Source organism: Shewanella sp. SM95, from assembly GCF_025653595.1.
Taxonomy (GTDB): Bacteria; Pseudomonadota; Gammaproteobacteria; order Enterobacterales; family Shewanellaceae; genus Shewanella; species Shewanella oncorhynchi.
Genome location: NZ_JAKKSE010000007.1, coordinates 115344 through 173014 on the forward strand (window position 1 = coordinate 115344; position 57671 = coordinate 173014).

General features: G+C 46.9%; 40 protein-coding genes and 1 pseudogene (1 of these 41 only partly in view). 25 read left to right on the forward strand and 16 right to left on the reverse strand.

Features of this window, described 5'->3' with window-relative positions; all coding sequences use genetic code 11:
- From metB to metF, 3 genes are all read left to right on the forward strand, one after another.
- Positions 1-787: the 3' portion of a cystathionine gamma-synthase gene (gene metB / locus L5M29_RS10345; RefSeq protein ID WP_212600086.1), read on the forward strand. Its footprint begins 377 nt before the window's first position; the window shows 787 of its 1164 coding nt (coding positions 378-1164); its start codon lies beyond the left edge, outside the window; it ends in the stop codon at positions 785-787.
- 11 nt (positions 788-798) lie between these two features.
- Positions 799-3192, forward strand: a complete 2394-nt coding sequence (locus L5M29_RS10350) for a bifunctional aspartate kinase/homoserine dehydrogenase II (protein ID WP_263167723.1) — start codon at positions 799-801, stop codon at positions 3190-3192.
- Positions 3193-3409: 217 nt separating this feature from the next.
- Positions 3410-4297: a methylenetetrahydrofolate reductase gene (gene metF, locus L5M29_RS10355; protein WP_012088154.1), complete on the forward strand. Its 888-nt coding sequence runs from the start codon at positions 3410-3412 to the stop codon at positions 4295-4297.
- 56 nt (positions 4298-4353) lie between these two features.
- On the opposite strand, the gene L5M29_RS10360 is transcribed toward metF, so the two are convergent.
- On the reverse strand, positions 4354-6255 hold the full coding sequence (locus L5M29_RS10360) for a methyl-accepting chemotaxis protein (RefSeq protein ID WP_263167772.1): 1902 nt from the start codon (positions 6253-6255) through the stop codon (positions 4354-4356).
- Between the two features lie 223 nt (positions 6256-6478).
- Between L5M29_RS10360 and slyA the strand changes: the two genes are divergently transcribed.
- The 7 genes from slyA (at position 6479) to L5M29_RS10395 (ending at position 13653) form a co-directional block, all read left to right on the forward strand.
- Positions 6479-6952 (forward strand): transcriptional regulator SlyA, encoded by a 474-nt coding sequence (slyA, locus tag L5M29_RS10365; RefSeq protein WP_105251323.1) that lies wholly within the window; start codon positions 6479-6481, stop codon positions 6950-6952.
- 8 nt (positions 6953-6960) lie between these two features.
- Entirely contained in the window at positions 6961-8019 is a 1059-nt protein-coding gene (locus tag L5M29_RS10370; RefSeq protein WP_263167724.1) for an HlyD family secretion protein, read from the forward strand.
- A gap of 213 nt (positions 8020-8232) precedes the next feature.
- Entirely contained in the window at positions 8233-9261 is a 1029-nt protein-coding gene (locus L5M29_RS10375) for a DUF2955 domain-containing protein (RefSeq protein ID WP_263167725.1), read from the forward strand.
- Positions 9262-9486: 225 nt separating this feature from the next.
- Entirely contained in the window at positions 9487-10110 is a 624-nt protein-coding gene (locus L5M29_RS10380) for a c-type cytochrome (protein ID WP_263167726.1), read from the forward strand.
- A gap of 10 nt (positions 10111-10120) precedes the next feature.
- Entirely contained in the window at positions 10121-11188 is a 1068-nt protein-coding gene (locus L5M29_RS10385; RefSeq protein WP_263167727.1) for a c-type cytochrome, read from the forward strand.
- Between the two features lie 875 nt (positions 11189-12063).
- A complete protein-coding gene (locus L5M29_RS10390) occupies positions 12064-12885 on the forward strand; it encodes a type I restriction enzyme HsdR N-terminal domain-containing protein (protein WP_263167728.1) in 822 nt (273 codons plus the stop codon).
- Positions 12886-13323: 438 nt separating this feature from the next.
- The gene (locus tag L5M29_RS10395; RefSeq protein ID WP_263167729.1) at positions 13324-13653 is read left to right on the forward strand and encodes a cysteine-rich CWC family protein; all 330 of its coding nucleotides are present in this window, start codon (positions 13324-13326) and stop codon (positions 13651-13653) included.
- A gap of 24 nt (positions 13654-13677) precedes the next feature.
- On the opposite strand, the gene L5M29_RS10400 is transcribed toward L5M29_RS10395, so the two are convergent.
- Both L5M29_RS10400 and L5M29_RS10405 read right to left on the reverse strand, forming a co-directional pair.
- Positions 13678-14793, reverse strand: a complete 1116-nt coding sequence (locus tag L5M29_RS10400; RefSeq protein ID WP_263167730.1) for an energy transducer TonB — start codon at positions 14791-14793, stop codon at positions 13678-13680.
- A 159-nt stretch (positions 14794-14952) separates the two neighbouring features.
- Positions 14953-15774, reverse strand: a complete 822-nt coding sequence (locus tag L5M29_RS10405) for a hydratase (RefSeq protein ID WP_263167731.1) — start codon at positions 15772-15774, stop codon at positions 14953-14955.
- A 317-nt stretch (positions 15775-16091) separates the two neighbouring features.
- Here L5M29_RS10405 and L5M29_RS10410 point away from each other — a divergent pair, with 317 nt between their 5' ends.
- Both L5M29_RS10410 and L5M29_RS10415 read left to right on the forward strand, forming a co-directional pair.
- Positions 16092-17066, forward strand: coding sequence for a DMT family transporter (locus tag L5M29_RS10410; protein ID WP_263167732.1), 975 nt, complete (start codon positions 16092-16094; stop codon positions 17064-17066).
- Positions 17067-17095: 29 nt separating this feature from the next.
- The gene (locus L5M29_RS10415; protein ID WP_263167733.1) at positions 17096-17710 is read left to right on the forward strand and encodes an HAD family hydrolase; all 615 of its coding nucleotides are present in this window, start codon (positions 17096-17098) and stop codon (positions 17708-17710) included.
- Here the strand turns inward: L5M29_RS10415 and L5M29_RS10420 are convergent.
- The 4 genes from L5M29_RS10420 to uvrA form a co-directional block, all read right to left on the reverse strand.
- A complete protein-coding gene (locus L5M29_RS10420; protein WP_263142103.1) occupies positions 17707-18078 on the reverse strand; it encodes a DUF6677 family protein in 372 nt (123 codons plus the stop codon). The genes L5M29_RS10415 and L5M29_RS10420 overlap by 4 nt on opposite strands.
- Positions 18079-18216: 138 nt before the next feature.
- The gene (locus L5M29_RS10425; RefSeq protein WP_011847889.1) at positions 18217-20139 is read right to left on the reverse strand and encodes a DEAD/DEAH box helicase; all 1923 of its coding nucleotides are present in this window, start codon (positions 20137-20139) and stop codon (positions 18217-18219) included.
- 194 nt (positions 20140-20333) lie between these two features.
- On the reverse strand, positions 20334-21503 hold the full coding sequence (locus L5M29_RS10430; protein ID WP_263167734.1) for a M28 family peptidase: 1170 nt from the start codon (positions 21501-21503) through the stop codon (positions 20334-20336).
- 188 nt (positions 21504-21691) lie between these two features.
- Complete coding sequence (gene uvrA, locus L5M29_RS10435) at positions 21692-24574, reverse strand: excinuclease ABC subunit UvrA (protein ID WP_219253675.1); 2883 nt, start codon at positions 24572-24574, stop codon at positions 21692-21694.
- A gap of 403 nt (positions 24575-24977) precedes the next feature.
- Between uvrA and L5M29_RS10440 the strand changes: the two genes are divergently transcribed.
- Both L5M29_RS10440 and ssb read left to right on the forward strand, forming a co-directional pair.
- Complete coding sequence (locus L5M29_RS10440) at positions 24978-26345, forward strand: MFS transporter (protein ID WP_263167735.1); 1368 nt, start codon at positions 24978-24980, stop codon at positions 26343-26345.
- A 108-nt stretch (positions 26346-26453) separates the two neighbouring features.
- The gene (ssb, locus tag L5M29_RS10445) at positions 26454-27164 is read left to right on the forward strand and encodes a single-stranded DNA-binding protein (RefSeq protein WP_011790777.1); all 711 of its coding nucleotides are present in this window, start codon (positions 26454-26456) and stop codon (positions 27162-27164) included.
- Positions 27165-27341: 177 nt separating this feature from the next.
- On the opposite strand, the gene L5M29_RS10450 is transcribed toward ssb, so the two are convergent.
- From L5M29_RS10450 to aspA, 6 genes are all read right to left on the reverse strand, one after another.
- On the reverse strand, positions 27342-28409 hold the full coding sequence (locus L5M29_RS10450; RefSeq protein ID WP_263167736.1) for a porin: 1068 nt from the start codon (positions 28407-28409) through the stop codon (positions 27342-27344).
- A gap of 228 nt (positions 28410-28637) precedes the next feature.
- Positions 28638-29363: a fumarate reductase iron-sulfur subunit gene (locus L5M29_RS10455; RefSeq protein ID WP_263148694.1), complete on the reverse strand. Its 726-nt coding sequence runs from the start codon at positions 29361-29363 to the stop codon at positions 28638-28640.
- Positions 29360-31369, reverse strand: coding sequence for a fumarate reductase flavoprotein subunit (locus L5M29_RS10460; protein ID WP_263167737.1), 2010 nt, complete (start codon positions 31367-31369; stop codon positions 29360-29362). Before L5M29_RS10460 ends, L5M29_RS10455 begins: the two co-directional genes overlap by 4 nt.
- A 151-nt stretch (positions 31370-31520) precedes the next feature.
- The gene (locus L5M29_RS10465; RefSeq protein ID WP_168825590.1) at positions 31521-32246 is read right to left on the reverse strand and encodes a fumarate reductase cytochrome b subunit; all 726 of its coding nucleotides are present in this window, start codon (positions 32244-32246) and stop codon (positions 31521-31523) included.
- Between the two features lie 139 nt (positions 32247-32385).
- The gene (locus L5M29_RS10470; RefSeq protein ID WP_263167738.1) at positions 32386-33687 is read right to left on the reverse strand and encodes an anaerobic C4-dicarboxylate transporter; all 1302 of its coding nucleotides are present in this window, start codon (positions 33685-33687) and stop codon (positions 32386-32388) included.
- 114 nt (positions 33688-33801) lie between these two features.
- Positions 33802-35244, reverse strand: coding sequence for an aspartate ammonia-lyase (gene aspA, locus L5M29_RS10475; protein WP_131524382.1), 1443 nt, complete (start codon positions 35242-35244; stop codon positions 33802-33804).
- Between the two features lie 556 nt (positions 35245-35800).
- Between aspA and ansB the strand changes: the two genes are divergently transcribed.
- From ansB to L5M29_RS10505, 6 genes are all read left to right on the forward strand, one after another.
- A complete protein-coding gene (gene ansB / locus L5M29_RS10480; RefSeq protein WP_105251343.1) occupies positions 35801-36859 on the forward strand; it encodes an L-asparaginase 2 in 1059 nt (352 codons plus the stop codon).
- 484 nt (positions 36860-37343) lie between these two features.
- Positions 37344-40178, forward strand: a complete 2835-nt coding sequence (locus L5M29_RS10485) for a M16 family metallopeptidase (protein WP_263167739.1) — start codon at positions 37344-37346, stop codon at positions 40176-40178.
- A gap of 254 nt (positions 40179-40432) precedes the next feature.
- A complete protein-coding gene (locus L5M29_RS10490) occupies positions 40433-41623 on the forward strand; it encodes an MFS transporter (RefSeq protein ID WP_263167741.1) in 1191 nt (396 codons plus the stop codon).
- Positions 41598-42557, forward strand: a complete 960-nt coding sequence (gene yidZ / locus L5M29_RS10495; protein WP_263167743.1) for an HTH-type transcriptional regulator YidZ — start codon at positions 41598-41600, stop codon at positions 42555-42557. Before L5M29_RS10490 ends, yidZ begins: the two co-directional genes overlap by 26 nt.
- A gap of 245 nt (positions 42558-42802) precedes the next feature.
- Positions 42803-43246 (forward strand): hypothetical protein, encoded by a 444-nt coding sequence (locus tag L5M29_RS10500; protein WP_263167744.1) that lies wholly within the window; start codon positions 42803-42805, stop codon positions 43244-43246.
- A 57-nt stretch (positions 43247-43303) separates the two neighbouring features.
- The gene (locus L5M29_RS10505; protein WP_240129925.1) at positions 43304-43645 is read left to right on the forward strand and encodes a hypothetical protein; all 342 of its coding nucleotides are present in this window, start codon (positions 43304-43306) and stop codon (positions 43643-43645) included.
- Positions 43646-43691: 46 nt separating this feature from the next.
- Here L5M29_RS10505 and L5M29_RS10510 read toward each other — a convergent pair whose 3' ends face one another.
- Complete coding sequence (locus L5M29_RS10510) at positions 43692-46421, reverse strand: DEAD/DEAH box helicase (RefSeq protein WP_263167745.1); 2730 nt, start codon at positions 46419-46421, stop codon at positions 43692-43694.
- A 372-nt stretch (positions 46422-46793) separates the two neighbouring features.
- On the opposite strand from L5M29_RS10510, the gene L5M29_RS10515 reads away from it, so the two are divergent.
- Together L5M29_RS10515 and L5M29_RS10520 are read left to right on the forward strand one after the other, a co-directional pair.
- Positions 46794-48164, forward strand: a complete 1371-nt coding sequence (locus L5M29_RS10515) for a DUF4397 domain-containing protein (RefSeq protein ID WP_168825581.1) — start codon at positions 46794-46796, stop codon at positions 48162-48164.
- Between the two features lie 248 nt (positions 48165-48412).
- Positions 48413-49534 carry a sterol desaturase family protein gene (locus tag L5M29_RS10520; RefSeq protein WP_263167747.1) on the forward strand — a complete coding sequence of 374 codons (1122 nt, stop codon included), beginning with the start codon at positions 48413-48415 and terminating at the stop codon, positions 49532-49534.
- Positions 49535-49710: 176 nt separating this feature from the next.
- Here L5M29_RS10520 and L5M29_RS10525 read toward each other — a convergent pair.
- Both L5M29_RS10525 and L5M29_RS10530 read right to left on the reverse strand, forming a co-directional pair.
- Positions 49711-49902 (reverse strand): annotated as a pseudogene (locus tag L5M29_RS10525) (LysM peptidoglycan-binding domain-containing protein); the annotation flags it as partial.
- 109 nt (positions 49903-50011) lie between these two features.
- Complete coding sequence (locus L5M29_RS10530; RefSeq protein ID WP_263167749.1) at positions 50012-51445, reverse strand: LysM peptidoglycan-binding domain-containing protein; 1434 nt, start codon at positions 51443-51445, stop codon at positions 50012-50014.
- A 210-nt stretch (positions 51446-51655) separates the two neighbouring features.
- On the opposite strand from L5M29_RS10530, the gene L5M29_RS10535 reads away from it, so the two are divergent.
- The 3 genes from L5M29_RS10535 to L5M29_RS10545 all read left to right on the forward strand — a co-directional run bounded on the left by L5M29_RS10535 (position 51656) and on the right by L5M29_RS10545 (position 57593).
- Positions 51656-53011: a leucine-rich repeat-containing protein kinase family protein gene (locus L5M29_RS10535; protein ID WP_263167751.1), complete on the forward strand. Its 1356-nt coding sequence runs from the start codon at positions 51656-51658 to the stop codon at positions 53009-53011.
- Positions 53012-53307: 296 nt separating this feature from the next.
- Positions 53308-54522: an efflux RND transporter periplasmic adaptor subunit gene (locus L5M29_RS10540; RefSeq protein WP_263167752.1), complete on the forward strand. Its 1215-nt coding sequence runs from the start codon at positions 53308-53310 to the stop codon at positions 54520-54522.
- Complete coding sequence (locus tag L5M29_RS10545; protein WP_263167754.1) at positions 54522-57593, forward strand: efflux RND transporter permease subunit; 3072 nt, start codon at positions 54522-54524, stop codon at positions 57591-57593. Before L5M29_RS10540 ends, L5M29_RS10545 begins: the two co-directional genes overlap by 1 nt.
- Positions 57594-57671 lie beyond the last annotated feature (78 nt).

Here is a 57671-nt window from a genome sequence, read left to right on the forward strand (position 1 = left end):
CAGCCAAGCGTTAGCCGCCGCCATTGCCCAGAATCCTAAGATGGTGTGGCTCGAAACCCCATCGAACCCGTTATTGCGTGTGGTAGATATCGAAGCCATTGCTAAGGTGAGCCATGAGGTCGGCGCGCTGGTGGTGGTCGATAACACCTTTTTATCGCCGATATTGCAACAACCCCTATTGTTAGGCGCGGATATCGTTATCCACTCCACCACTAAATATATCAATGGTCACAGCGATGTAGTCGGCGGCGCAGTGGTCGCCAAAGACGCGCAAATCGGCGAAAGCTTACATTGGTGGTCGAACACTCTAGGCTTAACGGGGTCAGCCTTTGACAGTTATCTGACCCTGCGAGGCCTGCGTACCTTAGCTGTGCGTATTCGCGAGCATCAAACCAATGCCCAGCGTATTATTGAGGTATTAACGCAAAGCCCTGTGGTGAGTAAAGTCTATTACCCAGGGCTTGCGGATCACCCAGGTCACGCCATTGCGGCCAAGCAACAACAGGGCTTTGGCGCTATGCTGAGCTTTGAGCTCAAAGGCGGCGAGGCCGAAGTGGTGGCCTTTTTAGGTGCACTCAGCTTATTTAGCGTGGCGGAAAGTTTAGGTGGCGTCGAAAGTTTAGTGGCAGTGCCCGCCACTATGACCCACAGAGCCATGGAGCCGCAGGCGCGCTTCGAGGCTGGTATTAAGGACACCCTATTGCGTCTATCGGTGGGTATTGAAGATGCCGCCGATTTAGTTGCAGATATTCAAGCAGGATTAGCCGCCGTTGCGGCTTGTCAGTAGAGGAATAATAGATGGCACGTTGTCACTTACATAAATTTGGTGGCTCCAGTTTAGCGGATGCCGATTGTTATCGCCGAGTCGCCCATATCCTGTTAACCCACGGTCATAGTGATGATCTTGTGGTGGTCTCTGCGGCGGGTAAAAGCACGAATTTCCTGTATAAATTATTAGCGCTGCGTGATGCGGGTCAGCTATGGCAAGAAGAGTTACAAGTGCTGATCAGCTACCAACAGGGGTTGATTGAGCAGTTGTTGTCGAATGAACAAGCCCGCGATCTGCGTGAGCGTTTGGCCACGGATAAAGCGCAGCTCATCAGCTTATTGTCCTTAGATACCCGCAACGATTACCAAATTAACCATGTGGTAAGCTTTGGCGAACGTTGGTCGGCACGCCTGATGGCGGCGCTGCTGCGTGAATCGGGCGTGGCGGCAAGCCATGTGGATGCCTGTTCAATTTTAGTGGCCGATGAAGCCGCTGTGCCGCAAATTCGGGTACAAGAATCCCGCGCTAAAGTACAAGCCCTATTAGCCGCCCACCCAAATGAACGGCTGGTGATCACCGGCTTTATCTGCGCTAACGAGCGTGGCGATACCTTGTTACTTGGTCGTAATGGTTCAGATTTTAGCGCCAGCCTGATTGCGAGTCTCGCTGATATCGAGCGCGTGACCATTTGGACCGATGTGGAAGGGGTGTTCAACGCCGATCCTAATAAAATCAACGATGCCAAGTTACTGAAAAGCATGTCACTTGCCGAAGCCGATCGCCTAGCGCGTTTAGGCTCGCCAGTATTGCATTCGCGCACTTTGCAGCCGTTATTCAATACCGAAGTGAGCTTAGCGGTGCGTTCAAGTTATGCGTCCCACACCGACTTTACCTTAATCGCGCCCCACAGTTCGTCGGCGAGCGCGCCTGTGGTGACTAATCTCAATGCTGTTGTCCTGTTCGGCTTTAAACTCACGGGTGAGTTAACCCGTTTATTAGATTTATTGATCGCCGCGGGTTTAACGCCATTGGCCCATTGGACCTCTGCCCATCAAAGGGTTGAACTTGCCTATACCGCTGAGAATCAAAAACAAGTTCAAAGATTACTCGATGCCGAGGCAGGAGCATTAGGGATCAGCGAGCAGCAGATCAATACAGATTTTGGTTTAGTCGCATTAGTGAGTGCCGACGCCGAACATTATCGTCGCAGCTTTGCCCGTTTACTGAGCCGTGATGCTAAACCTTTGTTCAGTGGCGATTTAAGTTTAGTGACGTTAGTGCCCCAGTCACAGGTGAATCTGTTAACCCAAAAAGTCCATCGTCGCTGCGCTGGCCCGCGTAAACGCATTGGTGTCCTGCTGCTCGGTGTGGGTAATATCGGTGAGGCTTGGATCGATCTGTTTAAGTCGGTTTCACCATCATTGGACCATGAACTCGAAGCCAGTGTTGAGTTAGTCGGTTTAGTCAGTTCGAGTAAAGCCTTGATTAAATCCACTGGGATTAATCTTGCCGCGTGGCAAACAGAGTTTAATACTGAAGCAACGCCTTGGCAGTATGAACATTTATTCGAGCAATTAGAGCAAGTTAACTGCGATGAGCTGGTGGCCTTAGATATCAGTGCCAGCGCCAGTTTGACGCTGCAATATCCAGAATTGTTCGAGCGTGGCATCCATGTGGTGAGCGCGAATAAACTTGCGGGCTCGGGTCCACTGCCTTTCTATCGAGAGTTAAAGCAGCAACTGGGTAACCGTCGCTTATTTTGGCGCTATAACGCCAGTTGTGGCGCAGGTTTACCCATCCAACATGCGCTAAATGATCTGCGTAACAGCGGTGATAGCGTTGAAGCGGTAGGTGGGATTTTCTCTGGCACCTTGTGTTGGTTGTTTGAGAAATACGATACCAGCAAGCCTTTCTCTGAATTAGTGATTGAAGCCAGAGGTTTAGGCATCACTGAACCCGATCCCCGCGATGATCTCTCCGGCCGTGATATGCAGCGTAAACTGCTTATTTTGGCCCGTGAAATAGGCCTTGAAATCGAGCTTGAAGATATTGAGCTGCGCTCACTCGTACCAGCCGCTTTGGCGGATATTCCCTTAGATCAATTTCTCACCCGCATTGCCGAGTTAGATGCCGATCTGCTGCAACAGTATGGTGCGGCGGCGGAGCAAAATAAGGTGCTCAGATATGTGGCATCCTTAGACAACAGCGGCCCAGAGCTCAAAGCCGAAGTCGGTTTGCAATGGATTGATGCCCATCATCCCTACGCTAATTTGACCCCAGGCGATAACGTGTTTGTGATCCGCAGCGTCTTCTATCAAGGTAACCCGTTGATCATCCGTGGACCGGGCGCAGGACGCGAAGTGACCGCGGCGGCGGTGCAGTCGGATCTAACGCAGATCTGTCGCGATCTCTTGCAAGAGTAGACTGAAATTCAGCAGCTTAAAGGACTCATTCGAGTCCTTTTTTATTGGCTAGAATAAATCTATCGAATTAACCGAGATTAAATGCGGTTTATGGACATTTTTTGGCTTGACTTACATCTCAGTTTCTCTAGTATATGGACATATAGACGTCCGAACGTCCATTTGAACTAATTCATAATAGCAAAGAGTAGCGCCAAGGGCGGTTGAGGAAATACACATGGCTTTTCATCACGCACAACATTCACAATCGCTGAACCAGAGCTTGTCTGAGCTTAATGGCGATATTAATGTTTCTTTTGAGTTTTTCCCGCCATCGACCCCCGAAATGGAACAGATCCTGTGGAACTCTATCCGTCGTTTAGAGCCGCTGAATCCTAAGTTTGTGTCTGTGACTTACGGTGCTAACTCAGGTGTTCGCGATCGCACCCACGGCGTGATTGAACGTATCCAACAGGAAACCGACCTCGTTGCCGCGCCGCACTTAACCTTAGTGGATGCCAGCGATGAAGAGCTGTTAGAACTGGCTAAGCATTACTGGAAATCGGGCATTCGTGACATAGTGGCACTGCGGGGTGATTTACCTGCGGGCAGCCCCAAGCCCACTCGTTTTGCGGTCGATTTAGTGCGTTTACTGCGCTCAGTGGCTGACTTTGATATTTCAGTTGCGGCCTATCCAGAAGTGCATCCCGATGCGAGTAATGCACAGGCTGATTTGATCAACCTTAAGCGCAAGATTGATGCGGGCGCCAGCCGTGCCATTACCCAATTTTTCTTCGATGTGGAATCTTACCTGCGTTTTCGTGATCGCTGCGTTGCCGCCGGTATCGACGTTGAAATTGTGCCGGGTATTTTACCTGTGACTAACTTTACCCAGCTAAAACGTTTCGCGGGCATGACCAATGTGTCGTTACCGAATTGGTTACATAAGCAATTCGACGGTCTAGAAAACGATGCGGGTACACGCCAATTGGTGGGGGCAAACGTGGCCATCGACATGGTGAAAGTGCTGTCCCGCGAAGGCGTGAAGGATTTCCATTTTTACACCTTAAATCGCGCCGAATTGACCTACGCGATTTGCCACACTTTAGGCGTGCGTCCTAAATAAAACCTTATAAAATAAGCGAATAAAAACGCCGCAGAGAATGCGGCGTTTTGTTTTGTTTAAATTCTAAATTGAGCTAATAAAGTTGTTAAACGGGCTGCGAGTTGGGCAAGTTCATCGCCAGCGCGTGCGGTTTGTACCGCACTATCTGTCGCATTGGTCGCAATATCATTGATGTTATTAACATTTTTATTAATCTCAGCCGAAACCGCACATTGCTCATTTGCAGCGCTGGCGATCTGGATATTCATCTGGCTAATGGTGGAAACCGCATGGGTAATGGCTTCGAGTGCTTCACCCGCTTGGTGAACTTGGGATACACAGCTTTGGGTGGTACGGGTGCTGGTTTCCATCGCATTGACTGTGGACTTAGCTTTATGCTGAAGTGCTTCGATCATCTGCTGAATTTCCGTTGTAGATGCTTGAGTACGGCTCGCCAGAGTGCGTACTTCATCGGCAACGACCGCAAATCCTCGACCTTGTTCACCCGCCCTTGCGGCTTCAATTGCCGCATTGAGTGCGAGTAAATTAGTTTGGTCGGCAATATTACGGATAACCACAAGTACAGAATCAATTTCAGCGGTATTACGCTCTAATTCATTGATTTCACTCGCTGCTGTGGCTATTTCCTCGGCTAATATGGCGATAGTGGTTACCACTTTTTGTACAACCAATTTGCCTTGTTCGGTTGAGTCATTGGCATGATTGGCGGCATCGGCCGCATCGGTCGCGTTATGGGCAACTTCGTGAACCGTTGCGGCCATTTCATTCATTGCGGTGGCAACTTGCTCGGTTTCGAGGTGCTGACGACTCGCCATCTTCTGGGTTTCCCGCGTAATGCTCGACATTTCTTCAGCAGAGGTGGCGAGCAGGCTTGTTGAGTCGGCGACGTGGGAAACTGTGTTGTGGATTTTTTCTACAAAGCGGTTGAATCCCATCGATAATTCAGCAATTTCATCCTTACCTTTTACCGCGATTCTGCGGGTTAAATCGCCTTCACCTTCAGCGATATCATTCATGGCTTGGGTGGTTTCAGCGATAGGGCGAGTAATGCCTTTGGCAATAAACCAAGCAATGGCAGTTCCAATGACCAGAGCCACTAAACCGATAAGGATCAACTTAAGGCGAATATCCGCTATCGCTTGTTCTGAATGGGTTCTATCCATCGCAATATCGAGTACGCCAAACACGTTTCCTGAGTAATCTTTTATGGCGTGGCGATACAGGGCGTAGGTTTTGTTATTTAAGGAAATAGTGCGTATGACTTCATGGCCTTGCATGACGTTATTGAGTTCATCTGTCGCTTGGGTATCAGGCGTGAATGTAGCGCCAAATAACTTATATCCAGAATCATCTGGCAAGATGAGAGCAATTTCTGCTTGATAGGCTTGTTTAAAATTATCAAAAAAGGGTTGACCAAAGGACATGCCAAACTCAACTGATCCTGTGTGTTGCCCGTTGTAACTCATTGGAACTAAACCACGAATACCTAATCCTTCCACTCCATATTCCAAGCCGTAAAGAGGGCGCTTTTGGCTATTTGTTTCAACTATGGTCTTGCGTATGCTGGTGAGATCATCGCCAAATTTTTCAGGACGATGCAAGCGTAAAAAAGAAGTGGCTGGTGGCCTATGAAATTGGAATTGCTGAACCGCAAAATCGCGCTTAAGTTGGGTAAATATAGGTAAGGTACGCGCGGTGAGTTCATCACGTTCACCTGTTGCAAAGGTGCTTTGAACTTCTGGCGTGAGTGAGATGATGGTTGCCATTGCTTCGGCTAATTTGCCCGATGAGGCTATCTCGGCAACAGCGGTTTCATAGATCTTATGGAGTTCTCTTTGCTCGGATTCTGCAACTTGGCGACTGAATTCAGAGAGAACGAGCGGCATGATAAAGCTCATTACTGTTAACAGTAATAGACAGATCCCAATAACGATCCTCGTACTAATTTTTAGATTTATCAAAACAGCCTCCAATTCATGTGCAAATCAACTCAATTTATCCGTTTGATATTATAGAGATACAACTTGATAAGATTTGAGAGGGCGCGAACCTTTTTAAGTTATTTATTCCCTCTTACGCTCGTTTCGTGCCCTTGGACACAGATCTATTTTGGGCCTAAATATTTACTTAGCCTGCTAACTAAGTATAATGCTTAGCACGCTAACTAAGTGGGTGAGCAAGATGCAAAAAGAATTAGAGCGACTAAAAGAGTTATCACTGGCGGAGCATTTAGGCCGTCTGCATCGACTGTGGCGTACCGTGGCCGATGTTGAGCTGGCACCTTTAGGATTAACTCATCCCCGTTGGACTGCCCTTTGGAAACTGCTGCGTTTAGGCGACAGTGTTAGCCAAAAAGTGTTGGCCGATGCCTTAGAAATTGAATTGGCTTCGCTAATGCGCACCTTAGGGCAATTAGAAGAGCAAGGTTTAGTCGAGCGTCATTGTTGTGACAAAGATAAGCGGGCAAGGATTGTGAGCCTGACGCCAGCGGGATTAGATGTTTTAAAGCAAATGGAAGCGCGGATTATTCAAGTGCGCCGTGAGTTATTAGGCGGGATCAGTGCTGAAGAGTTGAGCGAATTTGAACGCATTATTAGCCTGATCAGCGACAACGCCAGCGCCAAATTAACCAAGGTTACAGACACCCTTTTGTGAGAAAGAAGATGACACCGGATCAACAGTTTGCCCGTTTAGTAAAATTTGCCATGTTTGGCTTTGTGATGGTTTTTGGCTATTTCATGCTGGCCGACACTATGATGCCATTGACGCCTCAAGCCATGGCGACCCGTGTAGTGACGAAAGTGACACCGCAGATCAGCGGTAAAATCCAGACTATAGCCGTGACCAATAACCAAGCGGTTGCCAAGGGTGATTTGTTGTTTCAAGTCGATCCCGCACCCTATGAGTTAGCGGTATCGCAAGCTAAATTGGCCTTAGAGCAAGCCCGTCAAGATAATGCTGAGTTAGATGCTTCGCTACTGGCTGCTAAGGCCGAGGTCAATGCCAATAAAACTACCTCACAACAAAAACGCAGTGAGGCTAAACGTCTCGATGCCCTGTATGCCACCCATGGCGTATCGCAGCAGCAAAAGGAGCTAGCCGATAGCGATGCCGCAGCTGCTGAAGCTAATGTGCTTGCCGCCAATGCGCGTTTAGAAAAACTCAAAGTGAGTCGTGGCAGTTATGGCGAAGAGAATCTTAAAGTGCGTCAGGCGCAAAACCATTTAGCCCAAGCCGAGCTTAATCTGTCTTACACCCAAATACGTGCCGATCAAGATGGGATAGTGACTAACTTGCAATTAGAAGTCGGTAGTTTTGCGACCGTGGGGCAACCTCTGTTGGCCGTGGTATCGGATAAAGTGGATATTATTGCCGATTTTCGCGAGAAGAGCCTGCGTGGCGTGAATGCTTCTTCGACCGCTTTGATTGCGTTCGATGGCGAACCTGGGCGTTTATATCGTGCGACGGTGAGCAGTGTCGATGCGGGCGTGAGTGCTGGGCAATTCGATGCCAATGGCCGTTTAGCCGCGCCGCAGGAATCGGACCGTTGGGTACGTGATGCCCAAAGATTGAGATTACATCTAGTGTTAGATGGTATGGCAATCAACAGCTTACCTGCGGGTGCGCGCGCGACCGTGCAACTGCTGCCCGAGAATAGCCTGTTTAGCTTGCTCGCTAAGGTGCAGATTAAAGCAATCAGCTTGCTGCACTATATTTACTAGCCTATTTACTAGAATGTTTACTAGCGTATTTACCAGCATATTTATCGGCATATCCATTAGTACTTATCTGTGTTGACGAGCACAAGTGACTCGCGGTGGTTTGTATTTGCCACGAGTCGCTTGAGTGAAAGCTTCAAAGCAACATAAGTGTGAACGCAGCATAAGCCAGCTAAACATCCTCATTTAATGTATCGATAGAACAAGGCGACGAGCATGTTACTACGCCATAGCCCATTGACGGCCAACGATTTACGCCAGTGTTTACGGATTGCGACTGGCGCGACCTTAGGTTTTACCCTGTGTAAAATTTTTGGTTGGAGCAATGGAGTCTTCTTCACTGTGACACCTATGCTACTACTCGGATTAGTGCCAGTGATGAATGGTCATGCTATGCGCCAATTATTGGCTTCATCTGCCATGGCTGGGTTAGAGGTTGGGTTACTCGGCGGTTTCTTTGGCAGCCATCCCAGCATGATGACTCCCATCGTTTTCCTATTATTTTTATACCGCTTTGCGGCCATGTCCCGCGGCAGTTTGTTTCTCTTTGGTGCCAACGGTGTGCTGAGTCTCAGTATCATGCTGCACTTTGCAAGCTATCCCGGCGTTGACTTAAACGACTTAGTTTTCAGTAACTTTTGGGCGACCGCACTTTCAGTAGTTATCGCCTACGCTATGACTGCACTCTGGCCCGATGTTGAACCAAGAGCGGCTTACAAACCTGGGCCTAAGGCGCCGCATCGAATGCGCCACGAAGCCTTGCTCGGTGCGACCATAGCGACGGCATCGTTTCTGGTGTTCCAAATATTTGATCTGCGGGATTCGATGTCGGCTCAAGCGACCACTCTTTTGCTATTGTTTCCTATGCATTGGAATGGTGCACTCGACTACGCCCGTAAGCGCGCCATAGGCACCCTGTTGGGGGTGTCGTTTGGGATACTCGTGCAGTTGCTGCTCTATGATTGGTCAGGGCTATTGATGTTAGTTGTCCCCTTGCTGTGGATTGGACTGATGATTTTTAGCCAAGCCCATGTGCGCGAGGCGAATGGCTCAGGTGTCGGTTTTGGTGCTATGACCACGTTAGGGATTTTGTTTGGGCAGTATTTGACCCCAGGTAACGACTTAATCTTCAGTGCCTTATATCGAGTGAGCAGTATTTTAATCGCTATCGTTGGCACGTTACTTTTATGCTATTTGATACATAAGTTATTGAATCGTTTCGAATCGACGCGGTTTGGTTATTGAGCAGGCCATTAAGTCTTGAAGGCTTGCAGCTTAACCTTGTACAGAGTAAGGTAAATTTATCCCGTTTGAATTGAACAATAAGTGACTCTTAATGAATGTTAAGGCTCATTTATTGGCTGTTTTAAAAATGAGCGGCTGATTTTAAAATGGGTTTAGTGTGTGAGCACAAACATAAATAACAATAACCCCTATGCTTTAGAGCTTAATTCTCTTCAAGGATAGAACATGAAGATTAAAACATTAGTCATAGGCTTAACGCTATGTAGCGGCTATGCCGCTGCCGCCGAGCCTTCTGACAAACAATCGATGAACGTTATGCCACAAGCTGCACAGTTATGTGTGTCTTGCCATGGGGCTGCGGGTGAGGGTATTGAACCACTTGGCCCTCGATTAGCGGGATTATCTAAAGAATATATCTCGATACAATTGCAGCATTTCCAAGCGGGCGTTCGCCAAAACGCGACCATGATGCCGATGGCAATGACGCTCCAAGGTGACGGTATTGAGCAAGTGTCGAGCTATTTTTCTGCAAAGCCTGCCAATGACGTCAAGCCTGTTATCCGCGGTGAACAAGTTGTTTTTAATGACGATACCGCCCGTTTAGCCTATCAAGGTGATTGGTCCCGTGGTTTACCAGCCTGCGTGACCTGCCATGGTCCTTCTGCATTAGGTGGTGGCTTATTTCCCCGCTTAGCAGGTCAACAGGCGAGTTATATCAAAACGCAATTATTGGCGTGGCAGTCGGGAACACGTAAAGGTGACGTCGATGGCATGATGGGGAGCGTCGCGAATAAGCTCACCGTCGCCGAGATTGATGCGTTAGCCAACTACTTTGCGAATTTAAAATAAGGAGCCGGCCATGAAATATTCCGCAATGTTATTACTGGCCGCGATGGGGTCATTAACCGTTCAGGCGCAAGCTGAAACTGAGCCAGTACAAGAACGCCCAGATAAGCAAGCTCCGCTGCCTTCTTTCCCTAAGGTAGCAGATCAAACCTATCTTACCCCTAGACCTTTGAGTGCGATTCCCGAAGGCGCCTTTGGTGACAAAGTGCGTTTAGGTTATCAACTGTTTGTGAATACCCAACAGCTGCGTGATAAGTATGTGGGTAATGAGCTTAACTGTACCAATTGCCATATGGATGCAGGCCGTAAAGCCAATGCATCACCCCTTTGGGGTGCGTATTTTGCTTATCCGGCGTATCGTAAAAAAGACAATAAAGTCAGTAGCTTTGAAGAACGCATCCAAGGCTGTTTTAACTATTCGATGAATGGTAAAGCCCCTGCATCAGGTAGCCCTGAATTAGTGGCGCTTTCTGCCTACGCCTATTGGTTAGGCATGGGCGGCTTGATGGATGAGGCTAATATCAGTGGCCCTGTTCCTGAGATCAGTGATGCTGAGTTAGTCAAAGGTGCCAAGCGGGATGACTTCCCACTACCAGAGGCATTAGCTAAGGCGATGACAGTTGAGCAACGTGCTAACTTGCCGGGTCGAGCTTATCCTGAGATCCCAAAACCCGAACAAGCCTATTCACCTGAACGGGGTAAAGCCGTGTATGTCGCCCATTGCCAAACTTGCCATGGTGTTGATGGGCAAGGTCAAGCCATAGCGGGTGTGTATGCATTGCCCCCGCTGTGGGGAGCTCAAAGTTATAACTGGGGAGCGGGAATGCACAGGGTCAATACTGCCGCATTTTTCATTTATGAAAACATGCCCTTTGGTAAGAGTATGCAGTTGACGAACCAACAGGCTTGGGATGTTGCCGCTTACATCAACTCCCACGAGCGTCCGCAGGACCCACGTAGCAAAGGTGATGTAAAGCAAGCGCAGGATAAATACCATAATGACAGCGATTACTATGGTCTCGCTGTTGATGGCAAAGTGTTAGGCACTGAGTCCTATCCGATTTTTCCTAAGAAGTCATAGCCCAAAGCGTTAGGCCAGTTTTGAGATGAGTTTGAGTTAAGACCTATTTTCATGAACCAAAAAGCCAGTAGAGGTTATCTTTACTGGCTTTTTAATGGGTCAAACATGCGTTGATAAATTGTACTGAGTCATCTGTGATTTTAGTTGTTGGGATCTTCGCGTTTGCAGGTATCAACGTATAGTTGAGTCATTGCATTCGCTCACCGACACGCAGCCAGTCCATCCTTGGATGCTCGACCGCCCGTCTGATGTGAAAGGATTCACAAATGCCGTGATGGCATGGATGCCAAAAAGCGGCCATGGGGCAGGCGGTTGTCTTGTATAAGATCAATACGGCCTTACGGTCGAGATAAATCAAAGTCTTGGAGCTTTGTCCCATACCTGATTATGTATATGTTTAGTCATTGCGGCCTTACGGCCGAGGTGAATCAAGGTCGTGGGGCTTCACCCCACACCCGACCAAGGAGGACTGCTCGTCCTATCCTCCTTGGATTCTCCAAGACGCCCCTAACGGAGTTGAAAGCCCCTTGGGCATTTAGCGTCCTTATGCTATCGCGTCAGACGCTCGTCCCTGATTCGACTGACGCTATCTCGGCATCCATGCCTCGATCACGCAACGAACACAAATGCCCTGCGGCAACTCCGAGGGGATGATGAACTTCTGTAGTCTAGGTGTTGGCTGTTAATCTGGAAAGAGTTGTGCGTGTCCCATTTTTCTGTTTGAATAAAAATGTTGATAGCACACCGAGTTCGATGCTAACTTATTGGCATAATTGAATTATTCATATCATTCCAATCTCCAACTCTATACAGTTTTCATTTTATTAGAAGTGCGAGTATTACCCTGTTAGATGTAACCTTTATTGAGACTGCGTATGCCCTTAAGACAATCAGATGAAAGTATCGCTAGTGCAATTAAATTCGATGTAGAGAAATCATCTACAGGATCAAAGCGTCTAAAATTACGTACCTTACTGACTAAGTTTGGCTACGAAAAAAGATCAGACACTAATACTGCAAAAATTACAGAATTGTTAACTTATGAAGGCCTATCAATCAACCCTCCAATTGTTAGGTTTGGAGAACGCTGGGAAATATCACTGCAGGACTGGATATATTTATCCTGTAATGTACTTCCAGAGCAACAAGTACCATCAGTATTATCAACATGGAATGCTGATGGCTGGTTCGATAAAATTTCAGAACTAGATCTCCGAACAGAAAAAGAAGTTGAAACAAAGTTCATCATTCCATTGCTAATTCGCCTTGGTTATTCGGAGAATGATAGATTCGATGGCATGCCCGTTCCCGCTGCCCATGGTTCACGAAATACAACCCTTGTCATAGATTTTGCTCTATTTAACAACAGTGAGGAGTCATTGAAAAATCAACCATTGCTAACGGTTGAGGCAAAAAAAGAAGGGCGTCTACTTAAACAACAAGAACTCCTAAATGCACACAACCAAGCCAAAAGCTATTGCCTCTGGACTCAATGCGATTTTTTCTTGATAACTGATAGTAAAACAGTTCAACTTTTTCATATTTCACGAGGAAGAATTGGCCAACTCTCACCAATATTTTCATGCGAAAGAGAGTCCCTATCTTCATGTTTTGGCGAGCTTTATGCTCGAGCGTCCAAAGAGGTGCTGACAAAATACTATCTAGCCAAATTCTCCACTACCGAAGAAACTAGCTAAGGCAATCTTCGTAAAGTGGCTTTGTTCAACAAAAGGTTCAAACCTTTCGCTCCGATCACTGGGACGTGCTAAAGCCCGCTCCTTAGCCAACAGTTATATCTATTGACGCTTCATTCCACTCATTTTATTAAGGCCATATAAGGCTTATTCAGTCAGCATTAGTATCAACACAAATCGCACCCATCATGTATGGATCTGCGAACGCACTTGCTATAACGCAGGAATGCGGCTCTCTGAGCTAAATGAATACACCCAAATATAATTTAAGTTAGATAACTTGATGAATATAACCAATTGAAGGATAAGAAACACTGAGGTGTTAATTTGCACGCTGAATTGACATGAGCACCTTGCTTCATTGAATAATCTATCCCGCGCTTATTGAAAAACCATTATGATCTCCGCGCTATAACAACTTATCTTGCAATAAGGATTACCGTGTCTCAGCCATCGGAACAACCTAAGTTAGAAGCTGCGCAAATTTGCCCCCTGTGCAAAGGCGCGAATCAATGTGCGGTGATTGTTGGTAAGGGTATTGAGGATTGTTGGTGTGCGCAGCAGGTGTTTCCGCCTTTGGCGGTGTTGCAAGCGCAAGCATCAGATTCGCAGCAAGGGGCAATCAGCCCCATTTTACCGTCTGCCGATGCGTGTATTTGCCAAACCTGTCTTAGCCAACTCAAGCAGAGTTTAAGTCAGGGGCAGATTGCAGCGCAGGATGAAAAAAGCCCATCGAGTGTGAGCGATGGGCTAGGTTATGAGGTGAAATAATCTTTTATAGATTACTGAAAAATATTAAGATTTATCAACATAGTAATCTATACGCACCGTGGTTTGAGCTTGCACTGGTTTGCCATTGTCAAACTTAGGGGCATAACGCCATTCTTCGATCATTTTTAGTGTGGATTTCTCAAATAGCACACCGCCTTTGGATTCGAGCACTTCAGGGTTTTTCACAAATCCCATCTCATCAACAGTGAAGTTAAGGGTCACATAGCCGCTTTTACGTTGTAGGAGGTAGGACTTGGGGTATTTTGGTACCGTACGAAACAGCGGTTGTTGCTCCTGAGTGTCGGCCCAGGGGCTCATCTTGCCGATAGCAATACAGTGAGCGGTGGATTCGTCACGCTTTCCTTGACGCTCATACAGTTCGACTAAATAAGCGTGGGCACTTAATGCATAGGGATGGCTAAAGTTAAGGGCTTCAAACTGCTTAACTACTTCTAAAAGCAATGGAATCGCCTTGTCATCATGCTTTTCTGCATACTCAACGGCACCCACTACATAGGTAGCTTTGACTCTGTCTAGGGCATTTTCGGGTAGGATCTCTTTGTAAGTTTCATAGGCCTCGAAGGCATACTCCCTTACCTGAGTCGTATACAATCCTGTGTTGGTGAAGCGATCAAAGGTTGCCATCTTTACATCAGCCAACAGCTTTTTATTTGTTGTTTTTTCTGCAATTTTCAGCGTGCTATCTAAAAGTTCCTTAGCCAAAACCAGCTTAGGAGCCGTTTCTGCTGCGCCGAGTAGCGGGTCGATAAGCTCGGCAGCATGCTCGCCGTAATGCTTTTTATAATTGCTTAATGCGAGTTGATATAACTCATAGGCCTTAGCCGTTTTCGCCGCATTATCACCGTCAAAGAGATTAGGCATGGCCATAGTTTTGAGCGCACCAGCCCAGTTCATTGCCAGATTGGCCAGATCGACACTGTCCTTCGCATATTGAGCTTCGCCCAATTCAAAGGCCCTTTTGGCACTGGCTTCTACTTGGGTGTTATTCCCTTGTTTGAGTGCGGCTTGGTAGTCACTGTAGGCTTGGGAAAAGGTGTTTTCCGAGGCGTTTAAGGCAAGTGAGGTGCTTAAGGTTAAGGCCAGTAGACTCGCTAAGGGTAATATTTTTCCATATAACATCTTGTATATCCTTATATTTGATCCTCTTGGATAATACAAATGTTTCACCCTTGATACAAGCTTGTTTTCAGGCTGTTGGTCACTTTGGGGATTTTAGAAGGCAAGTTTTTGCCTACCTTCTCACCTTGCAGATGGGCTTGGCACTGTGTATTTCACGACTCATTTAGCGACAAACTGCAAACCAAACTGGCCTAGCTCGCCGTAGTGGAATTGGCAGTGCTGATTGAGCGGTAGATCTAAAACTCCCGCGTAGGAACCTGTGATCACATATTGCCCTTGAGTTAAGCCAATGCCTTGGGCGGATAAAAAGTTAACTAACCAGTAGAGTCCCGCCTTAGGGAAACCGTTAGGATGAATGGCGGTTTTTTGCAGTGTGTCGCTTTGCTGGTGCTCGTCATTGGCAATATCAACGCTGAGTTCAAAACAGCTCATTTCTAAACCTTCTTGCGGATTAAGCACTGGCCCTAACCACAGTCCTTGATTGACTAAGCCATCGGCGAGGGCATCAAAATGCGTCGCTTCACTGGGTGTGTGGTAGCGGCTTTTGATCAATTCTAGCGCTAAACGAATGTTACCTAAGGCCTCGTCGATTTCAGCCTCTGTATAAGGCGTGCTTCTTGGCGGTAAATCGCGAGCAATCTCGAAGGCGAGTTCGGGTTCGACTCGGGCCAGGCCTTTAGTCGATGGATAGAGTGGGCAAGTGGTCGATTGTTGATACACATCATCTTGATAAATAGGCGCTACGACGGTTTTTTCCGCCGTGGGTAATAGGCATTTCCACGCCGCGATAGGATTGTTATCGCTTGCCTTAAATATTTCTGCTACGGCTTGTTGAATAGCGAAGGCCTGTTCGAAGCTGGTTGGCCTTAGTTCTGGGATCAGTAAATCGCCGCTCGTGCCTGCTGCGCGGCGCTCGGCTAATTCTTTGGCTGCGGTATTAATATGTGTTTTAACTTGTTCGATCGTGGCGGTAGATAACATTAACTTTCCTATTTAAAGCGTTAGCTTAAAAAGAAGTGGCCTAGAGAGAGTGTGGCAGAAGCCATTTTTATGGGCCAAATATACTCGGTTATTGGCAATGCGGGAAATGCCAATGTTGGCTTTCGGGGTAAATCTGCTGCCGTTGAATCAAGAGTGCGGCCAATATTCAGTTATCGTAAGATGCTGAAACTTGCCTCATATAAGTGTCAGCTAAAGTATCCAATCTAACGCGAATGTTTCCATGATGATCCGCTAGATATTGTGCTGGCTCAGTGCCAGAATGGCTGTCCATTTTGCGGTTTCTACTGGACTCCTCCGTGAACCTTAGCCATAACGCCCCTCAGGCAAATAATCATGCTCAGCTTGGGCTCCTGTTCATCTCAGTTGCGGTTTTATTTTGGGGCATGTTACCGATAGCATTAAAGCTCTCTGCGGCCTTTATTGATCCCGTAACTCTTACTTGGTTTCGTTTTCTGGTCGCGCTTTTAGTCAGCATAGTGATCCAATGGAGTGCAGGTAGTCTTAAGCAATTTGCAGCACTCGATGCCAAAGTTTGGTTAAGGTTAGTGCTTGCTGGCATCTTCTTGATGCTCAATTATGTGTCTTTTGTTTACTCACTCGATTACCTCGCACCCGGCGCCGCCCAACTTAATTTCCAGACTTCACCCTTTTTCCTCGCGTTTGGTGGTGTGTTGTTTTTTAAGGAACGGCTTAATGCAGTGCAACTCAGCTGTTTTGCAACCTTAGCTTTAGGTATGTTGATGTTTTTCCATCCTAATTTAAATTTTTCTGGGGCTAATCATCATCAGGTTTGGATTGGGGTGATGATCATCCAGTTCTCAGCACTGTCGTGGACTAGCTATGCCTTATTGCAAAAATCCTTACTGAATCGTTTGTCGCCCGCGAACGTGCTCTTAGTGATCTATGGCTTAGGTATTTTCGTAATGGCTCCCTTTAGCGACTTTAGTCAGTTTGTCCGTATGGACAGCTTCGATTGGCAGATAGCACTGTTTTGCGCCGCCAATACCTTGATCGCCTATGGCTGTTTTGGCCAGTCGATGAAGTACTGGCCGACGGCGCAGGTCAGTGCCATGTTGGCCCTAACGCCAGTATTTAGCTTTAGTGCCACGGCGTTAGTGGTGAGCCTTGGCTGGTGGCCAGAAGTATTCCGCGCTGATGAATTAGATGGTTTATCTCTGCTGGGGATTGGCGTGATTATTGTGTCTGTGATGGTGGTGCAATTGCTGCCTATGTACCGTAATCGTCAGGCGAAGCGTTTGCAGGCTGTCTAACGCATACATTTTATCCATGGGAAAGGCCAGTGATCACTAGACTCAGCGAGTTAAAACTTCAGGATATCCGTGGTGTCATCTTCGATCTCGACGGCACCTTAGCGCATTCTAATCCTGATTTTGCAGGGCTGCGGCGGGAGTTGGGGATTCATTCTGGTACAGATATCTTGGCCCATGTAGAGAGTCTTAGTACTGATGAAGAACGGGCTCAGGCGCTGGAAATCGTCCATGAGTACGAAAGACAAAGTTCACTCAAGGCCAGTTGGATTGATGGCGCGAGGGAGCTTATCGAATGCCTACGGGCCAAGTCACTGCCCTTGGCTATTTTGACTCGCAATATGCCAGAAGCGGCGCAAATCACTATCGATAAACTCGGCATAGATATCGCACTGGTATTAACGCGCTATGATGCTGAGCCTAAACCGCATCCCGAAGGTATTCATCTTATTTGCCAGCAGTGGCAACTCGCGCCCGCAGATATCTTGTATGTGGGCGATTATCTGTTTGATCTGCAAACTGCGCGCAATGCTGGTAGTCACTGTGCCCTCTATTGTCCTGAAACTATTCCCGATTATGCCCACAACGCTGATATGCTCGTTACTTGCTACCATAGCTTTATTGAAGCATGGACAGTTGGCGACTAGGCATTTTTTGGGGCCGTGACTGCATCTTGCTTATCTTGTTTCAGTCCCAAGCGCACGCTATCTAATAAGGCAATTAGCCAGCAGAGGATAAATCCATACATCAGCTTGTCCGCACCATCACGAATGGTTGCCGTGGTTTGCTTGGTCACTTCGGCTGTAATCACGCCTATATCTAGCGGTAAAACACCAGTTTGAATATCAAGTGAGATAAGCTGTGCTACTTGCATGACTTGTTGCAGCATCAGGCCAAGACTCAGTATTGCCAGCACAAAAAACACTAGGGCGCTGCGTTTATGTTGCAGATAGAAATGGCCGCTGCCGGGGGCGACGAAGGCGGATAATAGTCCAGCGGTAAGGGCTTTTTTCATGGGAGTCGATTACTTATACCATTAAACTCTTTGGAGATTAGACACTAAGCTTTATCTTTGCTAAAGGCAAACTAAGACAAAATCAAGACAACAAAAAAGGAGCCTAGGCTCCTTTTTTAGTCTCTAGCTTAAGCTAGATTAGTCTTCACGTGGTTTACGTGGCTTACGCTCACCGGCAGGTTTGTCTGCACGAGGTTTGCGGTCAGCAAATGGCTTATCACCAGTAGACGCAGCGCGAGGCTTACGATCACCCGCTGGGCGGTCACCTGTTGGACGATCGCCACGTGGTTTACGGTCACCAGCAGGACGGTCTGAACGAGCACTGCGGCCTGAATCAACAAATACTTGATCGCCAGCTTCGCGGATGTTCAATGGCTTGCCACAAACACGTACTTTACGTAGATGCTGTAACACGTCTTTTGGCATGCCGTCTGGCAGGTCAACAGTGGTCACTGCATCGTAAAGTTGGATTGCGCCAATGTAACGGCTGTCGATGTTAGCTTCGTTTGCGATAGCGCCAACGATGTTACCCACACCTACACCATTCTCACGACCTACGTCGATCACGTAACGGCACATTTTCAAATCTGGGTTGTCTTTCAACGCTTCAGCTGAGCCTAAGCTTGCTGGCATTGGACGCGGTTCGCGACTTCTGCGTTCACCACGCTCACCACCACGGTCATTACGATCACTTCCGCGGTCGCTACGTTCAGTGCGCTCACTGCGTTCATCACGAACACGTTCTTGAATGGCTGGCAATTGCAAAGGACGTTCTTGCTGAACTTGCTGTAATAATGCAGCGGCTAGCAGATCGGTATCGACTTCTAACTGTTGGCATAATTGAGCAACAGCTTCTTTCATGAAATCTAAATCGCCGTTGATTGTTTCAGCCAATTGCTCACCTAAGCGAGACAGACGACGTTCTGCAACTGTCTCTGGGCTTGGGATTTTCATTGGTGAAATGCGGCTGTTAGTTGAACGTTCGATAGTGCGCAGCATGCGCATTTCACGGCTCGTTACAAACAGGATCGCCATACCAGTACGGCCAGCACGGCCTGTACGGCCAATACGGTGTACATAAGCTTCGGCATCATACGGAATATCGTAGTTCACAACGTGACCGATACGCTCAACGTCAAGACCACGGGCCGCAACGTCAGTCGCGATCAGAATGTCTAACTTGCCACGTTTCAGTTGGTCAACGGCACGCTCACGGGCTTGCTGGTTCATGTCACCGTGTAGTGGTGATGAAGCATAACCGCGGGCTTCTAACTTTTCAGCTAACTCAACACATGAGTTACGAGTACGTACGAATATGATTACACCTTCAGTGTTTTCAACTTCTAATACACGTACTAAGGCTTCAAGTTTGTTGTGTTGTGATACTTGTACGAAACGCTGTTCGATTGACTCAACCGTAGTTTGGCTTGATTCGATCCGAACATGTACAGGATTACGTAAGTGCTGGTTAGCAACACGCTTAATTTGCTCTGGCATAGTGGCAGAGAATAACGCCAGTTGGCGTTCGCTTGGCGTGTGCTCAAGGATCCATTCGATATCATCGATGAAGCCCATTTTTAACATTTCATCGGCTTCATCGAGCACTAAGGCTTGTAATGAATCGAGTTTCAAGGTGCCGCGACGCATATGGTCCATAACACGACCTGGCGTACCAACGATAACTTGTGGGCCACGTTTCAGGGCATTCAACTGTTGTTGCATGCTTTGGCCGCCATAAATTGGAAGAACGTGGAAATTCTTCATAAATTTGGCATAGCTACTGAACGCTTCAGCAACCTGCACGGCTAATTCACGTGTTGGTGCTAAGACTAAAATTTGCGGTGTCGTTTGGCTAGTAACTTTGTTTAATAGTGGTAACGCGAAGGCGCCAGTTTTACCTGTACCTGTTTGCGCTTGACCTAAAATATCTTTGCCAGCCATAAGTGGATCGATACTGGCTGATTGGATTGGCGTTGGTTTTTCATAACCTAGCTCGTCAAGAGCACGCAACAAATTCTCGGATAGGCCGAGTTCACGGAAAGTTCTTTCATCGGATGACATTGGGTTGTAGCCTTGTGGATGCGCGCGCGAAATGGCGCTAAAGTTTCACAGACAGAAAATCAACCCCGTGTCGATTTCCCGCGAACGACGGATTATAGCAGCATGGCGGCCACTTTACCAATCAGAGTCGCGCTATTTAACCTGTTTTCTGCATTTTTTTCGCTAAAACTGAGCAAGAAACGCGCCACTTCCCATTAATTCTTTAAATATTCAACATTTAATTGAAGTAACTCGAATGCTGACTCTGTCACTGCCGCAAGAAAAGTGATGTCGATTGTCGCGACGGTATCCTCTGGTGTGTGATATTGGGGATGGGTCGGCACACCAAAATACAGCCAAGGGATATTCGCTTTGTGGAAGGGGTAATGATCCGACGCCCGCAGCCAATCGGTACTTTGTATGCTTCGACCAACGGGTTTAGGGTGCGTGAGTTTAATGCAAAGTCGGTTCTGCTGATTCAGTAGGGGTTTAAATTGATTGAACTGAGTGAAGTTTCGACTGCCTTCGAGGTAAATCGCATAGGGCCTGCCGGGGTGACTCACCATATCTAAATTCAACATCAGCTCAAAAGTCGCTTCTGGCAGGCGGGTTTTGAGTTGCTCTACCAAGGCGATACTGCCATAGAGCCCAGGTTCTTCGGCATCGGTTGCCACAAACATCAGGTTTACCTTAGGCAAGATATTGGGTTGTAGGGCAAATTGCTGTTGCCAATGTTTGGCAATGGCGAGCATAGCGGCGACGCCCGAGGCATTATCATCGGCGCCGTGGTAAATCTTGCTGCCGCTCAATCCTAAGTGATCATAGTGGGCGACGATAATGCGCCATCGATTCGTCGGTTCTGCCGCCATCGCGGTGGCGACCACGTTGGCGCCGTTTTCTTGGGTGAAGAAGGTTTGATATTCAAAGGGCACGATAAAGTCCGCACCCCAAGGCTGTAAACCTAGCCCCTGAAATTGCTGCTTTATATAGTCACGACTTTTTGCCGCACCTTGAGTTTGGGTTTTGCGGCCTTCAAATTCATCCGAGCTTAATACTGTGACTGTCGCTTGTAACTCTGTGGGCTCGGCCCAAGTGAGTTTTAGCTCAGTGCGTGCACAAGTTTCGGCTGAGTTAGCGCAACCAGTGAGGGTCGTTGCAACAACGCAAGTCAATGCTAATAAGCCAAGTCTTTGGGATTGATGTCTTATAAGGTGCGTGATCTTGAACTTGGCGAGCAACTGACCGATGCGATTGTGGTTGAATAGAGTCGATGCACTTAGGTTTACGTCACTGAGGTTTATGTCGCTTAGGTTTTTACTTAAAAGTGATTGATACTGCTTCGGTAATATAAGGTGAGTCACTGGGGACTGAGTGCTATCACGCATGGACATTCCTTATCGCTGAAGCCTTCGCCAGAAGATGAATATCATCTTTGCCTAAATCCGATTCTAATTCAATGAGATCTATATGTATGCGATAGCTTAAGCATATTGGATTGCTGAGCGAAAAAAAGCGCAGTGCTTAGGGCGACTGCGCTTCTATTATTCAGACCAACGGCTGCGTGAGCCGAATGTTAAGCCTTAGCTTTATTGGCCTTTGCTAGCTCTATATCCCGTTTTAGCAGTGGCTTTAAGAAGCGTGCCGTGTGGGAGGTTGGATGCTCGGCGACTTCTTCCGGCGTGCCTGTGGCTAAAATCATACCACCACCACCGCCACCTTCTGGGCCTAAGTCGATAATCCAGTCTGCGGTTTTGATCACATCCAGATTATGCTCAATCACCACAATCGTGTTGCCGTGGGATTTGAGACGATGCAACACGTCGAGCAGCAATTGAATATCGGCAAAATGTAAGCCCGTGGTCGGTTCATCCAAGATATACAAGGTTTGGCCCGTGTCACGCTTAGACAGCTCTTTGGCAAGTTTCACCCTTTGGGCTTCACCGCCCGAAAGTGTGGTCGCACTTTGGCCGAGACGCACATAGGACAAACCCACATCCATCAAGGTTTGTAGCTTACGGGCAATGGCAGGTACGGCATCGAAGAACTGACGCGCATCTTCCACTGTCATCTGCAGTACTTCGTGAATATTCTTGCCTTTATAGCGTACTTCTAAGGTTTCGCGGTTGTAGCGCTTACCTTTACAGGAATCGCAGGGCACATACACATCGGGTAGGAAGTGCATTTCTACCTTGATCAAGCCATCGCCTTGGCAGGCCTCGCAGCGTCCACCTTTTACGTTAAAGGAGAAACGGCCGACTTGATAACCGCGAGTACGTGACTCTTGGGTTCCGGCAAAAATCTCGCGGATCGGGGTGAAGATGCCCGTATAAGTGGCCGGATTCGAGCGCGGTGTGCGGCCAATCGGGCTTTGGTCGATATCGACCACTTTGTCGCACAGTTCCATCCCTTCGATACGATCATAGGGTGATGGCTCATCCACCGTCGCCCCGTTGAGCATTCTATGGGCGATTTTGAAGAAAGTATCGTTGATTAAGGTCGATTTACCCGAACCCGATACGCCCGTCACACAAGTGAAGAGGCCAATGGGAATGGTTAAATCCACATTACGCAAGTTGTTACCGCGAGCGCCAAATAGCTCAATCACTTGAGTTTTGTCGAATGGAATGCGCGGCGTATCGATATGAATGCTGCGCTTACCGGAAATATATTGGCCGGTGACCGATTCTTCACAGGCGATGATCTTCTCAATTGGACCGTCACAAATTACTTCGCCGCCGTGTACGCCAGCGCCAGGGCCGATATCGATCACGTGATCCGCCATACGGATCGCATCTTCGTCATGTTCGACCACAATCACAGTGTTGCCCAAATCCCGTAGGTGGATCAGGGTTTGCAGCAGACGTTCGTTATCCCTTTGATGCAGACCAATTGAGGGTTCGTCGAGCACATACATCACGCCGACGAGTCCGGCGCCAATTTGGCTGGCGAGTCGAATACGTTGGGCTTCACCGCCAGAGAGGGTTTCTGCCGAGCGCGATAGGCTCAAATAATTGAGACCCACGTTGACGAGGAAGCCTAAGCGATCGCGGATTTCCTTTAAAATCTTCTCGGCAATCTGCGCCTTTTGGCCGCTAAATTCGACTTTCTCGAAGTAGTCCAAGGCTTCGCCAATCGACCAAGTGGTGAGTTGTGGCAGGTTGATATCACCTAAAAACACGTTACGTGCTTCTTCGCGTAAGCGCGAGCCACCACAGCTTTGACAAGCTTGGGTATTGATAAACTTGGCTAATTCGTCACGTACCGAGTTACTTTCGGTTTCGCGATAGCGCCTGTCCATGTTGTTTAGAATGCCTTCGAAGGGGTGATTACGCACCACCACATCACCGCGGTCATTAATGTATTTAAAGGCAATACTTTCTTTACCTGAGCCGTAAAGTACGATTTTGCGAACTTTTTCGCTAAGCTGCTCGTAGGGCACTTCGACATCGAACTTATAGTGTTCGGCGAGTGAGCTAAGCATTTGGAAATAGTAGAAGTTGCGTCTATCCCAGCCGCGAATCGCACCGCCCGCCAGTGAAAGCTCGGTATTGGTGATCACGCGCTCAGGATCGAAAAATTGTTGTACCCCTAAACCATCACAGGTTTGGCACGCGCCGGCTGGATTGTTAAAGGAGAAGATCCTTGGCTCTAATTCCGCCATCGAATAACCGCAGTGCGGGCAGGCAAAGTTGGCCGAGAAGATCAGTTCTTCGCCTTTGGATTTACCAGTACCCGTGTCGTCTTCCATGCTGGCAACGGTCGCTATGCCGCCGGAGAGTTCCAGCGCGGTTTCAAAGGATTCCGCTAAGCGTTGCTTGATATCGTCACGCACTTTAAAACGGTCGACGACCACTTCAATCGTGTGTTTAACGTGTAAATCTAAGGTTGGCGGATCGGTTAAGTCACACACTTCACCGTCGATACGTGCACGGATATAACCCTGCGCCGATAGACCTTCGAGCAATTTAACGTGTTCACCCTTACGGGCGTTGACCACAGGTGCGAGCAGCATCAAGCGGCTGTCTTGGGGCATTTCCAACACTTTATCGACCATCTGGCTGACGGTTTGTGCCGCCAAGGGCTGATTGTGTGTCGGACAACGCGGCTCACCCACGCGTGCAAACATCAAGCGCAGGTAATCGTAAATTTCGGTAATCGTGCCCACGGTCGAACGTGGGTTATGGGAGGTGGATTTTTGCTCTATTGATATCGCCGGGCTTAAGCCTTCGATATGGTCCACATCGGGCTTTTCCATTAAACTCAAAAATTGGCGAGCATAGGCAGATAGGGACTCGACATAACGTCGCTGGCCCTCGGCATATAAAGTATCGAAAGCGAGGGAGGATTTGCCAGATCCCGATAAGCCCGTGATGACAATCAGTTTATCCCTTGGGATAGTCAGGTTGATATTCTTGAGATTGTGGGTGCGTGCGCCGCGTATTTCAATCTTATCCATCTATCGCTCTAATGCCATATGCTTAAAAAAATGAGCACAAGTATCGCACAGTTCCGCCGCTGAGTTTAGTTGATTCTGTGATCTGCACCAATCCTAGGGCTGGCACTGGCTTTAAGTCGACCTGCTTCGCGGTATGTTGTGGATGGAATGGATTAACTAAGATTAATACTGTTGTTGCGTACTGACTCACAGGACAATTGTGAACACTATGTTAGACTCATTCCCCTGTGCCTGAGCGTTAAAAATAAAGATGTTAACTCTGACACAGTCAATATAGGTCCGTGATAAACGGGATAAAAGCTAAGTGTATAGTCAGTGGTTTAGGCCACTATTTCCTTTTGAGCAAATCCTTTTGGGTGTGGTAACATGCGCCCCTTAAAAGACTTCAATCCAGGGCAAAATCATGGGTAACAACGGACTTTCGGGTACTGAGAAAAAAGTCGCGTTTTCTTTAGCCAGTGTATTTGGTTTGCGCATGATGGGCTTGTTTATGATCATGCCCGTCTTTGCACTTTATGGTCAGCATCTCGAAGGCTTTTCGCCTCTGTGGGTGGGTATTGCTATCGGCGCTTATGGCCTGACTCAAGCCGTGCTGCAAATCCCCATGGGGATTTTATCTGACAAATATGGTCGCAAGCCGATTATTCTCGGTGGCTTAGTGTTGTTTGCTATTGGTAGTGTTATCGCTGCTAACGCAGATACGATTTATGGCGTTGTCTTTGGTCGAGCTGTACAGGGTATGGGCGCGATTGCCGCTGCCGTGCTGGCGCTTGCCGCGGATTTAACCCGCGACGAGCAGCGCACTAAGGTGATGGCGATTATTGGCATGTGTATCGGGTTATCTTTTGCCCTGTCTTTGCTAATGGGACCTATCGTTGCGCAACATCTTGGGTTGACTGGATTGTTTTGGTTAACGGCGGTATTGGCTATTGTCGGTATGCTGTTGATCCAGTTTTTAGTGCCTAATCCCATCACTCAGGCACCAAAAGGAGACACTTTAGCAACGCCCGCTAAGCTCAAACGTATGTTCCTCGAGCCGCAATTATTTAGGCTTAACGCTGGGATTTTTATCCTGCATTTAGTGCTCACCGCAGTATTTGTGGCACTACCGCTGGATCTGGTGGATGCGGGTCTAGTGAAAGAAAAACATTGGATGCTGTATTTCCCTGCTTTTGTGGGCGCATTTATTTTGATGGTGCCGTTAATCATCATCGGAGTTAAGCGCAAAAATACTAAGGCGATGTTCCAAATTGCCCTCGTGATCATGATAGTGTCATTGCTGACGATGGCCGCATTTGCGAGCAATCTTTGGGTATTGAGTTTTGCCGTGGTGCTCTTCTTTACAGGGTTTAACTATTTAGAAGCCTCACTGCCAAGTTTGATTGCTAAATTTTGCCCCGTCGGCGAAAAAGGTTCGGCCATGGGCGTGTATTCTACTAGCCAGTTTTTAGGGGCTTTTTGTGGTGGTATGCTCGGTGGTGGTGCTTTCCAGCTCGTGGGCGCAGTCGGGGTATTCATTGTTGCCGTGATCTTAATGTCTATTTGGTTATTCCTGACATTAGGCATGCAAAATCCTGTGCTGTTAAAGAGTTACACCTTAGAAGCTGAAGTGAAAGACAAGGCGCAAGCGCGCGATATGGCAACCCAGTTATCCCAATTAATGGGTGTTGTTGAAGCCATAGTCGTGCTGGACGAGAAAGTGGCTTACTTAAAGGTAGATGAGCATTTCGATTTAAGAGAAGCACGAGCTGTGTTAGGCTCTGCTCAATAATATCTGGTCTGCCGTGTGGTATTTGGGGAAGCTGATTTTCCTCTATGGCAATAAAGATAAACAACATACTGAATTAATAGATTATTTAAAGAATCGCAGGAGATTTCAATGGCCAGTCGTGGTGTTAACAAGGTAATTTTGGTTGGCAATTTGGGACAAGATCCAGAAGTGCGTTATATGCCAAACGGTAATGCAGTCGCAAACATCACAGTAGCGACTAGCGAATCGTGGAAAGACCAACAGGGTCAACAGCAAGAGCGCACTGAATGGCACCGTGTGGTTCTGTTCGGCAAATTAGCTGAAATTACCGGTGAATACCTGCGTAAAGGTTCACAGGTTTACCTTGAAGGTAAACTGCAAACTCGTAAGTGGAAAGACCAAAGTGGTCAAGACCGTTACAGCACTGAAGTGGTTATCGACCAAAGCGGTAGCATGCAAATGCTAGGTAGCCGTGGTCAAGGTGGACAAGCACAAGGCGCGCCAATGGGCGGCGGCATGCCACAAAACGCAGGTTATCAATCTGCACCACAGCAAGCCGCGCCTGCGCAAAATCAATATGCGCCAGCGCCTCAAGCAGCACCTGCTTACCAAGCGCCAGCTCAGCAACAATATGCTCCGCCAGCACCTGCCCAGCAGCAAGGTTATGGTCAGCCGCAGGCTCAACAACCACAACAAGGTGGTTATGCGCCTAAGCCGCAAGCCGCTCCAGCGCCAGCTTATCAAGCGCCTGCAGCACCGGCACAGCGTCCTGCGCCACAACCACAGCAAAACTTCACTCCAGATTTGGATGATGGCTGGGATGACGATATTCCGTTTTAATTTGGAACGTATCGAAGTGTAAAGAGGGTATCGTCTTAAATAAGCAAAAGCCACGCGAGTCGTGGCTTTGTTGTTTCTTGTTTTTATGCTTTTAAGTTTAGTGCTGTGAGCCCGTGGGCGAGGTTGCTAAATCTTTCACCTCGCTTGCTCACATAACGATACGTTTGAGATAGAAACTTAGAACGTATAATCGAAGTTATAACGCATGCCTAGCATGATCTGGTCATTGGTTTCGCGGTATTCAAAATCTGTTTTTTGATATTCGATGAAGGTGCTGAATTTCGGTGTTTTATGCCATTCCAGCGTAGTGTTATAGGCATTGTATTTCGCGGAGGTGATGTCATTGTCGCCATCGTCATATTTGGACACGCCTAGCTTGATTTTATAGCTGTCAGTGATGGGATAACTTGCAACCACATCCAGTGTTGAACCATCCAATGTGGTGCCATCGACGCTGTCTTTTTCAATGTTTTGGTAGGCTGCGGCGAGGAACAGAGAATTGAAATTTTTCGCTAGGGTTACACCGAATGTATTTTCATCCTTGTTGTCTTCTAACTCTTTATTATAAAAAGCCGCGGCAATGTAGATGAAGTCGGTTTTATAACGGATACCCGTGTTAACGAAGTCACTGCCGCCACTGCCTTTATTGCCGTCGAATTGCGCATCGGCCGAAAATAACAGGTCGCCAAACTCTTTACGATAGGTCACGAGATTATTGAGCCTGAATGGGCTCGCACTGTCATAAGCTAGAGGCGTTCCTGAGCGGTTAAAGATATCAACGGGATCGGAAATCATTTCCTGCGTGACGGCTTGTTTACCTATGGCAACGCTACCAAAAAATCCCTTTAATCCGACATAGGCTTTGCGCGCATCGCCAAAGTCACCATCATCTTTGATATCGACCTTAAACTCCCCTTTCGCAAAACCGACTAAGCCATTACCGAGTTGGTGCTCTGCAGCAAAACCAATCCGCGAGTTTGCATCGCCTACATCCCACACATCGTCCGAGTTAGTGTGGGTCAGACCGAAGGTTGGGCGTAAAGAACCATAAAAATTAAACTGGGTATCCGATGGCACTGATGGCTCATTTTCTTGAGCTTCGAGCATGGCGAGTCTCTGCTGAATTTGTTGTAACTCAGTGCGTAATTCGTCATTGGTTTCTGCTGTATTATTGGCTTGAACGGCAAAGATAGGTGTGGCAAAGCTCAGCACAAGTATGGCTGATGTGAGTTTAGACGATTTCATTTATGTTTCCTTACATAACAACTACTCGCGTTACGCTAATGGATTTTGTTGCCGATTGAGCTGTATCGCTAGTAGTAAGGAGCTGCACTTGTGATAGTGCTGGGGAGGCGCCTAACTAAGAAAATTAGGCTTCGTAACTCAGCAGCTGACAGATAAAAGCTGTCAGCTGGTTTTGGAAAGGTGCAATCCTATCCATCCCGCCAAAACAGCGGGACGTTAGAGAGAGGATTAGAGTATGGTCGCGGCCATTTTGCGGCGCAGGTAAGCGATTTGCTGCATGTGCGGCAAATCTTTGGGGCAGTTATCTTGGCAGCCAAGTAGCGTCATACAGCCGAAGACGCCATCTTGATTGCCTATCACATGGTAGAAATCATCCGCGCTGCGGCTGTCTCTGCTATCCATTTCAAAGCGGGCAATTTTCATCATGCCAACCGCGCCGACAAAGGTGTCACGCATTTGTTTGGTGGCGCAGGCCGACACGCAAACGCCACATTCGACGCAGCGTTCTAGCTCATAGATCCGCGCGGCTTCTTCAGGTGCCATTGGATTTTCGAGCCGATGAATGTCCTGATCATCGGGTTTAGGATGCAGCCAGAGTTTTAAGCGTTCGGCTAATTCGCGCATAAATTTACCCGTGTTCACCGATAAGTCGCCAATCAGCTCGAAGCCAGGTAGCGGCATGAGGGTGATTTCGCCATTAGGATAATTTGCCGTTAACGTGCGACAGGCAAGCGTGGGGAAACCATTGATCACCATGGCGCAACTGCCACAGATGCCCGCGCGGCAGACAAAGTCGAACTGCAGTGAAGGGTCTTGTAGCTCACGTAGTTGATTTAAGGCGATAAACACTGTCATGCCCGGTGTTTCAGTCAACTGATAACGTTCCATCTTTGGCTTGTCTTGGCCATCTTGCGGATCGTAGCGAAAGATATTAAAGCTGATTTGACGGCTCATAGTGGTTTGTTTCCTACCGGTTGGGCTGGAGTGATCGCTAAGGTATCGCTGAGGCGTTCATTAGGAGCCTGCAGGTGGCTTGGCAGCTCGTATGGCATCAGGGCTCGCTGCAGTGTGTCTCTATCGGGGTCATTACCTAAGCTCGCGAGCACTTGATTGATTTCTTGTACGCGTTTTTCGGTATCGGGATGGGCGATAGTATTGTCGTTACCGTAGCCCCGGTATCCCGGTGGTAGCTCCATTTTCATCACATCTAACGCTTCATAACGCAGCACAGGTTCCAGTGACTCGGCATCTGGCCAAGTTGCCAGCGTGCGGTTAAGCCAATCTTTATCGTTGCGTTGTGGGTAATCTTCCCGTGAATGGGCGCCGCGGCTTTCAGTGCGAGCCTCTGCACCACAGGCGACGGTTAGGGCTACTTTCAACATACGGGTGACGCGCAGCGCTTCGACTAACTCAGGATTGGAGTGACGTTTTTTACATTTAAGGCCAAGATTTTTTGCCCGCAGCAGTAAGTCTTTCAAGCCTTTAATGGCTTTATCTAACTCGGGTCCATTACGGAAGATCCCGACGTAGTTCATCATGATGCGTTGCATTTCTTTCTTTATTTGGAAGGGGTTTTCTGTGCCGTTGCCTTCGACCAGTCCATCGATTTCTTGCTGCAATTTATTAATGAATTTTTGAGTCAGCGCGGTATCAATTTCTAAGTCGTTATTCTCACAAAAATCAGCGACATATTTGCCGATGATCATGCCGCCGACTACAGTTTCCGCCACCGAATTACCGCCTAAACGGTTAAAGCCATGCATGTCCCAACAGGCCGCTTCTCCGACACTGAACAGCCCTTTGAGTTGTGGACTCTCGCCTGTGGCATTGGTGCGCACGCCGCCCATGGAATAATGCTGGGTAGGCCTGACGGGGATCCAGTCTTTGCAAGGATCGATACCGAGGAAGTAATCACAAATCTCTTTCACTTCGCGCAGGTTGGTTTCGATATGTTCACGGCCCAGCTGCGTAATATCCAGCCACAGATGCGGGCCGTAAGGGCTTTCGACGCCATTGCCTTTACGCATGTGCTCTGTCATGCGGCGGGAAACCACATCACGGGAGGCGAGTTCTTTTTTCTCTGGCTCGTAATCTGGCATAAAGCGATGACCGTCTTTATCGCGCAGGATACCGCCATCACCACGACAACCTTCAGTGGTAAGGATCCCCGCGGGCACTATGGCGGTAGGGTGAAACTGCACCGCTTCCATATTGCCTAAGGTGGCGACACCAGTATCGAGTGCTAACGCTTGGCCTATGCCTTCGCAGATGGTGGCATTGGTCGATATTTCATAAATCTTGCCATAACCGCCGGTGGCGATAGTGGTGGATTTGGCCACATAAGCGCGCAATTCACCTGTGACTAAACAGCGGGCAATGACACCATGGCAACGCTTACCGTCATGGATCAGCGACAGTGCTTCAATCCGTTCATGTACTGGAATGCCCATGGAGATAGCTTGGTTATCGACCGCGTACAGTAAAGAGTGGCCAGTGCCATCGGCGGTGTAACAGGTACGCCATTTTTTTGTGCCACCAAAATCGCGGGCATTGATTAGGCCGTGAGCTTCTTCGGCCTCATTGAGCGTTACCCTTTGTGCGTTCATGATGACTTCACGTGGGCCGGCGGATATTCTCGACCAAGGTACGCCCCAGTTGGTGAGTTCGCGGATCGCTTTCGGTGCAACGTGGGCAAACATGCGTGCGACGTCTTGATCGCAGCCCCAGTCAGAACCTTTTACCGTGTCTTGAAAGTGAATGTCTTCGTTATCGCCCATGCCTTTAACAGTATTGCCTAGGCTGGCTTGCATTCCGCCCTGTGCGGCGGCCGAATGTGAACGTTTTGCGGGAATTAACGATAGCACTAAGGTATCTAGGCCTCGCTCTTTGGTGGCAATCGCGACTCTAAGGCCTGCCAATCCTGCGCCAATGACTAATGAGTCTGTATAAATGATTTTCAAATCAGATCCTTATCTAATAATTTAGATAACATTTCATGGATTTATCATTGCGCTCCTCGGGCATAGATGCGCTGCAACTATGTATCAGAGGAGGATCCGTATGTTGTTTGTCTTGCTATATAGGCTAGGTGCGCCGATAGCGTCATGCCCATTACTGAGGAATAAACGGTTGTACTGGCAAAACTAATTCGATACCAATATTGATATAGGTCACTAGGCTTAATGTGCCTAAACACAATAAATAGACGATCAATACTTGCGCTATAGTGCGGATAAGTGGACGGTTACTACTCACACCCCACTTTAATATCACTCGGTATAAACCAACGATGCCGTGGAATAACACGATAGGTAAAAACACCACGTATAAGAGCCAAGCGTTATCGTGGTAAACCCTTTCGGCCGAAAGGTGAGGGCCAATATCAGGGTTTAAAATCATAGTGGCAAGATGGGCCGACACTAAGAAAAACAGTAAGAAACCGGTGATCATCTGCCAGAACCATGCTTGGGTATCTCTATGCTTGATAGTCGACATAAAGCCACGCATCGCTCGCCATTGACCTAATTGCACTGGAAAACGACGTAGTGCGGTGGCGGCATGTACTGCAACAATCACCAGCATAATGACTGAAATGATTTGGGTCACGATGGGGAAGCCATGACCCGTCGAGCTAAACATACTGCCTTCTAAGAATTGCACCATGTGAAAGAAGGTTTCTTTACCAAATAAAATGCTCGCCTCGAAATGCATATGAAATAAGAGGAAAATACCTAATATAAGTCCTGTCACACTTTGTAAGCAGTCTGCTTTAGCCGACCAAGCTTGGCCAAATGGTCCGCCGTTAATGGCGGTAGGAACACGCGTTTTTGCTGACATTAATTCACCTCTTACTCGATTTGCTATGGCGTGAATGTACCTGCATCACGCCAAAACAAAGTCTATAGATACAGATTAAAAGAAGAGGGTTAATCCATTTGTAGGCATTAGCCCTGAGAGCACTTAGGGTAAAATTGAGCTACAGCATCATGCCGCCAAACAGGAAGGCCAATGCCACACTGGTGGCAATCGTCACAACGCCAGGGACCAGGAACGGATGGTTAAATACCGCCTTACCAATCCGAGTCGAGCCAGTATCATCCATCTCGACCGCAGCCAGTAGCGTGGGGTAAGTCGGTAATACAAACAGCGCGCTGACGGCGGCGAAAGAGGCTACGGCTGTCAATGGACTTACACCAATCGCCAAGGCTGCGGGCATCAGCGCCTTCGTTGTCGCGCCTTGGGAGTAGAGCAGCATAGAGGCAAAGAATAAGGTTACCGATAATAACCAAGGCTGACTTTGCAGTAAGGTGCCGGCAAGATCTTTGATTTCCTCGATATGATTCGACACTAAGGTATCGCCTAACCAAGCCACACCTAACACACAAACACAGGCTGACATGCCTGACTTGAAGGTGGCCGCATTAGAGATTTCGCTTGCGTCTAACTTACAGAAAATCGTAATAGCGGCAGCTGCCGTGAGCATTAGCACCATAATGGCGGCGTCGCGTGGCAATACAGGGTCAATAATCAAACCGACTTTGTCAGATATCGCAGTGGCATACGCCATGACAGCCGCAATCGCCAGTAAGAAAATCATCACAGATCGTTTCGCGCCGGCTTTAATTTTGATCTCCGTTTTACCGCGTGTTTTGACTAAACCTTTGGCTAAGCGTTCTTGATAGACAGGATCATCGGCCAGTTCTTTACCCATTAAGTTGGCAACAACGGCTCCGACCATGCAGGCGAGGAAAGTTGAGGGAATACAAACGGCTAACAGTACTAAATAATCTACGCCAAACGGCTCTAAGATGCCTGAGAAGAACACGACAGCCGCTGAAATCGGTGAGGCGGTAATGGCGACTTGAGATGCGACAACGGCAATAGATAAGGGACGAGAGGGGCGAATGCCTTGCTCTTTTGCGACTTCGGCAATAACAGGTAAGGTGGAGAATGCTGTGTGGCCTGTACCCGCAAAAAGTGTCATGAAATAGGTGACGACAGGGGCCAGAAAGGTGATTTGTTTTGGATGCTTACGTAATAATTTTTCTGCCAGTGAGACTAAATAATCCATCCCTCCAGACACTTGCATGGCCGCAATCGCGGTGATAACTGACATAATGATGAGGATCACGTCAATCGGGATATTGCCCGGTTTGAGTCCCATCCCTGCGGTCAGTATCAGTACCCCGACACCGCCAGCGAAGCCGACTCCCATGCTACCCATCCTTGCACCAAGGTAAATAGCCCCGAGGACGATAATTATCTCTAATATAATCATAGTGTTAACTCTATTTTATTTTTAATTTCAATAGCCTGCGCATATTCACTCTGCGCAGGCTTATTCTTGAATCATCGAGTTGTGGGTTGGGGAAGGCTCCCCATCCCCACTGAGTTACACTTTGGCTTTGCTGGTGTTGCGTTTAGCCTGATATTTAGGATTCATCAGGTTTTCAACCGAGAGAATGTCATCGAGTTCTTCAACCGTTAACAAACCGCGTTCGAGTACCACTTCACGGACATTTTTACCCGTTTGGGCGCAAATCTTGCCTATGATGTCACCTTCATGGTGGCCGATGATTGGGTTAAGGTAGGTCACGATCCCGATAGAGTTCATCACATGGGCCATGCAGATCTCTGGATTTGCTGTGATACCTTCAACGCATTTTTCACGCAGAGAGATACAGGCATTGCCCATCAAACTGAGCGACTCAAACATCGCCTGTCCAATCACAGGTTCCATTACGTTAAGCTGTAATTGGCCAGCTTCGGCGGCCATAGTGATAGTGATATCGTTGCCGACAATCTTAAAGGCAACCTGATTGACGACCTCAGGGATCACAGGGTTAACCTTGGCTGGCATGATGGAGGAACCCGCTTGCAGCTCAGGAAGATTAATCTCCTTCAGACCTGTACGTGGACCCGATGAAAGTAAGCGTAGGTCGTTACAAATCTTGGACATTTTAATCGCCATACGCTTAATTGCACTGTGCAGCATAACGTAGGCACCACAATCGGATGTCGCTTCGATTAAATCTTCCGCTGGCACATAGGCGCGGCCAGTAATGTCTGCCAGATACTTAATGGCTAATGCAGAATAACCGACAGGCGTATTGAGCCCTGTACCAATGGCGGTTGCGCCTAAGTTCACTTCTAACAACAGCTCTTGGCAACGCTTGATGGACTTAATTTCTTCTCGCAATGTAACAGCAAAGGCATGAAACTCTTGGCCTAAGGTCATAGGCACGGCATCTTGCAATTGAGTGCGGCCCATTTTTAAGATGGTTTTAAACTCTGTGGCTTTAGTGTCGAAAGCGCTGATAAGGTCGGTTAATGCATCTAACAGAATATCGGTACTGTTGATGACCGCAATACGGAAACCTGTTGGATAGGCATCGTTGGTTGATTGGCATTTATTAACATGGTCATTAGGGTTGATGACATCGTAACGGCCTTTTTCTAGCCCCATGATTTCCAGTGCAACGTTGGCTAATACCTCATTGGTATTCATGTTGACTGAAGTGCCTGCGCCTCCTTGATAAACATCGACCGGAAATTGATCAACAAATCGACCCGTTGTGAGTATTAGATCGCACGCTTCAATAATTTTGTCAGCGATTTCAGGACTTACAGCGCCTAATTCACTGTTAGCCATGGCAGCGGCTTTTTTTGTTAGCATCATGCCACGGACTAATTCAGGTACATCGGAAATTTTTTGATTACTCAGCTTAAAGTTTTCGATGGCACGTAATGTATGTATGCCATAATAAAATTCATTGGAAACTTCTTTCGTGCCCAATAAATCTTCTTCGATCCGTACGCTATTAGTATCTTTCATTTCGATCCTATTAAATCCAATTAATAGTAAGATATATCTCCGAGTATTGAGTTGTGGATGTGTACAATAAGTATACGTAACACATCAAGAATAACTCATCGAAAACATGAAGGAGAATCGTCTCCTTGACTATCGAAGTAGATCTTAACGCTTTGGCAATAACAGGATTAGGATGGTGATCACTTAACTGTATGAAATAGTGTATTTCTTTTTTTTCTTAGATAAGTCTCTCAACTCGGATCACTAGTGTGAGCCATTACTTTTTGATGCAAATTAGCTATAGATTTGTTATTCGTTAACCAATCGGCGACATATTTATTCAAGTGTTTTTAAAATTAAATAAACCATACGATATTTAATTGTCACTGCGTCAATAGCGAATAATCATTGATTAGTTAAATCTACTCAATAATAAATGCATGGTGTTTTCCTTAAAGTTTAAATAATCAATTAGATAACGCTAAATCTGTTATTTCATTTTAGTGAGAGCTATCACAGTGAGGCTTAGACAATAGTGCACACTGTGGGCGTTTATTATTAATCAAAGGATGTAAGCATGAATTTTCCAATGCGTAAGCTTTTGCTCTCGGTCACTTTAGGGTTATTTCTCTCCTCCGCGGCGCAGGCGCTTCCACAGGTACGTATTATTGCCACGGGCGGCACTATTGCGGGAGTCGGACAATCGGCTACTGAGTCTAACTATCAGGCTGGTGAAGTGGGCATTAGTAGCTTAATTGCGGCCGTGCCTGAAATGAAACAACTTGCCGATATTCAAGGTGAGCAACTGGTTAAAATCGGTTCGCAGGATATGAACGATAAAGTTTGGCTAGCCTTAGCCAAGCGCATCAATCTGCTATTGGCTGATAAAGATGTCGACGGTATCGTCATCACCCATGGTACTGATACCTTAGAGGAAACGGCGTATTTTTTAAATCTCACCATCAAGAGCGATAAGCCTGTAGTACTGGTTGGGGCAATGCGTCCATCAACTGCCATGAGTGCCGATGGCCCGATGAATTTGTATAACGCAGTCGCGACCGCCGCTAACCTCGAATCTAAAGGTCGAGGCGTGTTGGTGGTGATGAACGATACCGTATTGAATGCCCGCGATGTGACTAAGACTAACACTACAGGTGTGCATACCTTTGCCGCGCCTAACTTTGGTCCACTGGGCGTTATCCATAACAGCAAGATTGAGTACATGGGTAATACTGAGCGTCAACATACTACGCAAACGCCTTTTGATGTCAGCAAACTCGACAAGTTACCGCAGGTAGGCATAGTGTATAACTACGCCAATGCCAGCGATTTACCTGTCAAAGCTATGGTTGAAGCGGGTTTTGATGGCATAGTCAGCGCTGGTGTAGGTAATGGTAATATTTACCACTCAATATTTGATACCTTAGCTAAGGCGAGTCAAAAAGGCACCTTAGTCGTTCGCTCTAGCCGAGTGCCCACAGGCGCAACCACGCTTGATGCCGAGATAGATGATGCTAAATATGGCTTTATCGCAGCAGGTAACCTTAACCCGCAAAAAGCCCGCATTTTACTGATGCTGTCGTTAACGCAAAGCAAAGATCCACAGCAGATCCAACGTTGGTTTCAACAGTTTTAAGATTCAGCTGCGTGATAAAACAAAAGCCCTGCGAATATTCGTAGGGCTTTTGCATTTTGCATTAATGGCTTACCTGTGAAGTTGTTTTTTCACGAGGCCATGAGCCGAAATATCTAAACAGTGTTGTGATTTTTAAAGCCAAAATTGTGAGGGTTCAACTCAGATTTTCAATCAAGATATTGCTCTGCAATTAGATTGTAAGAAAGGCTTCGCCAATTAAACACTCAATATCTCGCTAATATATGTATACCATTCCACAGTAACCATTAAATCTACAGCTGTTTCAGCTTCCTTCCACGCTCATTATTTTTCGGCATATTCTGACTATATATCAAGGCGATAAACTATTTTTAGTACGGCATAAGGTATTGATTTTGTGACTTAAAGTGCTTTAGGTACTATAGTGAAAGCTTATTTTATCTGAAACATAGGTGAGCGCTTCCTAGGTTTCTTGTTTGATTTTGGGGGCAAAGTGCGAATTTTAATGAACAATTTCAAGGTAATTAGTTTTGTACGTCAGTGGTTACTGCTGGCGCTTTTGAGTATGACGTTGCCACTGCAGGCGAGCGAAGATCTGCTGTGGATGGGAACGACAGGCTTGCCTATGAGTGAGCGGGTCCATACCGGTGAACTTGCCAATGGTATGCGTTATTTATTGGTGAGCAATAAAACGCCGGAGCAGGCGGTCATAGTGCGGATGCGGGTGGATGTAGGCTCTTTGGTCGAGTCTGATGCCGAGCAAGGATTAGTGCACTTTCTTGAGCATATGGCCTTTAATGGGTCGACCGGATTGGCGGCGGGGGAGATGATGCCTACATTGCAGCGCCTTGGCCTGAGTTTTGGCGCCGATACCAATGCTGTGACTGAGTTTCAGCAGACGGTCTATCAATTCAACTTGCCAAGTAATAGCCAAGATAAAATCGATACTGCTTTGTTTTTAATGCGAGAAATTGGCAGTAATTTATTACTCGATCCAGCGCTAATTGAACGTGAAAAAGCGGTGGTGTTGTCTGAGCTGCGTGAACGTAGCGGTGCGGATCTTGAGAATTACCGTAACCAATTACAGTTTTTAATGCCAAACACATTGCTGTCAAAGCGCTTCCCTGTGGGGGAGGCGAACAGTATCAGTAATGCCAATCGCGAGGCGTTGCTGTCTTTATATCAGCGTTTTTATACGCCCTCACGTACTACTTTAATTGTGGTGGGTGATATCGAGGTCGCCGCGGTAGAACAAAAGATAAAACAACAGTTTGCCAGTTGGAAGGCCGCGCCTTTGGCCGCTAAAACCAAGGAACAAGCTATTGGTACTGTCGCAGAGCGCCAAAGTGTCGATGCGGCGGCATTTTTTGATCCAAGTCTGTCAACGTCAGTTTCCCTTGGCATGCTAAAACCCATCTCAGCGATTACCGATAGCCCTGCTGTGCGGGAGCAGGAAATGTTGCTCGAGCTTGCCCACGGCATCTTGTATCGCCGTATGGAGTCGCAATTACTGCATAGCCAAGGTTTATATGGTGTAAACCTGCAGGTTGGACCGCAGTTTGATATTGCCTATGGCACACAGATGAGCCTAGGTACGCAGGAAAATAACTGGCAAGAGGGAATAGCACTCTTGGAGAAAACCCTGCGTCAAGCAAAAGAGTTTGGTTTTAGCCAGCAGGAAATTGACCAGCAAATCAAACGTATGCATAAGGGATATCAGCTAAGTGTCGCGGGTAGCAGTACCATTCACAGTGTGAATATTGCCGAGAGTCTAGTGTATTCGGTGGCGGGCAATCGCGTCCCTGTCGAACCCGATTGGCAGCTCGCATTTTTTGAAAAAATAATGCCAACAGTGACACCGCAAAAGCTAAGCCAAGTGTTTAATCAAACATGGAACGCTACGCCGTATTTGTATCTGACGAGCAATAAGCCCATTGAAAATGCTGAAAAACAGCTTATCGCCAGCTACGAGAAAAGCCGTAAACAAGCGGTGAGCGCACCAGCAATCAAGGCGATTGATGAGTTTGCTTATACTCAGTTTGGCGAGCAAGGCAAGTTAGTGGCTGACAGTCGCGATAAGGAAACGGGGATTCGCCAACTGCAATTTGCCAATGGCGTGCGCCTTAATCTTAAGCCTACCAACTTTAATAAAGGCACCACATTGGTCAGCCTAAACATTGGCTTTGGTGAAGTGCCATTCCCTGAGTTGGATGGTTTGTCTTATCTGTTTAACAGTGCGTTTGTGCAGGGTGGGCTCAAGGCCCATGATTATGACAGTCTGCAGGATATTTTTGCTGGGCAAGATATTTCCATCAACTTAGGCCTGCGTGAACAAAGTTTTGGCGGCGAGATTAGCACTAATGCCGCAGAGCTACGCACGCAGCTTGGCTTAATGACGGCTTATTTAATTGAGCCGGGTATGGATAAGCAGGCTGAGCAATTGTTTCGTGAACAAGTGATTGCCGAGCAACAAAGTATTCATAGCAACCCACAATCTGAGTTTTCTAATCAGTTTGCCCGTATCTCCCATAATGGCGATAAACGCTATGGTTATGGTGAGCCTGAAGAAATTCTCAAACGTCACTTTGGCGAATTAGCGCCTAGTTTCCATTCGGCCGTCGAACAAGGGGCGATTGAACTCGCTATTGTGGGCGATTTTGACGAAGCGAGTGCCATTGCTGCTGTGGCTGAAACGCTTGGCGCTATTAAGCGTAGCCCTATTGCTAATGCTCAGTCGATAGTACCTGTGTTTCCGAAAGTGCCCGTTCAGAAAACATTAACGCATTATGGTCAACTGGATATGGCGGCACTTGCCATGGTGTGGCCTACAACGGACATGACTCACTTGAGTCAACACGCGGGATTGGGTCTGCTGGAGCAAGTGCTAAGCATTCTATTAACGGAAAACGTGAGGGAGAAGGCGGGCGCGAGTTATTCGCCATCGGCCTTTTCTTATAACGATTTCAATGCCAGCGGTTATGGTTACTTAGGTTTGTTTAGCGTGACGACTCAAGCCATGTTGCCAACGGTTGCCGAGTATTTCACCGCCGCAGTTAAGCAAGTTAAACAGCCGCAGGGGATCAGTGAGGACTTACTTAATCGAGCCCGCCAACCAGTGCTTGAGTGGATGCAAGCGGCGCCGCAAACCAATGGTTTTTGGTTAGATCTCACCTCAACCGCCCAGAGTCATCCCGGTCGTTTTGCTGCCTTTAAACAAAGGCAAGCGTTAGCGCAGCAGATGACAGTTGCAGAACTTAATAAATTGGCGCAGCAATATCTGCAAGACGATAGCAGTTTAATGATCCAAGTCCTTCCTGCACCGCCAGAACCTCAGCAATGAGTGCTGGGCTCATAGAATAGTAGACTGATCATTCACCGACATATCCCCTGTGGTCGTAAACCGCTGGGGATATTTTTCTACCCCTTTCCTCCTCTATCTTCTTTTACCAACTTTTCTTTCACGTTCGTGGTGTTATGCCCACCCATAGGTCGTCAATGGAAATACCTGTTGTCGAAAATACCACTCACAGATCTGCGCGAGTGAAACTAGGCTAGGCGCAACTTATGTGTGAGATGGCTAACGGGGTGAGTTATATGTTTCGATATCTATTGTGCAGTTTTTGTCTAGTGCTTTTGTACCCGACAGGGATAGATATGTACTTGGTCGGTTTGCCGCAAATTGCGCAGGATTTAGGGGCGAGTGAGGCGCAGCTGCATATTGCTTTTTCTGTGTATCTTGCGGGAATGGCAACCACTATGCTGTTTGCGGGGAGCTTAGCCGATAGGATTGGGCGTAAACCCATTACCTTGTTTGGCGCATTGCTGTTTGCTATTGCCTCTTACTTTGCCGGTAGTGCGCAAACCAGTGATCTCTTTTTAATGGCACGCTTTGCACAAGGCATTGGTGCGGGTTCTTGCTATGTTGTGGCTTTTGCGATTTTGCGTGATGTATTAGACGATAAGCGCCGAGCAAAAGTGCTCTCTATGGTCAATGGCGTGACTTGCATTATCCCAGTGATAGCACCTGTGATAGGCCATTTAATTATGCTTAAATTCCCATGGCCTAGCCTATTTAACACTATGGCGGGGATGGGATTAATGGTATTAACCCTGTGTATTTTTGTATTGCGCGAAACCTATCCTAAACCGCAATTTCACACCACAGTTGAGTCGGGTGGATATAAAGAATCCTTTAAACAGCGGTTTTTTCTCAGTCGCGTGGTGATAACGACTTTAGGTGTGACAACGATTTTAAGCTATGTAAATGTCTCTCCCATGTTGATCATGGGGCAGATGGGGTTTGACCGTGGGCAATATTCCAACACTATGGCTATGACAGCATTTGTGAGTATGTTAGCCTCATTTTCGACGCCCTTTTTACTTAACCTGTTTAAAGAAAAATCATTAATTTTGTTCTCTCAGACATTATTTGCCGCCGCAGCACTGGTGTTGATCTTGACCCAATTGGGCTGGCTGGGTCAGTTATTCAATCTGCTCAGTTTTGGTTTTGTGTGTTCCGGTTTTGCGATTGGATTTGGGGTCACCATGAGTCAGGCGCTGAGTCCATTTGTTACTCGGGCTGGAGTTGCCAGCTCATTACTGGGAATTGCCCAAGTGTGTACTTCAGCCTTGTATATTTGGGTGATGGGTCTGCTCGAAGTGAGTGCGATTAATATATTATTAGTGATCCTCGCTGTCGGTGCGCTGGTGAGCATTACACTGATCTTAGCGGTTCCTAAATTGCCGGAAATTGTAATTAATGACCAAATCCCTGAGTCGGCTTGATCTTAACTTATTGTTTATTTTGCAGCTTTTATTACAGGAGCGGAGTGTCTCTAAGGCTGCCAAAAAGCTCAATGTCACGCCATCCACTGTGAGTAAGTCGCTGGCCAAATTACGGGATTGGTTTGACGATCCCTTATTTGTCAAAACGCCGCAGGGATTTCAGTTAACGCCATTGGCTCACGGTATGGAGCAGGAGTTATCCGAATGGTTGCAAATGGGTAAGCAACTGATGGCTAAGCGCGGTGACGAGATGACCAAAGGGCTCACCTTCGAGTTGATGCTTGAGTCGCCTTTGTTGCTTATCATGCTTAATGAGCTGACTCAGGCCATTTATTCTCAATACCCTGATGCAAAGGTGAAGGTACGAAATTGGGATTACGATTCACTCGAAGCGATTGTGCGTGGTGAAGCGGATATGGGGTTTACCGGCCGAGAAAGTCATCCACGTTCCAAGGAATCCCTTGATTTATTACCCTATTTTATCGATTTTGAGGTTTTATTTACCGATCTTCCTCAGGTATATTTACGCCGCGATCATCCCGCCTTGCAGGAAGAGTGGAATATAGACACCTTTCTTAAATATTCGCATATCAATATCTTGTGGGAAAAGAGCGAAACTTGGGCCTTAGATGATGTGCTTATTGAGCTTGGGTTAAGCCGCAATATTGTGCTGACCTTGGCCAGTTTTGAGCAGTCACTGTTTGTCGCGGCAGAGCCTCACCACAGCATGATGGCAATAGCGCCGCAATATTGTGAGCAATATGCCCGCCAATTACACCCTGACTTAGTCACTCGCCCCATCCCGTTAAGCGACGAATATCTTGATAAACTCGCCATTCCTTTTACCTTGATTTGGCATAAGAGAAACAGCCACAACCCCAAAATCACTTGGTTGCGAAGCAAGATAAAAGCGATTTATCAACAGAATGATTAAGGCTGTTAACCATCATTGCCATACAACTACTTATCCATGCTCTGCTTTCAGTTACTCATACGAGTGGCTAGAACCGGTCGTTATACCCTAGTATTCAATCTTGCGTGATTTCCCGCATGGTGTATTTGATAAAAAGCTGATAAGTTTCTTTTATTACAAGTAATTAACTATGCTCGTTTTTGCTGGTCCAATAAGATAAACGAGCTGTACATAAATATTAAGACGTTAGCCGCTAAGGAAAGGGTGTGCAAAGTCCAATCTCAATCGGTTGTGAATGTGGTGGCCCAGAAGATGGCGGCATATCCTGTCTGAAAGTGGAGCTCTTCCACACGTTAGAAAAGCATGTCACCTCTACGCATTGCGATTCGGTAGATCAGTACGCGTTGGTGCTGAGGGTAGATGGAGAATTTGCCAAATATGGTCTTGAGGGGGTTCATCGGGTACGCTTTGCCAAGAAAAGTCGATACCTTACTGCTGACATCCAAATTCCAGAGTCAGTTTGGCGTTTGGCGCGTGAGGAAGATCTCCGGCTATATCTTGGGTCTTCACTTCGCTCAGCCATAGAGATATTGGTTGCTAGGCTTAAGAAGGCAGGAATTGCGGTTGTAGAGATAAGTCTCTACACCGAGATGAATGTGGCGATCACAGAGTTCACACAACGCGCGTCGGCGGCTAACTATTCGCTGTAGGCGCGACGGCCCTGACTGGCCGCGGCGCGAGCTCAAACTTTATGCATCCGGAACATTATGATAATACAGCGCAAACAAACAATCTGTGAATGGGCGGGTGTTGAGCCGCAAAAGCCAGAGGCAGGAACAAAATTGGGTATCGCGCTTGGTACATTGGGCTGCGGACTAATTAATGGGCTCCGGCATATGCCCAAAAATGGAACGAACGGTTGGTATATCTGGTGTGGGGAATCCATGTCACAAGAGGATGAGTTCTTCTCACCACTTCACGTCGAGCACATCCAAGAATACTTGCCTGAGGTAAAAAAGTATCTCGATCTGCCTCCTGGTTACCGTTTTCTAATTGATGACAATAACTACGAAGATATCTGGTTTGAGGCTGAGCTACTAAATGCATAACAATCGCAGGCACAGCAACGGCTTTTCCGTTGCGGCTTCACCTTCACTAAAGAGCCGCGCGTGCTGCGGGCGTTATTCCCAATTGCTGACAAATATGTTGGATACAAAGTTCTCGCTGTTGGCACCATAGCCCATAGCTGACGGGGATCAGTTTAATGCCCGCGCGCTGTAAGAGTTTATACAGTTCAATATCGAAAAAGTCCGCCCAAGGCCCTGGGTAACCGATTAAATCTATTGCTAAATATTGGTTACCATAGCGGCACAGAATATCCAGTTCTAGCCCCGCCATATGGTAGGCGCGCCAGACAGTAACTCCTTTTTCTTCAATCGCGAGTGCCACTGACTGACCGAAGCTATCGAGGGCATCGACATAATTGTGTGCCGCTTGAAATTGGCCCGCCGATGCTAAGTAAGTTGCCAGTAAATTATTGTTGGGGAGTTCATGCGCTTGTACCGATAAAAATAGCCACTGCATCTGTTTAGCGCGGGTGATGGCGACATTGAACATATCTTCGCGATTTAAATACACGGCGGCGCGGCTGTCGTTGGCCGTAATGCTAAACGACAGCAGCATAATATCGCGCTCTTCCCCTTGAAAACCAAAGGGCGTGGCAATCCGTAATTGGTGACGCTCGAGTTGTTGTGCGCTAAAGCGCGCGAGGATTTGCTGGGATAAATACTCCGTCTGATTGCGAAAACAGGAGAGTACACCAATGCTGGAAGGCACTAATGCATTCTCTTGTTCATCAATCAGTTGAGCTAACTTTTGAATTAATGCCTCCGCTTCTATGGCGTTAATTCCCTTACTATCACGGTTGCCAGTAACCTGGACTCTGTGTAAGTGCCCTGAACTTGTGCAGGGTCTGTGCTGCATAATCTTCAGCATACCTTGATAAAACTGCTGATTACTAAATTGGATCAGCTCAGGTTTACTCCGAAAATGCTCATTTAAAAATACCACTTGGGATTGGCTCGCAAGGGACAGTGACGCTAAGTCGAGCATACTGGCATCACGGTAGCTCATTAGGCCGCGACAATCTGGGGCGAGTCCGAGTTGGGTCTGGATTTGAGTTTGTTTTGCGCGGGATAAAAACGAGAAATGGCGCAGTTGTTTGCTATCTCCCACCACCAGTGCCGCTTTTGCTCGCTGCAAGGCCGGTAAACATGCGGCAATATTGGCTTGGGTGGCTTCATCAATAATCACTAAATCAAACATTTGCTGCTCCATGGGCAGCACTTTATGTAAGCTGGCAAGACTAGATAACCAAATGGGAAAGGTTTGTTTTAAGGCATCAAAATCCGTCTTGTAGAAACCGTCGAGTTGCTTAGCGGACTGGCGAGCGCGTAACGCACTGGCAAAACTCACCAGCGTACTGCGCTTATTTTTGAGTAATTGGTTTAATCGATAGTGAGTAGCCAATTGTAAGTATTTGAGGCTTAAGTCTTCTTTTTGGGCGATGAGGGCCGTTAATTTATCGAGTTCATGCCATTGCTGGGCAAACCTTTTGATACCTGCACGGTAAGCCCAGTTGTAAAATCCTAAGCGCCAACGGGATTGTCCTTGTTGTAAGGTCGCCAGTTTTTGGCCGCGACGTATGGCATGGCGGCAATGACGTATAAAGCCCGCTTCCATTTTGACTTGCTGACGAGTCACGGTATTAAGTTGTTGTTTTGCATTGAGTAGCAACCTATCCGAGATGGCTTCATTTGATGCAGGGTGCTGACCATGGAGCATTTCATCAATCTGGTTTTTAAGGACTTTTATAAACTGCGGCGAGCCTGCTCGAATAAGGCTGCTCCCTAGCTGAAATTGTTGTTGCAATTTATCGGCAATCACATCAACAGCAACATCGGTGTGGGCGACGATGAGGACAGATTTGCCCCTTAATACCTGCTCCGCCGCCACTGTGGCTATGGTGTAACTCTTACCTGTTCCCGGTGGGCCTGAGATCTGCCCCAAAGTATGATTGGCTGCAATCTTTAAGGCCTGAATTTGCGCGCGGCTTAACAGCCCAGGAAGATAAGCCTCTTGCGTGTCTTCACTGGCGCTGATTGATGTTGTTTGTTGTGTTCCTGCGAATAGCGCTTTAAGCGGTGCTGATGGTTCAGCCGCTGTCATTAGTTTGTCTAGTTCGTGCAAAATGCCCCGACTCGCGATCGAACGTTCTGCCAAAATGATTTGGCTTCGACTAACCATAAACTGCCCACGTTTACGGCATAAGCTAGTGAATTCAGCCTCATCGATCAGCTTGGGAAAATGCAATAAGTGACTGGTATCAACATCGGCTTGGCCCGCCCGCAGCCAAGCTATCCAGCCACTGACATCCGTTGGATTATCGCGTAACTCTTGGCTTAGGCTATGTCCTTCAACGACTAATTTTTCTAATAGAGCTTCATTGATAGTGAATGGTCCGCTGCCAGCTAGAGTGTTATTGCTCTCTAGGTAGAGATTATCGCCGTCAGCCTGTAATTGGCATTCGCGATAAAGGAGTGGTGTCACGACTTTACGTTTTTCGCCATTAAGGTCGACTGTGCCGCAGAAAAACAGACAGCAGTGCAATAATACCTTTTCACGTAAATACAAAGCGCTACGTGCTAGTAATGCACTGGCGGGAGCAAATGGCACTGGCAAGCGGGGTAGGAAGCCACTGCTTAACTCGTCTTCATGTTGGAGTAATAGCTGATCTTGCTCGGCAAGCTTGTGGCTAGACCAGAGATTGATTTCAGCACTATCGTGTTGAAAACATTGTTTGTAGTAGTTGAGAATCCCTTGCAAATCCTATCCATCCCAAAGGCTTAATTGGCGATGCGAGAGTAACCTAATCGCATTAGTCGAACAAGGTTTGTACCGTCTGAAGATAGTTTATCCATAGTCGCTTTAAGCCTAAAAGAGAGGTGTTCGATAGAACAGTCATTTTCCACTGGAGCAGAATTTTTGAGAGTCGAGCAAAAGTATCAGCAGCCGCATTTGTATCAATTAAGGGCCTGAAAAGTGTGGTTTGTATCACTTTTTGGCGTGTTATTGAAATGTTTGTTAAGTGTTTGAGTTTGTAAAATATTTGTTTTTGTTTTTAGTGGAAATTGCCATTGTTGTCATTGTATAACTGCGTAGATTGAACTGAATTTTTGTCTGCTAATGAGGGAAACAATGATAAAAAGTAAGCTAAAGGGATTCGCTGCGGTGGCTGTTGCCTGTTTAGCGGTAACGGCATGTGGCTCAGATGATAATAATGAAGAGGGCACAGATCAAAATGCCACCTATGTGCAATTCTATAATGCTTCAGCTGGAAGCACTGCTACTGCACTCAAAGTTGCCGATAAAACCTATGAAAGTGTGATCTATGGGGACACTATGCCGCGATTTACGTCGACGGCTGGCGTGACTGCGATTGAAGTGATGGCTAAGGATGCCTCTGATAAAGATATCTCTATTTATAAAGAAAATATCGATTTGAAAGTTGCAACGGACCATTTCTTTGTATTACATGGTGATTTTACCGAACCTAAATTACTTAATATCAACTATTCTCGCACTGAACTCGATAAGCTCAACGAAGTGGCTGAAAACAGTAAAATGCAGCTTTTGATTGCCAATACTGCAGTTCATGCCCAAGCCTTTGACGCTTATGTTTCTAAGTCGACCCAAACCTTTGCCGATGCCGTGATGTTAGGCAGTGTGGCTTATGGTGAAGTGTCGCAGCCGCAAGTGATGGATACGGGGGAATATAAGGTTTACCTCGCACCAGCGGGAACAACCAATGTTTCTTATACAACGGCGAACATTAAATTCAGTTCTAAGGTGCCTTATAAGCTGATCATCCGTGAAGGTTTTGGTGCTTCGGATTCAAAAATCACCTTGGACAGTGTCGATTCAACCACCAATGTTCGCAACCATGTGGCATTAGAAGCGAGTGTCGATTATCGCGTCTTTAACGGTTTAGGTTCGCACATTATCGATGTGAAAGTGGCTAGCAGTAAGCAAGATACTCTGTTTAGCGAAGTGCCATCTTTTGGGGTGACTAGCTATCAAGGTGCTGAGTTTAATGATTTTGGTGTGAGTGTGTTCGACCACGGTACGCAAAATAAATTGCTCGATAACGTGTTGATCACCCTTAACCAAGATGACATTAAAACCATCTTCATCTATGAGCAAACGACCGAGCAGGGCAGCCAAGTAAAGGCGATGGAGATGAAGCAAACTCAGACGCCAAGTCCCTATAGCTTTAAGTTCGACATTGTGAGTTTTGCCGATAAAAGCAATCTAACCGTGTATTTCTTAAAGGCAAATGACACGATTGAAACGGCTGTAAATAAGATCACCGCGGTCAATCCTGCGAGCCCTCAGTCAGTGACTGTGCCAGCTGGCGAATATTCTATTAAAGTTATCGCTGTGGAAAACGGTACTAAAACCGTTGTCTATGCATCCGATTTAATGGATTTCAGCAATGAAGACAATGTGACTATGGTGCTGAATAAAGATCCTTCTACTAGCTTTGGTTATAACTTGATTAAGATCTAACCGCTAAGGTGAGTGAACGGCTCTAATAAATAGCGCTACTTAGGTAGCGCTTTTTTTGGCTGTTTTTTGTGTGCTCGTATTAGTGGGCTTAGTAGATTGAGCATTATTGTCTTAGCATTCACTTTTTATTGATTGTGGCTGCGGGGTTAATGTAGGCTGATCGGCAAAAATTAAGCCGAGCATTGCTGTGGTGTGAATAAGCTGTGGTATGAATAACGCGAGCAATATAGGAAAAGGAGTTCACTGTGATGAATAAAGGATTTAAAGACGGTCATTTCCAAATTGGTGAAGGCAGTATTAGCGGTACTATAGCGTGTATGTTAGCGATATTATCGTTTCTGGGTGTATTGGCGTTTCATTTTCCCGAATATCTCACCACTCCTGAATTACGCCAAAGCTATAATGTCGATGTTATTCGCAGCTTAATATTTGTCGCCTTAGTGGTGTCGGGCAGTTTAGGTTTATTGAATTTTATTCGAAATAAAAATAAGCGTTTCGGCTTTGTGGCTTGGGTATTTGTGAGCTTAGCGATTGCTTTTGGTGGTCATCAAGTTGAGGTCGAGCCTTTTGCTAATCATAAGGTCTCACTGGGTTTAGATTGGTTTATTTTAGACTTATTAGGCTCAACCTTAATTTTCATTTTTATCGAAAAATGGCTACCCCATAAACCAGAACAAGCAATATTGAGACCCGAGTGGCAAGGGGATTTAAACCATTTTTTGGTGAATCACTTAGCGATTGGATTTGTATTATTGGTGGCAAACCAATTTGTGCAGTCGACCTTTTCTTGGGCTATTTCCAGCACAGTGCAAAGCTTTATCGCGGGTCTTCCCTTTGTGTTGCAACTGTTGTTGATTTTATTGGTCGCTGATTTAATGCAATATGCGGCGCACCGTGCCTATCATGAAATTCCTTTCCTGTGGCGCTTCCATTCGGTGCACCATAGCGCGAAACATTTAGATTGGTTGGCTGGTTCAAGGCAACATATGTTTGAGTTGATTGCTACCCGTTGTTTAGTGCTCACGCCGATTTTTATCTTGGGATTCTCCAAAGACATCATCAGTATTTATGTGATTATCGTTGGCGTGCAGGCGGTCTTTAACCATGCCAATGTGCAGGTTAACTTTGGCTGGCTACGTTACTTAATTGTCAGTCCGCAATTCCACCATTGGCACCATGCTTCTGATAAGGCGGCAATCGACCGTAACTATGCTGCCCATTTTTCTTTTTTAGATTACCTATTTGGGACTGCAGTTCGAGGTCAGAAAGAGTGGCCAGAGCAATATGGTGTCGTGGGCGATTACATGCCTGTTGGCATGTTTAAGCAGCAATTGTATCCCCTTGGTTTAGCGAAGAAAAACACAAAATAATGGCACTGCAATTGAAGTGGTTTGTTTTGGAATGATTGTCCGAGAGCATTGGTTAGGTCAACTGAGCAGTAACGCTGAACTGTGGCGGTTAACTCTGATATTGGGATAGAAACAAGCCCAACACAGCGCCTGGGAACCGCGCTTTGTTGGGCTTTTTGCCGTTCAAACTACAATTGTTATTCGGAAATTTTCAGTTCTTGGCCTGGCTTAATAATGCTTTTGCCATTGAGCTGGTTCCACTTCATTAAGTCTGCCAGTTTAACCTTATTCTTACGGGCGATTTTATCCAGCGAATCACCTGATTTCACCTTGTAAGTGGTCGCTTTTACTGCAGGTTTATCGGCCGATGTTGAGGTAGTCGCTTTAGCTTTGGTCGACGACTGTGGCGGTTAATTCTGATATTGGGATAGAAACAAGCCCAACACAGCGCTTGGGAACCGCGCTTTGTTGGGCTTTTTGCCGTTCAAACTACAATCGTTATTCGGAAATTTTCAGTTCTTGGCCTGGCTTAATAATGCTTTTGCCATTGAGCTGGTTCCACTTCATTAAGTCAGCCAGTTTAACCTTATTCTTACGGGCGATTTTATCCAGCGAATCACCCGATTTCACCTTGTAAGTGGTCGCTTTTACAGCAGGTTTATCGGCCGATGTTGAGGTAGTCGCTTTAGCTTTGGTCGACGACTTATTGCTCACTTTTTTATCTGTCTTCGCCTTGGTTTTAGTGGGTTCAGGCTCATTATCATTGCCCGCCATTGGCGTTAACAGTGTGAGCTCTTGGCCGATTTTTAGGCGGTCAGATGTCAGATTGTTGGCCTGTTTTAATGCTTTCACTGACATATCAAACTTGGCTGCGATTGTGCCTAGGCTGTCGCCAGATTTGACGATATAGCTTTGGCTGTCATAGCGTTTTTGAGCGTAGAGCTTGTCCTGATTTTCCTGATAATGACCTATGTTTTCCAGCGGTAAAGCGATTTGATATTTGCCTTTGCTGGGGATTACACCTTGGCGAAAGCCTGGATTATAGGTTTTAAATTCTGCTTTGCTGAGCCCTGCTGCATTAGCAATCTGGCCAATATCTACGCCATTAGGTGCTGGCACTCTTTCCAAGAAAGGGCGGTTAGCAATAGGGGGGACTTTTAAACCGTAGTGGTTGGGATTTCGAATAATCTGAATAAATGCCAGCCACTTAGGGACTGTTTGTACTCGCTTAGCGGGGATACCCAGTGACCAAAAGTCCGTAGGTTTGCCCTTGGCTTTGTTTTTATCAATGGCGGCTTTGATCACTAGCTCACCGGTATTGTAGGCGGCGACGGCGTTAATCCAGTCTTTGTCTAAGGTGTCGTATAGGTGCTGTAGATAGTCGAGCACTGCATCGGTTGAGGCCAGCGCATCTTTACGGCCATCATAGGCAGAATTCACCGTTAAGCCAAAATTACGTCCAGTAGCAGGGATCATTTGCCACAGTCCTGCGGGGCCGTTAGCTTGTGCTAAAGGGTTATAGCCACTTTCGACTATGGGCAATAACGCCAATTCTAATGGCATGTTACGCGCTTCGAGCTGGCTGACTATGTAATATAAAAATGGCTCGGCGCGATCGCCAACCTGATTCATAAATTTTTGTTTATCATCGAAAAAGTTACGCTGTTTACGTACTTCGGCATCATCATGGACGTCAATGGTATTGGCGTGTTGGATCTTTTCCCATACATCGCTGTACTGCTCAACCACTTCGGGTGGTGTTTGATGCTGTTGTGGCGAGTGGTCGTTATCATTACTGACATCACTTGCTGTGGCATTGAATTCAGTGGTTGATGGGCTTGCTGATGTTGTAGCGCAACCGCTCAGTAGGGCCATTAGCATGGCAAGCATAAGCACTGTAAAAGAGTGCGTTTGGCGAAAATGTGTCCGCATGATTGTCCTGTGATGAGTTGACTGGGCATTCCATATTGGTGCACATGCTAATCTGTTTTCGAGTTTCTGGATAGCTCCCCCAAGTTTTACCTATCGTATCAAAGTTGTCTTAAGGCCGATTGTGCCGCCCTTTGATTGCAGATCCTGCGTTTAGCTTTATCGATTTATACGCTACCATAGCCGCGATTTTTCATTAACTTGGGTAGCAAAGTGCAGACGTTAGCGCAGTTAAGGGCAGGGCAGTTACAAGGGATCACACGTTTACAATTGGTTGAGGATTTAACCGAGTTCCCGCGGGAGATTTTTGATTTAGCTGATACCCTCGAAATCCTCGATTTATCGAATAATCAACTGAGCACTTTGCCCGAGGATTTACACCGCTTATCGCATTTAAAGATAATTTTCGCCTCGAATAATCGCTTTGAACATTTGCCTGAGGCATTAGGGCGCTGCACAAATTTAGAGATGATTGGCTTTAAGGCCAATCAAATTAAAACAGTGACTGCGGCGGCATTACCGCTGCAAACCCGCTGGCTCATCCTAACCGACAACCTCATTGAGACATTGCCTGCGGCCATGGGCGATTTACATCGTCTGCAAAAATTAGCCTTAGCGGGTAACCGTTTAACAACCTTGCCCGAGTCGATGGCCAATTGCCGCAACTTAGAGTTAGTGCGTTTATCGGCCAATCAACTCCACGCACTGCCAGCTTGGTTACTCAGTTTGCCTAAACTGACTTGGCTCGCCTTTGCGGGAAATCCATTCAGCCATACCTTAGTCGATCCCCACGCCGATGTGGCCACAGTGGCGAATGTGACTCTGGGTGATATCAAGTTGGCTGAGAAGCTTGGCGAAGGGGCTTCTGGGGTCATTTATCGAGGCGATTGGTTGAATCAAGCCATGATAGCCGCGACGGGGTCGGCGCAGATTGCGGTAAAACTCTTTAAGGGGGAAGTGACGAGCGATGGTTATCCCGCTGACGAGTTAGATTGCTGTCTCACAACGGGTGATCATCCCAGCCTTATTAAGGTCGTGGCGCACATTAGCCAGAAAGATCAATTGGGTTTAGTGATGGAACTTATTCCGCCAGGTTTTAGTAACTTAGGGCTACCACCAAGTCTTGTCACCTGCACTCGCGATACCTTTAAAGACGGTAGCGAATTTCGCCTTGATGAAGTCGCCAAAATCACGCACCAGTTGGCCGATGCGATGGCGCACATGCATGCAAAACAAGTAAGCCATGGTGATGTCTACGCCCATAATATTATGGTTAATCAACAGATGAGCTTATTGTTTGGGGATTTTGGTGCGGCATCAAACTTACGTAATCTATCGACAGCAGAACGCTTAGCGATAGAAGCTATTGAAGTGCGGGCGCTTGGTTGCTTGATTGAAGATCTGTTGGCCTATGTGGATGCATCGGCCTATGTGAGTGCCTCGATTAGCCTTCTGTACTACACACAGTTGAGTGCGATTAAAGACGAGTGCATGCAGTTAGATGTGGCTCAGCGCCCCTGTTTTGCAGACGTGAAAAAGGCCATCGGAGCCCTGTTAAAAGGTAAATAGTGGCTTGCTAATAGGCTGGCTCTACACTTGTTTCAAGTTTGCTGTATTTTATGGTTGTTTGTGTGATTTAAGTGCTCACTATTGAGTTTATCGTTAAGCTATTGTTTTGTTTGGTTGTGTAACCGAGTTTTTACTGGCACTGACTGGGATTAAGCCTATAGGCTGTATACCCAAATAACCTCAAATTGCTGAAACAGGCACTTTGGGGGGACTTGGTATTAGTTTTGGGTTCAATCCGGTTTGCTGTTGTCGGATAGGATGTCCGTTGAATAGTAAGAACGATAGGTTTGCATACTATGTTTACACGAACGCTGTTTACACAAAGAGTAACTGAACGAGCACGCAGTGCATGCGATATTTCATTAAAAAGCCATCCCCATCATCTCCCAAAGGCGCCCTTATTCGCGCCTTTGCCGTTTCTACTGGCGAGTGTTTTCGCTTTAGCCCCTATGGCCGTGATGTCGGCGGACAAGGTCGACATTATCCCTGTGACGGTCGAGGCCGTTAAAGAAACATCCTTTGCCGATGTAGTGAATGAAGTCGGTAAAATCAACGCTATCGATTCAGCCACGCTGAACTTTAATGCTAGCGAAAAAATTAGCGCGATTCATTTTAGTAACGGCGACAAAGTGACTAAAGGCCAAGTGATTGCCGAGCAGGACAACATTAAAGCCAAGGCTGATTTAGACAAAGCCAAGAGCACCTTAGCACTGGCTAAAACTAAGCTGGAGCGTATCGAAGACTTACTGATTAAAGAACCCTTTGCGCTTGCTAAGCAAGATGTGGATGAGCTACGGGAAAATGTGAATCTGGCCGATGCGGATTTTCGCCAGAAACAAGCAACCATGAACGATTACCTGATCAAGGCTCCCTTCGATGGTCAGTTGACCAGCTTTAGTCAGTCTATCGGCAGTCAAATTGGTGCTGGTACGGCCTTAGTTACCCTCTATAGTTTAAATCCGGTCGAAGTACGTTATGCCATCAGTCAGAAGGATTTAGGCAAGGCGCAAAAGGGCCAAAAGGTGAATGTGACTGTTGAGGCCTATGGTAATAAGGTATTCAAAGGGTTAGTTAACTATGTTGCCCCAGCGGTAGACGAAAGCTCAGGACGGGTTGAAGTGCATGCCGCCCTTGAAAACCCTGAGTTTAAGCTTGCTCCTGGCATGTTCGCCAACATCAAGCAGTTCTATAGTCTGGGGATTAAACGTCTATTAGTGCCGCAAAATTCGATTATTGCCAATAACGATGAACGTTTTGTCTGGCTAGTGCAGGGCGATAGCGTAGTCAAGCAAGTGGTTAAACTCGCTCAAAATACGAATGACGGTTATGCCGTCGTGACTGAAGGTTTAGCCGAAGGCGATTTAGTCGTTAAAACGGGTATGCAAAACCTCAAGTCCGATAGCAAGATCAAAGTCGTGCAGGATAGAAACGCTGCAGATAAAGCGGCAACATCAAGCGCTGACAAAGGTGCTGATTCAGGCTCTACTCCAAATATTGAGGTAGCTGAATAATGCGTTTACCCGAAGTCTGTATTCGTCATCCTATCTTCGCCTCCGTACTCAGTATTATGGCTGTGTTACTGGGCTTGATTGCCTTTCAAAAACTCGATATCCAATACTTCCCTGAGCATACCACCCACTCGGCATCTGTGAATGCGTCGATTGCAGGGGCGAGCGCCGATTTTATGTCGAGCAACGTTGCCGATAAGTTGATTGCTGCGGCTTCGGGCATAGATAAAGTCGATACCATGTCGACCGACTGTAGCGAGGGGCGTTGCTCATTAACGATTAAATTCAATGATGACACCAGCGATATTGAATACACCAACTTAATGAACAAGTTGCGTAGCAGCGTCGAAGGGATTAACGATTTCCCCCAGAGCATGATAGATAAGCCCACAGTCACCGACGATACCTCGGCCACGGATTCGGCCAGTAATATCATCACCTTTGTGAACGCGGGTGGCATGGAAAAGCAGGCTATGTACGACTACATTAGCCAGCAGTTAGTACCGCAACTCAAACAAGTTCAAGGCGTTGGTGCTGTTTGGGGACCCTATGGCGGCTCACAAAAGGCGGTCAGAGTCTGGCTCAATCCTGAACAAATGAAAGCGCTGAATATTAAAGCTGCCGACGTGGTGGGCACGTTAGGCTCCTACAATGCCAGTTTTACCTCGGGCGCGATCAAAGGTAAGTCGCGGGATTTTTCGATTAACCCTTTGAATCAAGTTGAAACGCTTGAAGACGTGAAGGATCTGGTGATTAAGGTCAGCGAGGGTAAGATCATCCGCGTGTCCGATGTTGCCGATGTGGTGATGGGCGAGGAAAGTCTGTCGCCGAGTATGTTGTCTATTGGTGGTCATAGTGCAATGTCATTGCAGATTTTACCGCTGAGCAACGCTAACCCAGTGACAGTGGCTTCGAACATTAAAGCCGAAATTGCACGCATGCAAAAACATTTACCCCAAGGCTTAGAAATGAACTTGGCCTACAACCAAGCTGATTTTATTGAAGCCTCCATCGACGAAGGGTTTTCTGCGTTGATTGAAGCAGTGATCTTAGTTTCGCTGATTGTGGTGTTATTTCTGGGTAGCCTGCGGGCGGCATCGATCCCCATTATTACCATTCCCGTGTGCGTGATTGGGGTGTTTGCTGTGATGTCGGCGCTCGGATTTAGTATCAATGTGTTGACTATTCTGGCGATTATTTTGGCCATTGGCCTTGTGGTGGACGATGCCATTGTGGTGGTCGAGAACTGCTATCGCCATATTGAAAACGGTGAAACGCCTTTCAATGCGGCGATTAAAGGCTGTAAGGAGATCATTTTCCCTATCATTGCCATGACGTTAACGCTCGCCGCCGTGTATCTGCCGATCGGATTAATGTCGGGCTTAACCGCCGATCTGTTTCGGCAATTCTCCTTTACCTTAGCAGCGGCCGTGATGATCTCTGGCGTGGTGGCGTTAACTTTGTCGCCTATGATGAGCGCTTATCTTATCAATACCACTGAGCAACACCCTAAATGGTTTAGCCGAGTCGAGAATGCGCTGCAGCAGTTAAATCATTTGTATATCAATGAGCTGAATAAGTGGTTTTTCCGCAAGCGCTTGATGTTTGGTGTGGCTGTGGTTTTGGTGGGTCTTGCGGGTATTGCTTACTGGCAATTACCCAAAATACTCTTGCCTGCGGAGGACTCTGGCTTTATTGATGTGGCGTCTAATGGTCCTACCGGTGTCGGTCGGCAGTATCATCTCAATCACAATGCTGAGCTTAATAGCGTGATGGATGAGCATCCCGCGGTTGGGGCTAACTTGTCCTATATCGAGGGAGAGCCAGTGAACCATGTGCTACTCAAACCTTGGGGTGAGCGCAGTGAGGGTATAGATGATGTGATCAGCGACTTGATTACAACATCAAAGGAAAACGTTTCTGCCTATAACATGTCGTTTAGCATTCGCTCAGCGAATAATCTTAATATTGCCAATAACTTGCGTTTAGAACTGACGACCTTAGATCGGAATAAGGACGAACTCAGCGAAACCGCCGCCAAAGTGCAAAAATTACTCGAGGATTATCCTGGCCTGAATAACGTGGGCAACTCAGTGCTGAGGGATCAACTACGCTACGATCTGTCTATCGATCGCAACGCCATTATCCTTTCAGGTGTGAGTTATGGTGATGTCACGAATGCACTTTCTACCTTTCTTGGCTCAGTGAAGGCGGCGGACTTACATGCTACCGATGGTTTTACTTATCCTATTCAAGTGCAAGTAAACTTAGACAAACTGAGTGATTTTAAAGTGTTGAATAAGCTGTATGTCACTTCAGAATCTGGGCAAGCACTGCCATTGTCGCAATTTGTGTCGATTAAACAGACCACGGCGGAATCTAACATTAAGACGTTTATGGGTCTTGATAGCGCTGAATTAACGGCAGATATTATGCCCAGCTATTCAACTGATGAAATCAAAACCTACTTAGATGAACAATTACCGACATTGCTTAATGATGCCCAAGGCTTTAAATACAATGGCGTGGTAAAGGATCTTATGGATTCGCAGGCGGGCACTCAGTCGCTATTCTTGCTGGCATTGGTGTTTATCTATTTGATTTTGGCTGCGCAGTTCGAAAGTTTTGTCGATCCCTTAATTATCTTACTGACTGTGCCCTTGTGTATTGTCGGTGCCTTATTGACCTTAGCCTTGTTTGGCCAGAGTGTGAATATCTATTCGCAGATTGGTTTATTAACCTTAGTGGGGCTAGTGACTAAACACGGTATCTTGCTGGTGGAGTTTGCCAATAAGCAACAAGACCAAGGTTTGAGTGCGATTGAGGCGGCGCGAAGCAGTGCCAAATCTCGTTTAAGACCGATTCTAATGACGTCTTTAACCATGATTTTAAGTGCGATTCCTTTAGCCTTGGCATCGGGACCGGGCTCGTTAGGGTTAGCTAACATAGGTTTAGTCTTAGTCGGAGGTCTGTTAGCGGGCACTTTCTTCTCGTTATTTGTAGTGCCTGTGGCCTATGTCGCTATGGCTGAATTGAAGGCCAAGGATGTGCTTGCTAGACTGCGAAGTGCTTAAGTTGAGTTTTATGCGCTGGGTTTATCGCCCCTAGGCTGAGAGGCATAGGTTCAACTTGCCTGTAAATACGTTATGATT

What these genes read in the sequence shown, in the direction of transcription:
- L5M29_RS10450 (WP_263167736.1), bottom strand. Translation starts at nt 28,409, where the DNA reads ATGAAATCGTCTAAACTCACATCAGCCATACTTGTGCTGAGCTTTGCC.
- L5M29_RS10370 (WP_263167724.1), top strand. Translation starts at nt 6,961, where the DNA reads ATGACACCGGATCAACAGTTTGCCCGTTTAGTAAAATTTGCCATGTTT.
- L5M29_RS10425 (WP_011847889.1), bottom strand. Translation starts at nt 20,139, where the DNA reads ATGTCATCCGATGAAAGAACTTTCCGTGAACTCGGCCTATCCGAGAAT.
- L5M29_RS10455 (WP_263148694.1), bottom strand. Translation starts at nt 29,363, where the DNA reads ATGAGCCGTCAAATCAGCTTTAATATCTTTCGCTACGATCCGCAAGAT.
- L5M29_RS10540 (WP_263167752.1), top strand. Translation starts at nt 53,308, where the DNA reads ATGTTTACACGAACGCTGTTTACACAAAGAGTAACTGAACGAGCACGC.
- L5M29_RS10420 (WP_263142103.1), bottom strand. Translation starts at nt 18,078, where the DNA reads ATGAAAAAAGCCCTTACCGCTGGACTATTATCCGCCTTCGTCGCCCCC.
- L5M29_RS10430 (WP_263167734.1), bottom strand. Translation starts at nt 21,503, where the DNA reads ATGCGTGATAGCACTCAGTCCCCAGTGACTCACCTTATATTACCGAAG.
- metF (WP_012088154.1), top strand. Translation starts at nt 3,410, where the DNA reads ATGGCTTTTCATCACGCACAACATTCACAATCGCTGAACCAGAGCTTG.
- L5M29_RS10400 (WP_263167730.1), bottom strand. Translation starts at nt 14,793, where the DNA reads ATGTTATATGGAAAAATATTACCCTTAGCGAGTCTACTGGCCTTAACC.
- L5M29_RS10405 (WP_263167731.1), bottom strand. Translation starts at nt 15,774, where the DNA reads ATGTTATCTACCGCCACGATCGAACAAGTTAAAACACATATTAATACC.
- L5M29_RS10520 (WP_263167747.1), top strand. Translation starts at nt 48,413, where the DNA reads ATGAATAAAGGATTTAAAGACGGTCATTTCCAAATTGGTGAAGGCAGT.
- aspA (WP_131524382.1), bottom strand. Translation starts at nt 35,244, where the DNA reads ATGAAAGATACTAATAGCGTACGGATCGAAGAAGATTTATTGGGCACG.
- uvrA (WP_219253675.1), bottom strand. Translation starts at nt 24,574, where the DNA reads ATGGATAAGATTGAAATACGCGGCGCACGCACCCACAATCTCAAGAAT.
- L5M29_RS10515 (WP_168825581.1), top strand. Translation starts at nt 46,794, where the DNA reads ATGATAAAAAGTAAGCTAAAGGGATTCGCTGCGGTGGCTGTTGCCTGT.
- L5M29_RS10485 (WP_263167739.1), top strand. Translation starts at nt 37,344, where the DNA reads ATGAACAATTTCAAGGTAATTAGTTTTGTACGTCAGTGGTTACTGCTG.
- L5M29_RS10350 (WP_263167723.1), top strand. Translation starts at nt 799, where the DNA reads ATGGCACGTTGTCACTTACATAAATTTGGTGGCTCCAGTTTAGCGGAT.
- L5M29_RS10505 (WP_240129925.1), top strand. Translation starts at nt 43,304, where the DNA reads ATGATAATACAGCGCAAACAAACAATCTGTGAATGGGCGGGTGTTGAG.
- L5M29_RS10380 (WP_263167726.1), top strand. Translation starts at nt 9,487, where the DNA reads ATGAAGATTAAAACATTAGTCATAGGCTTAACGCTATGTAGCGGCTAT.
- ansB (WP_105251343.1), top strand. Translation starts at nt 35,801, where the DNA reads ATGAATTTTCCAATGCGTAAGCTTTTGCTCTCGGTCACTTTAGGGTTA.
- L5M29_RS10440 (WP_263167735.1), top strand. Translation starts at nt 24,978, where the DNA reads ATGGGTAACAACGGACTTTCGGGTACTGAGAAAAAAGTCGCGTTTTCT.
- yidZ (WP_263167743.1), top strand. Translation starts at nt 41,598, where the DNA reads ATGACCAAATCCCTGAGTCGGCTTGATCTTAACTTATTGTTTATTTTG.
- slyA (WP_105251323.1), top strand. Translation starts at nt 6,479, where the DNA reads ATGCAAAAAGAATTAGAGCGACTAAAAGAGTTATCACTGGCGGAGCAT.
- L5M29_RS10375 (WP_263167725.1), top strand. Translation starts at nt 8,233, where the DNA reads ATGTTACTACGCCATAGCCCATTGACGGCCAACGATTTACGCCAGTGT.
- ssb (WP_011790777.1), top strand. Translation starts at nt 26,454, where the DNA reads ATGGCCAGTCGTGGTGTTAACAAGGTAATTTTGGTTGGCAATTTGGGA.
- L5M29_RS10545 (WP_263167754.1), top strand. Translation starts at nt 54,522, where the DNA reads ATGCGTTTACCCGAAGTCTGTATTCGTCATCCTATCTTCGCCTCCGTA.
- L5M29_RS10490 (WP_263167741.1), top strand. Translation starts at nt 40,433, where the DNA reads ATGTTTCGATATCTATTGTGCAGTTTTTGTCTAGTGCTTTTGTACCCG.
- L5M29_RS10390 (WP_263167728.1), top strand. Translation starts at nt 12,064, where the DNA reads ATGCCCTTAAGACAATCAGATGAAAGTATCGCTAGTGCAATTAAATTC.
- L5M29_RS10465 (WP_168825590.1), bottom strand. Translation starts at nt 32,246, where the DNA reads ATGTCAGCAAAAACGCGTGTTCCTACCGCCATTAACGGCGGACCATTT.
- L5M29_RS10385 (WP_263167727.1), top strand. Translation starts at nt 10,121, where the DNA reads ATGAAATATTCCGCAATGTTATTACTGGCCGCGATGGGGTCATTAACC.
- L5M29_RS10530 (WP_263167749.1), bottom strand. Translation starts at nt 51,445, where the DNA reads ATGCGGACACATTTTCGCCAAACGCACTCTTTTACAGTGCTTATGCTT.
- L5M29_RS10470 (WP_263167738.1), bottom strand. Translation starts at nt 33,687, where the DNA reads ATGATTATATTAGAGATAATTATCGTCCTCGGGGCTATTTACCTTGGT.